Consider the following 57671-nt stretch of genomic DNA (forward strand, 5'->3'; position numbering starts at 1 on the left):
GGCTCAGCGCCTCCTCCTGGTCGTGGGTGACCATGACAGTGGTCACTCCCGCTTCCCGGTGGATGCGCGCGAGCTCCGCCTGCATGTCGCCGCGGACCTTGCGGTCGAGGGCGCTCAGGGGCTCGTCGAGGAGCAGTAGGTCGGGTTCGATGACCAGGGCACGGGCCAAGGCGACGCGCTGCTGCTGACCGCCGGAGAGTTGCGCCGGCTTCCGGTCGGCCAATTCGCCCAGTCCGACCAGGTCGAGCACCTCGGCGACCTTCCGCCTCTGATCCGCGCGGGGCACCTTCCGTGACTTGAGTCCGAAGGCGATGTTGTCGGCCACGCTCAGGTGTGGGAACAGGGCGTAGGACTGGAACACGACGCCGATGTTGCGGCGTTCCGGCGGCAGGCCTTTGAGCGACCGTCCACCGAGGTCGATGGTGCCCGTGTCGGCAGTCTCGATTCCGGCGACGATGTTGAGGATCGTCGTCTTGCCCGACCCGGATGGGCCGAGCAGAGCGCAGAACGAGCCTTCGGGGACCTCGAGGTCGATCCCCTTGAGGACCGTCTTCGAGCCGAAGGACTTGGACAGTGAGGACAGGGTGAGGCGGGACATCAGCGGGTCTCCTTCCCGGTGCCGGACGGACCTGTTCCGGACACGACTTTCGCGGCATTGCCGCTGAGGATCTGCAGCACGACGACGAGGATGATGAGGACAAGAATCGTCAGCGTCGACACCGCATTGATGTCGGGCGAGATGCCGACCCTGGTCTGGGCATAGATATTCACCGGCAGGGTCTGCACCCCGAGCGGGGCGAGGAAGAGCTGGACGGCGAAGTTGTTGAAGCAGGTGACGAAGGCCATCAGCGCCCCGGCGAGGACGGCTGAGCGGATGAGCGGCAGGGTCACCCGCAGGAACGTCTGGAACGGACCGAAGCCCAGGGACCTCGATGCATTGAGCAGCGCGGGGTCGAGCGAGGCGATCCGGGCCGAGACGACGAAGACGACATAGGGCAGGGACACCACCGTGCAGCCGAGCCACAGGGACGTCACGCTCTGCCCCAGGCCGAGGCGGTTGGCGATGCCGAGGATCGCGACCGAGAGGATGAGGATCGGAATCGTCACGGTCGCAAGCAGGCTGGAGTTGACGGCGTTGCGCAGCCACGGAGTTCCCGGCCGGGCGAGCCATAGTGAGAGCAGGGTGCCGACGACGACGCAGGTGCCCGCGACGAGGATCGAGAGCTGGATGCTCGTGTAGGTCGCCTGGATGAGCGGGTTTGTCGGCGTCAGCTCCGCATACCACTTGAGCGTGAACTCGAACGGCAGCGTTCCGAACCGGGAGTCGTTGAATGACATCACCATCATCGCCAGGATCGGCACATAGAGGACGACGATGATCACGACGGTCCAGATCGTCAGGAGTGCGGGACGTGATCTCATGTGAGCACCTCGGCGGCGGTGGGAATCGAACGTGACCGTCGCACCGACGCCGGACCCGGGCGGCCGGATCGACCCGGTTGACCGGACCGGCCCGGGCGGCCTGAGCGTGCGGAATCCGGCGCCGAGGCGGTGTCGAGGTCCGTGAGTGGACGCAGCGGACGCGAGACGCGGGTGATGAGCAGCGCGAGCACGACGACCACCGCCAACGAGGCGACGAGGAGGACGACGGCCAGCGCGGCCGTGACGCCGTCATCGCCTCCGCCGGAGATCCGATCGGCGATGATGTTGCCGAACAGCGTCCCCTCAGGACCGCCGAGGACCGCCGACTCGGCGAAGGCGCCGGCGGTGGCGACGAAGGTGATCCCGACCGCCGCGATGAGCTGGGTGGCGCTCGCGGGGACGATGACGGTGAAGAAGGTCCGCACCTGCCCCGCGCCCAGCGTCCGGGAGGCGGCGAGCAGCCGCGGATCGATCCGCTCGGCGGCGGTGTAGAGGACGATGACGATGACGGAGATCGACTCATAGACGAACATCACCAGAGTCGCCCACGGGGTGTAGAGGATCGATGCGCCCTCGGCGGCCAGTCCCAGTGACTCCAACGGCGCCATCAGCGGACCCTTCGCGCCGAGGAGGACCATCATCGCGTAGATGAGCAGCAGCTGCGAGGTGAGGAACGGGATGATGACGAGTGCGAGCAGCACCGGCCGGTTCCTCTCACCCACGTGACGGCCAATCGTCCAGGCGACCGGCCAGGAGATCGCGATGCTGACGACGGTGACGACGAATGCCATGCCCAGGGTGAAGGCGAGTCGTTCGAGGTACTGCGGGTTCTCGACGACGCGGGCGAACTGGTCGAACCCGAGTCCCGTCGGCGCGTTGACGGCGTCGACGACGAGGAGAACGAGCGGGACGATGGAGAACAGCGCCAGCAGGCCGATCCCCGGCATGGCGAGGATCAGCCTGCCGACACGTGCCAGGGGGTTCATCAGGCAGCCTTGACCCGCTCCCACAGATCGACCCATGCGTCGAGGGTCTCCTGCGGCAGAGGAGCTTGCAGCGCGAGCTTGTCGAGCACCTTCGTATCCGCCTGCACCCGATCACGGGACTCGGCGTCAAGTGCCTCGACGGCAGCCTGATTCGCCGGAGCAGGGGAACCCGCCTCGGGGTCGGCGGCCCACCGCTTCTCGAAGTCGCTGCTGGTGACGAAGTTGATCCACTCGTAGGCGAGATCCTCCTTCTGGGTGTCCGCGGCGATCGTCCACGTGTCACCCCAGCCCACGGCGCCCTCCTTCGGCAGAGTCAGCTCAACGGGGATGCCGTCGGCGGCGATCTGCGCGATGTTCGAGGAGTGGAAGATGCCGATGTCGACGGTGTCGGAGCTCAGCGCCTTGGCGACCTCCTCGGTGGCGGTGGTGATGAGCCCGGAGTTGGCCTTGAGATCGAGCAGCGCCTTCTCGACCTTCTCCAAGTCCGGGTTGTTCGGATCTTCGCCGAGGTAGAGGGCTGCGAGCAGGACGTTGAGCGTGGCATCGTCGACGAGTGCGACCTTGCCCTTGTACTTGGGATCCCAGAGGTCGGCGACAGTGCTCGGCGCCTCCTTGATCTCCTCGGTGTCGTAGAAGACGGAACTGTAGCCCCACACCCAGGGCACACCGTAGAGGTCGCCATCGCGGCGGAAGGCCTCCTCCTCGGCGAGGACCGGAACGACCTCGTCGAAGTTCTCAAGCTTCGCCTCGTCGAGGGGCTGGATCAGCTTGTCGTCCATGGCGGGGCCGATGAACTGGAAGTTCGGCAGTGCGACGTCGATGTCGCCCTTGCCGCTGCGGAGCAGCTCGAGGAGTTCGGTCTCCGAGGAGATGTAGCGGTGGACCACCTCGGCGCCGGTCTTCTCCTGGAACTCCTTGGTGGCCCAGTCGAGGTCGGAGCCGTAGCCGGACCAGTTGACGACGACGAGCGATTCGCTCGTGTCCTGGCCGGCCAGGCCGCCCGAGCACGCCGTCGTGCCGAGCAGGACCGCGGCGCTCGTGGCTGCGGTGAGAATTGCCGATCGTGTCTTCATGATGCTCCTTGGATCATCTCCCGCTGCGACTCTGCGGCGGGACGAGTGGTGGTCGGGATGGAATCTGTCGTGGGCAGGGCATTTGCGGGCACTGGATGGCCGGTGGGCACAGCGTTGTCCGCGACGACCTGGGCGTACCAGTCGAAGCTCGCCTTGGGCGTGCGGGTGAGCGTGGCGTAATCGACGTGGACGAGTCCGAATCGATGGCCGAATCCGCTGGTCCACTCGAGGTTGTCGAGCAGCGACCAGACGAAGTACCCGCGCACATCGGCACCGCCGGCGATGGCGGTGTGGATCCCCGCGAGGTGGTCCCGCAGGTAGGTGATGCGCTCGGGGTCGCGGACGGCGCCGTCGGTTCCGGCGTAGTCGGGCAGCGGCAGACCGTTCTCAGTGATGTGGATGGGGACGGGCCCGTAGTCGGCGGTGACGTCGGTGAGCATCTGGGCGATGCCCTCGGGCTCCGGGGTCCAATCGGCCATCGTCCGATGCCGGGACCGGGGGCGCACCTCGGCGGCTCCGATCTCCTTGAGGTGGGTGAGGTTGAGGAAGTCACCGGGTGGATCGGCGACGGCCACGACCTCAGGGTCGGTGACCCTGTCGGCCGCGACGACATGGCGGCGGAAGTAGTAGTTGAGCCCGATGAAGTCGACCTCGGCCCCGATCAGGTCCAAGTCGCCGTCGACGACGGTGGCCGCGAGCGCCTCGGCCCGTGCCGGGTGCTCGGCGTACTCCTGCGGGTATCGGCCCTGAAGAACCGGGCCGAGCACGACGTCGATCGAGTGGGTGTGGGCGGTGCTTGCTGCGGCGACGTCGGCCGGGTGATCGGTGGCGGGGACGACGGGGGCGTATCCGGAGACGAGCCCCACCTCGGCGGCGGGAGAGTGTTCGCGGACGGCGCTGACGCCGAGTCCGTGGGCCAGGAGCATGTGGTGGAGGGCGGCGACGGCCTTGGCGCTGTCGCGGTGCCCAGGTGGGAACGCGCCTTCGGCGTAGCCGACCCAGGATTCGTAGTAGAGCTCGTTGACGGTCATCCACATGCCCACGCGGTCTCCGAGGGTCTCGGTGAGGACCTGTGCGTAGTCGGCGAACCGCAGTGCGGTGTCGCGGTTCGACCAGCCGCCGTCGAGGTGGGCGGGCAGGTCCATGTGGTACATCGTCAGCGCGGGGGTGAGTCCGCGGTCGAGGAGTCCGTCGACGAGGCGCTCGTAGAAGTCGAGGCCCTCGCGGTTGACGGTGCGGCCGTCGGGCATCACTCGGGACCAGCTCGCGGAGAACCGGTAGGCACCGGCGCCGAGGCGGGCCGCAAGGTCGAGGTCGTGCTGCCATCGGTGGTAGTGGTCGCAGGCGACGTCGCCGGTGTCACCGTGGGTGCCGTGTTCGCGCAGATAGTCGTCCCAGATCGACGGGGAGCGCCCGTACGCGGCGGCCGCGCCTTCGATCTGATAGGCGGCCGTGGCCGTGCCCCAGAGGAAGCCGGGGGGAAAGGACAGTGTCACGTGGAGCTCCGTTCGATGAAGACCGGGGGAATGAGGTGGGTGCGCGGTGCAGCGGCAGGTGCTTTGTCGCTGTCGTCGCTGCGGATGAGGTCGATGAGGGTGGTGACGGCGCCGGCGCCGATCTCGTCGAAGCGCTGGGCCACCGTCGACAGCGGAGGATCGAGGGCGAGTGCGGCCGGATCCCCGTCGAAGCCGAGTACGGCGACGTCCTCGGGAACGGTGAGGCCGGCGCGCCGCAGCGATCGGAACACCGCGAAGGCGGCGAAGTCGACGGGGCAGAAGACCCCGTCGAATTCCCTTCCGGCCTCCAGGAGGCCGTCGATTGCGTTCGAGGTGAGGTGGGAGGCAGGGTAGGTCTCGTCGGAGTCGAGGATGAGCGGTTCGAGCCCGGCGTCCTCCATCGCTTCGGTGTAGCCGGCCAGTCGTTCGTCGAGAGCAAGACCGGTGAACGCCGAGGTGGGGGAGAGAGCGACGATGCGTTTCCTCCCTGAGGAAATGAGGCGGACGATCCCGTCCTTGGCGCTGTCGTGGTTCTCTGAGGCCCAGACATGGAAGCCCGGGTGGGGGCGGAGGTCGTCGATGATGACGACCGGAGCGCCGGTGGCCAGGGCGGTGGGTTTCCAGTCGTCGTCGGTGGGGGAGACGACGACGAAACCGTCGATGGGCTGACCGGCGGAGCGGGCGAAGAAGGACGTGAGGTCGTCGCCGAGCAGCGGGGCCTGGTCATTCATCGACTGGAGGTAGGCGTCATCGACGGGGTTGAGGGTGAGGCGGAAGCCGTTGATCGCTGCGGCGTGGCCGGCGCCTCTGAGCAGGGGTTCCCACCAGCCGATGAGGTTGAGCGGGATGACGAAGCTGATGGTGTCGTAGCGTCCGGTGCGCAGGGCGCGTCCGGCGGGGCTGATGCGGTATCCGAGACGGTCGGCGACGGCGCGGACGGTCTCCTTGGTCTTCACGCCGACATCGGGATGATCGCGCAGGGCGCGGCTGATGGTGGGCACGGACAACCCGAGCTCGTCCGCGATGTCGGCCATCGTTGCAGCGCGTGGTCGACCCGCTCGAGTCGCCATGGAAAGCCCCTTTGCAATCGATTACGTAAACGATTACGTGAATTGGATCACGAGGGGGTTCCCGGTGTCAATGGGAGCTCGGAAAGAAGGCAGCGCCCACCGGTGGGGCGGGCGCTGGGTTGCTGCCAGCAACTGCTATTAGACAGAGATCAGAAGCAACGGTCGCGCTGGACGATGTATGGTCAAACGCTGGCGCGATCGCTTTCGAAGAGCCAGATTCCGTGGTCGAAATGACTGAGTGTCTCGCCGAGGCCGGTCTGCTCGTGCGTAAGCGCGATCAGCTGACGAGCGGTCGCGCCGTCAACAGCGTCCAAACCCTGCTGCTGCAGTGCGACGTTGACGAATCGACAGATCATCGTGTCCGCCTTCACTCCGGGTTGGCCGAGAAGCATGGACAGATACTCGAACGTGATCCAGCCCAATCCCTTCACAGGAACATAGGCGTTCTTGAGTTCGCCCGAATTCTTCGCCCGGAAGTCCTCTGCGGTGCGGACCCCAATGTCGAGGAAGTTGCTTGCAGCTTCGATGACCGCCGAGGCCTTCGAACGCGAACTTGTCTTCGCATTTCCCATTACCGCTTCGATGGCGGCCTCGCCCACCTCGACGAGCAGAGTCAGATCGTCGACAGCAGACTTGTACTCACAGCGGAAAGCCTGCAGTCGATTGAAGACCCCTTTGCCTGGCGTGTCCGAACGATACTGGGCCTGAATGGAGAAAACGGCATCCACCAATGCCGTGGAGATTTCGTTCGGCCATCCACCACCGTAAACGGCGAAGTTCTCGGTGGGGACGGTGGCTGTGGCTTCGGCGACGGCGGCAACTTGCCGGCTCGTGAGATCAGACATAAAGCAACAGTAGTCCACAATTCATCGGCGAGGAGATCGGGACATAGTTCGATTTCCGCAGGTCTGATGGGTTGTCGTTTCGACGGGTGACGCATTGCCGAGGCGACAACGGCCGATCTGTCGAAGCCGACAAGTTCCCCGGTCGTAACCTGAGCTTGCGATCCCAGGCGTAATCTGAGGGCATGACTCGTCACCTACTGACCAGTACCCCTCCCTCCCCGACCACTCCCCACCAAACCCCGACCGCGGATCACAGCCAGTCCCCACGCCACGACTCCGCATCGTCTGGCTATCGCACCCGCACACCCGTCCGCGGTCGCGAAGCTCTCCTCGGCCTCTTCGCCGTCCTCCTCGTCGCCTGGGTCGCGGTCGCCGGCATCGGTGGTCCCTACTTCGGCAAGATCTCCGAGGTCTCGACGAACGACCGGTCCTCGTTCCTGCCGGAGTCCGCTGAATCCACCCGCGCTCAGGAGCTCATCGACCAGTTCAGCGATCTCGACTACGTTCCGGCGATTGTCGTATTCGAGCGCGAAGCCGGAGTCACCCCAGAGGACACGACAACGCTTGCGGATCTCAGCCAACGACTCGAAGCGGACGATCTTCTCGCCGCACCGTCGTCCCCGGTGATCCCCGCCGAAGACGGCCAAGCGCTCGAACTCATCCTCCCCGTCTCCACCGACGCCACCGCCGACGATGTCGAACAGATCCGCGCCGTCATCGACAGGGAACTAGGCACCACCAGCTCCGCCGGTGCCGATTCCGGTGCCGACGTCACCGTCCACGTCACCGGCCCAGCCGGGTTCGCCGCCGACCTCACCGAGGCTTTCGCCGGGATCGACGGAATCCTCCTGCTCGTCGCCCTCATCGCCGTCTTCGTCATCCTCATCGTGGTCTACCGCTCACCGCTGCTGCCGATCATCGTGCTGTTCACCTCGATGGCCGCGCTCTCGGCCTCGATCTTCGTCATCTGGCACCTGGCCGACGCCGGCATCCTCCTCATCAACGGCCAGGTCCAGGGCATCCTCTTCATCCTCGTCGTCGGTGCGACCACCGACTATTCGCTGCTCGTCGTCGCCCGCTTCCGCGACTCGCTCCTGACCGAACGCGACCGGGTCCGGGCCGGACTGCGCGCCGTGAAAGGCGTACTCGAGCCGATCGCGGCCTCCGGCGGCACCGTCATCGCCAGCCTCCTCGTCCTCCTGCTCACCGACCTCGCCTCGACCCGTGCGCTGGGCCCGGTGGCGGCGATCGGCATCGTCATGGCCATGCTCGCCGCGCTGACATTCCTGCCGGCGGCCCTCATGCTCATGGGCCGCGCCGTCTTCTGGCCCTTCCTCCCACGCGTGCAGACCTCCGCCACGACATCCCGAAAGAAGGGAGTCTGGACCCGGATCGCCGAGGTGATCGCCAAGCGACCGCGCACGATCTGGATCGGTCTGGTCATCGTTCTCGCCCTCCCGCTGCTCGCGTTCCCGCAGTTCAAAGCCTCGGGAGTCGCGCAGAGCGAATTCGTGCTCGGCCAATCCGAGGCTCGCGACGGGCAGGACGTCCTCGCTGAGCACTTCCCCGGAGGATCCGGATCACCTGCGCAGGTCGTAGTGACGGAACCGAAACTTGAGCAGGCCGCGCAAGAGATCGGTCGCCTCGGCGGGGTCGAGTCGATGTCGGTCGTTGCACAGAACACCCCGAGCGGCACTGCCCCGGTTGATGCGGACGGGACGGTTCAGGTACCCGAAGGCAGGGGAGAGCCGAACTCGACGCCACCTACGGTGCCGCCAATCCCCACCGAGGTGGACGGGAACGTCCTGCTCGATGTGACACTGACCGATGCCGCGGACTCCCTGGTCGCCGAGGAGACCGTGAAGATGATCCGCGACGCGGTCCATGAGGTCGATTCCGAGGCGCTCGTGGGCGGGGAGACGGCAGTGGACCTCGATACGAACACCACCGCCGAGGCGGACCGGAGTCTCGCGATCCCGCTGATCCTGCTCGTCATCACGATCATCCTCATCGTGCTCCTGCGCTCCCTCGTCGCCCCGCTGCTGCTGGTGGCGCTGACGGTGCTGTCGTTCGGCACCGCTTTGGGAGTCTCGGCGCTGGTGTTCAACCAGGTCATCGGGTTCCCGGGTGCGGATCCCTCGGTGCCGCTCTACGCGTTCGTGTTCCTGGTGGCGTTGGGGATCGACTACAATATCTTCCTCATGTCGCGGGTGCGTGAGGAGTCGCTGCGGATCGGCACGCGGCGCGGAGTCCTCGCCGGGCTCGTGGCGACGGGAGGGGTGATCACCTCGGCGGGAATCGTGCTGGCCGCGACCTTCGCAGCGCTTGCCGTCATCCCGATCATGTTCCTCGTCCAGCTCGCCTTCATCGTCACCTTCGGGGTGCTGCTGGACGCGATCCTCGTCCGTTCGCTCGTCGTGCCAGCGCTGGTCTACGACATCGGGCGACCGGTCTGGTGGCCGTGGCGGGCGCGGATTCCTGCGGATCGCTGACGGCACGGAGTGGACAAGACAATGCCGGTCAGGCGGCGATGTCCACCCTCCCGTTCGCTGAGGGGGCCTATCATTACCGGGTGCAAGCGCGAGAGCTGAATCCCGGAAGCGGAGGAGATCGGTGAAGAGGAAGACAATTCGGCGGCGTCCCCCGGGCCGTCGCGCGGCGCTCCTGGTCGTGCTGATCGTGAGCGCGGTTCTGCTCCCGGTCGTCTTCGTGATGTGGCCGGGTGCCCCGGTGAACACTCTCGGGAAGTCCGTGTCGCAGGACTATCTGCCTGCCGAGGTCACCGACGTCGCGTTCGACAACTGCGGCAACGTCAGCGACGATGTGCCGTGCGGTTCCGCCACCGGCACGCTGGCCGACGGCAAGACAGTGGACGTGATGCTCTTTCGCAACGCCTACTTCAACGACGTCTCCAACGGCGACGACGTGGTGATCAGTGAGGCGACCACGCCGGGTGCGGAACGCAGCTACACCTACTACTCGCCCCAGCGGGGCGGGACACTGGCGATCTTCGCTCTGGGGGCTCTCGGACTCGTCGCTCTCGCCGTCGGCTTCCGGGGGCTGCGGGCATTCGTATCGCTTCTCGCCTCCGCCGTCTTCATCTGGTATTTCCTGATCGGCGGAATCGCCGCAGACGGATCCCCGCTTCTCTACTCATCGGTGACCGTGGTCTTCGTGCTCACGGCAGTGCTGTTCTATACGCATGGTCTCTCGGCGATGACGATCGCCGCATGGGCGGGCACTCTGATCGGACTGTGCGTCGCGATGGCGGTCGGATCGGCATTGTCGTGGCTGCTGCGGCTGGGGCCCGCCGGAGAGAACGCCGAGATGCTCACCCTGTCGGGACTGACGGTGCCGGTCGAATCCATTGCCCTGGCCGCGTTGCTCATCGTGCTCATCGGTGTCCTCAATGACATTTCGGCTGCTCAGGCAAGCACTGTCTTCTCCCACCTCGGCGCTGCGCTCCCGGATGGCGAGGGGCGGGAAATGCCGGCACGGGCAGGTGGTGGTCGTCGGTCGTGGTGGAGGACTGTCCGTGATTCGTCGCTGAACGTCGGTCGGGATCATGCGGCCAGCGCCATCTACACGGTGAGTTTCTCAGTGGTCGGGGCCGGACTGTTCACCTTGATCCTGTCCCAGACGTTCGGCCTGCCGCTGGGTGTGGTGCTCCAGTCCGATGAGGTGGCGACGACTCTGACGCAGATGATCGCTGGCATTGTCGGCATCGTGGTCACGATGCCGGCCACGACTGTCATCGCGGTGACCTTGGCCAGATGGTTCGCCGGCTCTGCAGTGGAGCGCGTTCCGCGTCACTGAGCTGCGGGCCGCAGAACGTCTAATCCGCTCCGTCACCAGCCCCGTGAGTGTGCATCCGGACCCCGTCCTGGTTGAAGATGCTGATCACCTGCGCAGGGCGTGAGATCGCCGAGATGCTGTGCGGCATTCGGGTGTCGAATTCCGCGGCTTCACCCCGCTTGAGCACCAGCTCCTGCTCACCGAGCACGAGGCGCAGCTGCCCGCTGATCACGTAGAGCCATTCGTAGCCGTCGTGGACTCGCGGTTCCGGAGCGACTGAGCGCGGGGGGTAGGTGATCTTGTAGGTGGCGACCGGCGACCCCTCGGGCGCCAGTGGCGTGATCACCATCCCGTCGCGCCGGATGCTCGGCCGGCGCACTCGTGGGTCGGGCGCCTCGGTCGATAGGAGGTCGTCGATCCGGATCCCCAGCTCCCGGGTGAGCGGGACGAGCAGTTCCAGGCTGGCCTGCCGCTTTCCGCTCTCCAGCCGGGACAGAGTGCTCACGGACATTCCGGCTCGACCGGCGAGGTAATCCAGGGTCCAGTCCCGGGACTTCCTGGCGGCACGAAGCCGCGGACCCATTTGGTCGAGCATGTCCATGAGTGACTCCTGAGGAACGAGGTGAGACGGGCCGAGTCACCTCACCGAACCACGTTTTTGCCAATAGTGCAAGAACGATTGCAGAATCTACTGGGTGCGGCGCATGCTTGAGCCATGGAAGAGACACTTGTGAATCAGAATTGGGACGTCATCGTCGTCGGCGGCGGAGCTGCCGGACTGAGTGCGGCGCTCACGCTCGGCAGGTCCCTGCGGCGCGTCGTCGTTATCGACTCGGGCAGTCCGCGCAACCGCTTCGCCGCCCACATGCATTCCGTCCTCGGCAACGAAGGCACGGATCCGGCTGCCCTCATTGCTCAAGGGCGCGAGGAGGCGGCGAGCTATGGAGTCCAGTTCGTTGACGACACCGTCATCAGCGTCCAGGCGGGGGAGCGGACCGTGACAGTGGCGACCGCGCAGGGTGCGCTCACAGGTCGTGCCCTCATCGTCGCCACCGGGCTCACCGACGAACTCCCCGACATCCCCGGCCTCGCCGAACATTGGGGGACCAACGTGCTGCACTGTCCGTATTGTCACGGCTGGGAAGTGAAGGGGACGCGGATCGGAGTGCTGGGCGCATCCTCGATGTCGGCCCACCAGGCGCAGCTTGTGCGGCAGTGGACCGATCGCCTGACGTTCTTCACCGCCGGCAGCGGCGCGCTGGACCCTGAACTTGCCGAGCGTCTGCGTGCGCGCGACGTCGAACTCATTGACACCCCCGTCGCCGAGGTGGTCAGCGACGGACAGCGGCTCACTGGAGTTCGCCTGGAGGACGGGCAGACCATCGAGCTCGACGCGATCTTCACTGCGCCGAGACCTCGCCCCCATGATGAGTTCCTCGCCGAACTCGGACTGGACCGGGTCGAGAACCCGGTCGGCAGCTTTCTTGCCGTTGATGCGACCGGTCGAACGAGCAATCCCCGCATCTGGGCGATCGGCAACGTCGTCAATCCGGCTGCCAACGTGCCGATCTCCATCGGCGGGGGAGCGCTGACTGGTGGTGTCGTCAACATGGAGCTGGTGACTGAGGACTTCGATGCTGCTGTGGCGGAGAGTCATGCCGCCGCCAATGGCGATGCCTCAGGTCACGATCATGCTGATGAGGGATCCGGGTCCGCCGCCCAGCATTGGGAGGCACGGTACTCCGAGAGCGACCGGATCTGGTCGGGCCGAGTCAATCCTGCCGTGGCGGATGCGGTGGCGGACCTTCCTGTCGGTTCAGCGCTCGATCTCGGCTGCGGCGAAGGTGGGGACGCGGTTTGGCTCGCCGAGCAGGGGTGGACCGTCGATGCCGTCGATATCTCGCCCACCGCAGTGCGGCGCGGAGCTGCGGGTGCGGTCGAACGGGGAGTGGCGGACCAGCTCACCTGGCACGATGCGGATCTGAGCGAGTGGGAGCCGAAGGCTGGCTTCGACCTCGTCACTGCGTCCTACCTCCACTCCGACGCCGATCTGCCTCGCGTGGAGATCCTCCGGCGCGCGAGTAGCTGGGTGAAGCCGGGCGGCTGCTTGCTCATCGTCTCCCACGTCTTCGAGTCCGAGGCCGACATTCCGCCGTGGGCGCGGCATAACGAATCCGCGCACGATCACGCGCACGATTTAAGGATGACCCCCGGCGAGGAGGTCGCTCAGCTCGGTCTCGACCCGGACGAATGGACGGCTGAGGTCCAAGAGATCAGGCGACGCGAAGCTACGGGCCCCGACGGTCAGACCGGGTACGTTAAGGATGGAGTGAGTCTGCTGCGGCGGGCAAGACGCTTATGAAGATGCGGGACCCAGAATTCGGCCCAGACCCTTGGTACTGGTCTACCTTGTTCGATGTCGATGAAGCCGGAGGAAAAGGAAGGCGGTGTATTAAATGCTCACGTGAAGCTCGAGAGGAGTGTCAGAGGGTCCGGGCAGTATGTCGCCCATTGCTACCGCGAAGGCGCAGGATGAGGTTCACCGACGCTCCGGGAAACAGCACGCTCGAGTCAGAGGTGAAGGTCCCAATTCGAAGATCCTTTGGGTTTATGACGAGGAGGACTGGTCGCGTATGTACAAAACTGGATTGCCGCTGAAGAGTCACAGAACACCCTTGAACGGATGAGGTTCTGATGAGATTGGCCATCGCAGATCCGCCCTACCTCGGGCGTGCGAACCGCTGGTACGGTCAAGGCCGCGGGCATCGCGGCGGACTCGGCCGGGCAGCTGCACACGAAGCGGCTTCCGAATGGGACAACCCCGCCACTCACTAGGCCCTCGTGACCCGGCTCGAAGCCGACTACGACGGGTGGGTGATCGCGGCCGCTGCCGACAGCCTCGCCACCTACCTGCCGGTCTGCCCACCACAAGTGCGCATCCTCGTCTGGCACAAAGGCAACGCCATCCCGTCGGGGTCCCGCATCGCCAACCAGTGGGAGCCTGTGCTCGCCCGCGTCCCCGACGGACGGTCAGGCCGAACCGCCGGCGCGGCCGTCAACGATGTGCTCACCGTGGGCATCAGTTACCGCTACAGCTATGTCGGTTCGAAACCCTGCCCATGAACTCATTGGGTGCTCGACGTCTTCGGTTACCAACCCGACGTCGATCAGGTCCATGACCTCTTCACCGGTAGCGGAGCAGTCTCCATCGCAGAGTCCCTCTACAGCCCACCACCCTCTCAACGCTGCGAGGTATGTGGAGGCTCCATCAAGCAGCCGGCCACGAGGCGTCGCCGCCGCACCTGTAGCGACAGCTGCCGGCAACGTCTCGCTCGACGCAAGGCCACCGAACGGCGCCGGCGAACATTGCGACTACAGGCCAAGCGATCTGCATAAACTGGGCCCATGGCACGCAATTTCATTGAGAAGATCACTGACGACCTGGACGGCACGCAAATTCCCGAGGGTGAAGACAGTGAGGTGTCTTTCGGGCTGGACAATGTCGACTATGCGATCGATCTCAACCAGAAGAACGCAGAAGCGCTGCGCGAATCACTGGCACCTTATATCGCCGTCGCCCGGCACTCTGCCCGAGCCGGCAAGAGGCAGAAGGCGAAACGCCAGCAGAACAACAAGGTAGAATTGGACGCCATTCGCACGTGGGCACGAGAAAACGGGCACGAAGTCTCCGCCCGAGGGCCTATTCCCAAATCAGTGACTGCCGCTTACCAGGAAGCGACAGCATCCGTCTGACCGACCGTCGGTCATCCATAGTTGGGCTCACATTTCAAGCACGCATCTCTAGTCGAACCATCAACTAGTGAGCGCAGTGTGAACGTAACACTGAACTCGCCGCAAGCCTCACACTCACCATGTAGGCAGGTGCGTTCCATCTTCTTTTCAATCATGCTTCCCACGTAAACACCTAACAGCCTTCCGGTGGGGGAGATCTGTCGTGTCGCGGATACTCGCTTCTAGCCTCGATTTTTCACGGGAGGGACGTCGAGCATGAGTCCTGCCCCAGCGTCTGGTGCTGTTACTGATTCTCGCATCGAGGTATGACACGACACCGTGCCACGCCACAGTTAAAGCGGGGATTCCAGTTATGCGATCGGACCCCTCGATGTCGACATGCAACCGGGCCGAGGTGCCCCGGTAGGAACTTCTTACTCGGTGCTGTATTCGACGTACCCGGGTCCTTCATTGAATTTGTATCCAATTTTATAACTGGAATAAAGAACCTGACCGCCATACATATCGCCGACTTGCTCCATGAAGTTTGACGCTTCGCCCTCAGTCGCAAACACGCCCAGAATAGTATTATCCGGAGACTCGTCGTGTTGAACAATCCACACGGTTTCAGTACTCATGGCTCAGAATCTATCAGCAGAAAGCGCTATTACTCTGTGTAGCACCAGTGAAAGGAGATGTTGCGCCCGGCTGCACTTGTCGCTTCTGTCGCTACCGTAACACCGGCCGCCTCCTCAGCCTCAATGGGACCTTTCTGATGGGGGCGTAGCGCCAGACTTTCCGGCTTATGATCCAAGTGTCCCGGGTCCCAGCACTGGTGATCTGACGGTACGAGACCGAGAAGATTCCCGACTGTATGCTAGGACTCCTAGCGGTTAAGAGGCCATGCCTACAGTGCAAACCATAAGCCAAACCATAAGCTAAGTCACGGAGGGCATAATGAAGCCAGAATCAGATGCGATCGAATACCGACCTGAAATCGGTGACATCGTTGTTCGAGAAGGCAATCATAAATACCGCAATGGCCCAAAAGCCACCCCCGATATTATCGGCGAAGTCAGCCTCATCACCGGCGATGATGTCTTCTTGCGCCAAGACAATGGGATGCCCGCCTGTGTCCTCATGTCAACAATCAGGCCTGCGTCTGAAGAGGAACGGAAGCGCGCCGGATTTTGACGGCCCTGGTTACTGGTTGCGTCCCAGCTCGGTGTGTCCAAACGAAAGTCGTTGGCGGATCAAAAGGTTGCGGCCCGATTGAGATTGCTGAAGGCGGATTCTAGTTGTAATGTGAACAATTGAGTCAATTCATCTTGGCGCACCCCCCCATTGGGCCACATTAGACAACATCCCCAGCAACGAATTGAGACACACCATGCACTCCAGGCACAGACTGAGAGCACCGATCGCCATACTGGTGGCACTACTCGCCCTCATCGTAGGCTTGAATCTCTATCCGGCAAACAGCGCAGAAGCAACCGACTGGGCGAGTATCTCGAAAGCCGGTGCTGTCAAATGGCGAACCAAGACATCGTGGGGTACCGCGTATCTTCGGAACGGAAATTCCGACTGGGGTTACGTCCATATCAAGCGTGGAGGGACCTATCGCAAAACCAGCAATCACGAAGTGACTGCTGCGGCCGAGCGCCAGTGGGTCCGAGCACTGAATTCGAAGAATACCAGCCTGGCTTTCAACGGCCTTGAAGTGTACGCGTCGCACTACCAGGTCGGAAAGAGTAAGAAACTCGCGCGAACGATGTGCGTGATTTATGATCACCGGTCCGGTTTGATTGGGAAGAATAAATACGGGCAGTTCGGAATCGTGACGGCGTATTGGACAACCGGGACACGCAATGCCGGTAAATGCGGAAAAGACTGATTGTGAACGTTGTGACTGACCCTGTACCGTTCCGTCTTTTACCTTCGTCGTGCTTCGCGTCGAGTCGCGCACGCGCGCAGTGTCGGCCGCACTGCACTTCCTCTCATCCCGAAGGACGGACACAGCTTCGCGCTTCAGTGCGGCCGCATGGTCGAGCGCTGTCCGCACTGAACATTCCTCCTCTTCGTCCCCTTCCCGGATAGGGCGATCCTTAGCTTCACCGTCCAGGCGAACGCTGACCCGCACGTCTCCCCGGAGGGGCGTCTTGGCCCTCCATGGACCCCAGCTGAGCGTTGACTGGTGCGGTATCGATGCGCAGACGCGGGTAGGCTTCACTCTGAGAGTGCTCCTTTTTAGTGGATTGATGGTGTCATCGCAAACACCATCATCCCTGGTCAGGGGCACTTTCTTTGTGTCAGTCCGGCATCTCGCCGCACCTAATCATGAAACCGCGAGGCTAGACTTCCGTAGAAACGATCGGTTAGAGGTCGGCGGCAATGGCCCGTACCAGGACGTCCTGCCCCGCCGGAACATCGATCACGATGGTGCCATCAGGGCGTACGCTGATGTGCACATTCTGCGGAATACTCGCCGCCTGCTCCTCGATCCATTGCTGACGGAGATGCGCCGTCAGCGGCCCCTGCGCAGAAACGGACCCACTCAGCAGGTCCTGAGCCACACCGAGCACGTACCGCTTCCAGGTCGGCACGTCGTACATGACGGTGGAAGCCAGCGACTCCGGTGTATCTACGCGGCGAGTGCCACGCGCCTCGCCCCGCTTCCAAGGCCCGAGAGGCTGCGGCTGGCCGATCAGCGGAACGAGTTCCGGTGCCGGCTCGACGGCAAAGCGGAGCTTGTTTCCGTCGACCCTCTCGTGTCCGATGATGCGATAGGTCACTGTGACAAGGCCCTCGCAGGTGCCCAGCAGGTAGTCGCCGGCCTCCTCGAGCAGTCTGTCGCTCAGGCTAGGCCAGTCTCCACGGGTGATGTCGGCGAGCAGCATCAAGGCGTTCTCGTCAGCCGTGACTGGCTTCGATTGCCCGGGCTGGGGAGTGACGATTTGGCGGGCGACGGGCGGATACGTCTGGGCGGTGTTCACGATAATCATAGTCCCCATCATACGCATCATGGCTATGTTGGCAATGATGCCGGGAGGAGTGACAGTAAGCGGTGATGATTGGCGGTTCGCCCGCCGAGGGTGTCGGCGCGAAAACGATCGTTTTCGCGCACGCTGGCAGCATGAATGTTCAACGAAGTGGCCATCGGGTTTTCGGTGTAGCAAAACTCAAGTGCAGAACCGTCTGGTCGCAGAACGTCGTCTGAAGGGGTTTTGCTCTCGGTCTACAAGGGTCTGTACTGGATGTCACCGTCATCGTTCCACTAAGGTGGGGGCTGTATCCGTAATCTTGCCGAGGTAAGTGCCATCATTGCTGACCATTTGCCCGAACAAGCGCGTTTGCGCCTTCGGGTCGAGTGGTCGTGATTGTGATGAAATCAGAGTCTTGATGTCAGGAGCGTCTTTGATGTCGAACACCTCGTTGAGTCCGAAGAGGTCTTCGTCGACTCCTGCCAGTGTTCGTTCTGTTTGGCGTGTGCGGTGCATGAACCTCCCCGTTATGGGGTCCAGCCGTGTTCGAGAGGGCCCCGGCGATCGAGTCGGCCGTACTAGCGTCAGAATTTCGTCGATCTTGTCTTCGATTGTTCTGGCGGGCACACGTTCCTGTTGGTGTGGCCGAGTGGCCTCCTCCAGCTGAGCTTTCAGCTTCGGCCACTTCAGCTCGAACTCTTCACGCAGCTGGTCCTCGGGGAGCTTGAGCTTGCGTTCATGGATCTCCGCGTTCGTGTCATTGATCGTCTTCAGGAGCCCGAAGAGATCCTCGTCGTCATCAAGCGCGGTGAGCTGATAGTTCTTCATTGACCCGTTGTAATCCGCTTTGCTCAAGTCGACTAGTACTGGACACAGCCGACTACCGACCCCTGTCATCATCGCGCCAGCTTCGAAGTTCAGCCACTGCGAGTCGGTGTTCTCGGCGGTGATGAACACCAGCGCGAGGTCTGCGTTCGTCGCCGCCTGCGTGATGCTGGAAAACCATGGGTCCCCCTTGTCTAGCGCAGAGGAGAGGAAAATGTCGCGGCAGTCCTGGATGACTGTGGGAAGCCACTCTCTGAAAGTGCGAGCGACATCGTGACTATGAGTGCCTGACCAGCTGAAAAAGATCTCCATATGCGAATAGTAGTCGCGCGTAAACCGGCTCGTTTGTCGCTAAAATGTCGCCGGCAGTTTTGCTGCTTCGCGATAGAATAGAAGCAGCAGATTCCAGCGAAGGAGACGGGCATGGCTGAGACGATGTATGAAATCACCCCAGAGCTCGTCGATGTTGCGCGTCGACATCTGAACCACATTCGGTGGCGTCGAGAGATCGATCGCGCCCATCGTGAGGGAGAGGCTGTCGATGTGACCGCCGATCGACTGGGAACGACGGTCGGCACGATCGCCTCTGAGATCCGCAAGCTCGAACGCCGACCCAACGCGCTCATGCGCACACCCATGGAGTTCGTCTACGAATACGCAGTGGGGGAGCGGACCCGTGATGACCTCATTTCCACACTGAGTTCCTGGCCTTACACGTATGGGCGTCTTGGAATCACACCCGGTGCCGAGCCCCAGTCATCTGCCGCTTGGGATCGTGGCACGTGGGACGACGTCAAATCCGCCCGGGCTAGTCACATCATCGACGATGACGCTTTCGCTCAGATCGCCCGCGCGGCCGATCTTCCCGCAGCAGTTTTTCCCCAATGGGTTCACGGCCCCACCCGGAAAGATCCCGCAGCTTGAAAGCGGCCGTCGCGTCCTAACTCGACCAACTGCAAGCTGAACTCCGATCACGCGCCCCCGACATCACACAGGTACTCCGCCCGTTCGAAGTCGAAATCAACGCCCAATACGACCGTCTCCGCCCCGAGGGCCGGCAGACCGGACAAGCCGTCGTGGTCCTCACCGCCGGTGTCCCCGGTGCAGGCAAATCCACCCTCGTCAACGCACTCGACGACCGTGACGCCTACAGGGAGATCGACCCCGATATCTTCAAACAGATCTGCCTCACCATCGCCGAGCGCGAAGGCATTCTCGACGACTGGCTCGGACACACCCTCGCCGACGGCCGCCCACTCTGTCGAGGTGAACTCTCATCCCTCGTCCACACCTACTCCACCGATCTCGCCGATGAGCTTGAGGACAGGTGCTACCTCAAGTCGGAAAGCTTCATCCGCCAAGGCACCTTCTCGTGGCCACAGCTGCACTCGCAGTACCTCAATAGACTCGAAGACCTCGGCGGCTATGAGGGATACCAGGTCGTGGCCGTCGAGATCGGGCGCACACAGGCGCTAGCTCAAGCCGACTCACGCTGGTGGGATGCCCTGCACCAACGGTTCCCCGGACGCCCGCTACCTCCCGCCAGCCGCGATCAACGATCTCTACACCTCGCCCGATGCCACGTACTCGAGATTCCTGACCAACGCCGTGGACCTTATCAACCGGCCCGAGTCCGGCGACTTCACCCTCGCGAAGCTCACCGTCCTCGACCGCATCGACCCCGAGCAGCCTGTCACGAAGACCTACAACCACACCCCCGACAAGACCCTCACCGTCGACGCCATCAAGCGCGACCTAGACACTGAACGAGACCCGATGACCAGGCTGCGAAACGTCATGCGCGAGATCCGCAGCGGGGACGAAGGAATCCAGCGAGAGGCCCCGACATCCTCCATCGAGCACGACGAACACAAAAAGCGCTCGGTCGACCCGCCCGACAATCAGATCACCCCCTAACCCAGGAGACAGCGACGATGGATAACCCCTCGAAGCCCTCACCCTCAATGGCAGAGATCACGATGGCCTCCTACCTCCTTGACATGCATGACGAACTCGCCCAAGCCGCGGCTGACGGACTCGTCGAGATCACGCCCAATTCCGATCCCCACTGACCCCATTCTGATCCATGACAGTTGAGACCAACCCCCACTGGACCGGCTACGCCCGAGTGAGCACCCGCGATCAGAACCCCGACTCCCAGGACGCAGCCCTGAGAGCCGCCGGCTGCGAACGGATCTTCATCGATCACGGCGAGTCAGCCGGATCTCCGACCGCCCCCAGTGGGCCGCCGGCCTCGCGCAGCTCCGCCGCGGCGATACCCTCGTCATCGTCGCCCTTGACCGAATCGCCGGCTCCGAACTCATGGGCATCGAAATCATCCGCGACCTCGGCAACCGCGGCGTCCGGCTCAAGTCTCTGACCGAACCATTCCTCGACGTCGACACCTCGACCCCGATGGGAGAGGCCATCGTCGGGATCATGGCCGTCCTCGCGCAGCTGCGCGTGTCAACGATCCGCGCGAACACCATGCGCGGCCTCTCCCACGCCCGCACTCAAGGACGAATAGGGGGACTCCCCCGAGCACTGACCCGCAACCAGGTCAAGACTGTACTCGAATGGCGAGAGCTCAACGCCGACGGCCACCCGTACAAGACTTATCAGGAGATCGCCGATCTCTTCGGCGTCTCCCGGCACACCGTCATGCGCGCTGTCCGCACTGAGGAGGACAAACGCAATAGATAACCCCTTCGCCGGCATCCGACTGCTACGGCCACCATTCGAGTGGTTCGACGCCCTCTACGACGCGATGCTGCCCATCGGGCTCGGCCTGCTCCTGCTGACGATCGGCAGAAAGTGCGTCTGGGTGCGGCCACTTTCCCGTCAAAGGGGCCAATGGTGCCGGTGGAGCCGGACCTGAACAGCGCTTCCTTCAGGCTGAACTTGTCAAGCTATGTAATCGACTAGGTTATACAGCTATCCCGGAAAGCGAATACGCAGATGTCAAGGTCGAGGCTGTCCCCGCCTGGGCACTCGAAGTGCAGAGATGGACCTCAAAGATCGATGAACGAACCTGGTCTAGGCGAGAAAACGGGATGAACACAATTTGGTTCTTCACCGAGAAGGCGAAAGGTAAAGCGCTCGATCGCGCTCTGTTTAGCAATCCATGTGTACGAATTCGATGCTTGGACTCTACGGGGACTCAGCATATAGAACCTTGGACCCTGCCAGGAAGTTGCAATTTTATCCTGAAGGCTGGAGCGACAGTAATGGAACCTGCGCCAAATGGGCCAGGCGAACTGCGATCCGCTGGAAACTACCCCCTCGAAGCGTTCCTAAGCGAAGTTTTTAGTGGTCGACGTCGATGGAGGTCCGCGTGGGAGCTGCACGGTAGTCGGGCCCGCGAGTGGGGGAAGTACGCGGGATGGGTGTTGGAGGACGATTTCGAGAGGGTACTTCGCGAGCGGACTCGGTCGCGAACGGCAATGCGACGTCGTGTTCCAGAACCGCAAGGAACGCTATCCACAGGAGAGACGTGTCCGGAGCTCTCCCGCGAATTGCAGGTGGCCGACGAACTGAAAACCCATGGGACAGCTGAGCGTACTCGATGCGATTCACCTCTGGTGTCGGTAGTTGAGGTCCGCGACTCGCGGGACGACTTCAGTGCAGGCAACTCCACGATTGATAACGAGCTGCAGGTGGAAGGTTGGAGCAAGCTTGGACCAACCCATAGGACAGATTTCGAATCCAGACCGAATGCTCCTGAAGAATGTGACACCGCCAAACCTAAAGGCTTCTCAATCCGGCGCTGGTGGTCGGCTCTGTGGCGGCGTCAGTTCTGACCCAGCAAGCTGAACACGGTCACGAGGCGGTGGCAAGTTTTACGCTGTCGCGAGTCGTTCGCACGCCATAACGGACCTCCATTCAACACCGCCAAAATCTACCCTGTTCGACCACATCTCCGAGGCGCGCGTGACTGAACTGCATCGCATTGTTTCGAAGTTCGCGAGCTTCCGGATCATCGCGGTGAGCCACTTTCAGTCCCGTACAAGTGCTCGGGACGACCGGTGCTCCCGTATTGCAGGGTGACCGTGACTGCGCGTGACTCTGCCAACTTGGCGAGGTGACGCTGCGCTGTCGCCCGGGACGTGCCGACCGCCTCGGCGACTTCCAGCGCCGTCATCGGACCCGACGCGGACTCCAGTGCGCTGAGGATGCGACTCGTTGTCGACGATCCCGGCCCGCTGGCCGATCCAGTTCCCGTGGATGAGACATCGTGGAGACTGCGCAGGAGGCGTTCGAGGCTCGACTGCTCCACCTTCTCCCGTTCCCAGTAGCGGCGGTAGCGGGAATAGCGGCGAAGGAATCCCTGCAGAACGTCGGCTTCGAAAGGTTTGACGATGTACGTCAATGCACCAGCGCGCAAGGCTGAGCGCACGATTTGGGGATCGGCCACCGCTGACAGAACAGCCGCATCGATCTCTGTCTCGCGGATGAGTTCGACGCCGTTGCCGTCTGGCAGGACGTAATCGGCGAGGATCAGTTCCACGTTTTCCTCCGCCAACACTGCGCGAGCCGAATGAAGATCCCGGACTGGTTCCAAGGCTCGAAAGCCCGGCACTTCGTTGACATAGCGGCAGTGCAGCTGACCGACGTAGAAGTCGTCGTCAAGCACCAGAACGGTCGTCATCGTCTCTCCTCATTGTCAGTCTCGGTGGTGCTGAGCGCGCCGGGGAGTCGCACCCCGAAGCTCGCCCCGCCCAGGGTTGCGTCGTGGTCATCGACCAGCCACACCCGGCCACCGTGCCGACGGGCGACGCGGCGGCACAGGGCCAGCCCGATGCCCAATCCATGGACTTCGTCGGCGCTGCTTTCGCTCGCAGATCGTTCGGATCCAACCGCCGACTTCTGAAGCGAGCCGCTGACTCCTTCTTCGAAGATCCGTTCGGCGTCCTCAGGAGCAACGCCCTCACCGGTGTCGGTGACGATCGCATGCAGTTCGTCTCCGGAGCTGAGGAGCTGGACCTCGACAGCGGAGGTCCGGTCATCGCCAGAGGAACTGTGAGGATCCTGCACGGACGCCTGCACCACGGCTCGCACGGCATTGTCGATGAGGTTGCCGAGGATCAGCGTGACGTCCTCGGGCTCGGTGACTCGGCCGAGCACCAGGGAGTCCGGGGTGACGGCGAGGCTCACCCCCGCCTCGGCGGCAGTGGTTCCTTTGGCCTCGAGCAGGGCGCTGAGGTACGGGTCAGTGATCAGCTCAATACCTTCGACCGGGGTTGCGATCGGTCCGGTCCGCAGGATTGTTGCGAGGTAGCTGCGCGCCTCATCGGTCGCACCGGTATCGACTAGACCGAGAGCTGTGTGCAGGCGGTTGGCGAACTCGTGCCGTTGCGCGCGCAGCGCCTGGGCCATCGTCGTCACCGACTCCAACTGCTGGGCCATCGTGAGCATCTGGGTCTCGTCGCGCAGGGTCACGACGCCGCCGACGGAGACTTCGCCGCGCTTGACGCGGACGGCAGTGACCAAGAGGATGCGGTCACCGACGGTCAAGCGTCGGCGCAGTGCCCCGTGCTCGGGCGCCTCGGTCATCAGCTGGCGGATCGACTCCGGCACCTCGGGCAGGCCCGCCGAGGACTCGTCGGCATCGCCCCGAGAATCCGAACCAGAAGCCGCGCCAGAAACGGCCTCCGTACCAGAACCCGACTCCTCACTGAGCAGCCGGTTCGCCACGGAATTGCTCAGCGTCACCTCGCCGGCCAGATCGAAGCCGAGAACCCCGTCGTCGAGGCCGTGGAGGACCGCACCCTGGTCGCGGGCCATCTCCGCGAGCTCCTCAGGACCGACGCCCAGGGTCTCGCGGCGCAGCCGGCGCCCCAGGGCCAGGGATGCGAGCACTCCGAGGGCGAGGGCGACGAGTGCGACCGACCCGAGCACGAGGAACTCGCGGCGCAGATCCGCATCGAGCACCGAGGAGCGGATGCCGACCGACACCTCGCCGACGACGGTTCCATCGTCGGTGCTCGAGTAGATGGGGACCTTCGCCCGAACCGTTTCTCCGAGAGTGCCCTTGTCATGGGTCACCGACTCCCGGCCGGCGAGGGCCTCCTCAGGGGAGGTGGACACGCGTTTGCCGATCGCGTCGGGACGAGGATGGGTCAGGCGGATGCCGCGGTCGTCGGTGATGACGGCGAACAGGATGTCGTTGCGCGCCCGCAGCTCATTGGTGATCTCTTGGAGCGGTTCGGTGATCTCGGGCGCAGGATGCGGCGCGTGCTCCTCCGAGGCGCGAGTCGCACCTGCCCTCACCTCGGCGGTGGTGGCCAAGGTGCGGGCGATCGCGAGCGCTTCGGTCTCGCTGACCTCGGTCACGTTCTCGCGGCTCATCCAGGCGAAGACGCCCGTGACCAGGACCAGCATGACGACGACCACCGCGAGCTGGCTGAGCAGCACCCGGCGAGAGAACGATCCGGCGGAACGGGACACACTGCCACTGTAAGACCGATGAGCAGAATGCACAAAAGGCACAGAACGGGCAGAACGCGTTCAGTGCACACAAGCGCGCGCCGCGACGGGCATCACACTAGCGTGATCCGGTAATCACCTACGCCTTCGAAGGAGAAGTTCGTGCTCGTTATCCTCGGCTTCGCCATGATCATCGTCTTCATGACGCTCATCATGACCAAGCGGCTCTCGCCGATTCTGGCGCTGATCATCGTTCCGACCATCTTCGGTCTCTTCGCAGGCGCCGGCCTGGGCATCGGTGAGATGGTCATGGACGCCATCGCTGAAATGTCCTCAACGGCAGCGCTGCTGCTCTTCGCGATCATCTACTTCGGCATCATGATCGACGTCGGACTCTTCGACAAGCTCGTCGAGTTCATCCTCAGGATCGCCGGGAATGACCCGGTCAAGGTCGTCATGGGAACCGCGCTGCTCACCGGCGCCGTGTCCCTCGACGGCGACGGCTCCACCACGTTCATCGTGGTGACCGCGGCAATGCTGCCTATCTACCAGCGCCTCGAGATGTCCCCGGTCGTCCTCACCTGCGTGGCGGGCCTGATCAACGGCACGCTCAACATCGTGCCCTGGGGCGGACCGACGGCACGTGCCTCATCGGCGCTGCAGATCGACGCCAACGAGATCTTCGCCCCGATGGTTCCCGCCCTCGTCGCGGGTCTGCTCGTCTGCTTCGTCTTCGCCTACTTCCTCGGCATCTCCGAGCGCCGCCGTCTGACAAAGAACGGCGTCGCCTGGGCCGCCGATCCCTCTTCCGGCGCGGAGCGCCGCGAACTCGTCGGCGCCGTCGCACGCCAATCCGCTGGCGCTGCCTCCGGTTCCGCTTCGGGCACCGGCGAACATGGCTCCTACTCCGGAACTCCCGGAGGCTCCTCCACCGGCACCGGCTTCGGACCGGACGACGATCCAACGAACGCCTCCACCACCTCGGCGGCAGCATCCGACACGGGCCACGGCGCCTCCCTCATCGGGACCGCACTCGACCCGAACCGGGCGACCCTGCGCCCGAAGCTGTTCTGGTTCAACCTCAGCCTCACCGTCGCCGTCATGGTCCTGCTGGTCCTCGACCTGCTGCCGCTGCCGTACCTGTTCATGATCGCGATGGTCATCGCCCTGCTCGTCAACTTCCCGAACCTCAAGGAGCAGCAGGAAGAACTGGCCTCCCACGCCTCGGCGATCATCGCCGTCGTCGCGATGGTCATGGCCGCCGGCGTGCTCACCGGGATCATGAGCGGAACCGGAATGGTCGACGCGATGGCCGCCTGGCTCGTCGACGTCATCCCCGCCTCGATGGGGCCGTACATGGCCGTGATCACCGGTCTGCTCTCCATCCCGATGACGTTCTTCATGAGCAACGACGCGTTCTACTTCGGCATCCTGCCCGTGCTCGCCGAGACCGCCGCCCACTACGGGATCCCGGCCGCCGATATGGCCCGGGCATCGATCACCGGGCAGCCGGTGCACATGCAGTCGCCACTGGTGCCTGCGATCCTCCTCCTCGTGTCACTGGCCGGGGTCGACCTGGGCGATCACCACAAGAAGGTGCTGTGGCGGGCGCTGCTCGTGTCCCTGGTCATGCTCGTCGTGGGCGTCCTCGTCGGCGTCATCGCCATCGGATAGGAACCCGCCATGACTGATCTCTACTCGGCGTCGCAGCCGAAGTTCCCGACCCCGTCCCTGCGCGTCGCCTCCTCGGAGCGCATCGACGAGGCCGAGCGGACCATTGTCCTCGCCTACCGCACCGATTCCCCGCCCTCGGTCCTCGAGCCGACGATCAAGATCGCCCGGCAGGAGGACGCCGCGGTGCGGGCGGTGCTCTTCGACACCGACGGCATGGCCCTCCCTTCGGTCATCGACCGCAGTGAGACCAAGGACCTGGTGGACAAGCTCGCCGAGGCGGGTCTGGAGTTCGACGTCCACCGCGCGGACTCGGACGTCGCCTCCCAGGTCCTCGACCTGGCCGAGGAGTTCCGTGCCGAGCTCATCGTCATGTCGATGCGCCGTCGCTCCCCGATGCTCAAGCTGCTGCTGGGCTCCAGTGCGCAGCGGGTGATCCTCGAGGCCGAGTGCCCGGTGCTCGTGGTGAAGTAGGAGTCGTGCCCCTGGCCGGGTGGACGACCTCGCCGAGGTTGTCCTCAGTTGTGCCCCACCGCGAAGGTTCGCGGTGGGGCACAGTTCTCTGACCCGGCATTCGTGATGTGAGATGTCGTCTCAGCAGGCGGCGTTGTCGTCCATGCTGGGGGATGAACGATAGTGGCCTTGTCGCCATGCGTTCCCAGACCTCTTCGACTTGAAAGCCATGGTGACCCCTATGTCCTCCCAGCCTGCTCCGCAGCTGCACAGCCCTGACCTGCCGAAAGGCGGATCAGGGCAGTCTGCGCCGCGCTCCTTTGGTGGCCGGTTGCGACTGATCGGGCCGGGGATCGTCCTCGCGCTTGCCAGCGTGGGTGCGTCCGACATGATCACCACAATGAACTCGGGTGCCGAGTTCGGACTCGCGCTGATCTGGATCTTCACCGTCGGCATCCTGCTCAAGTTCGTCCTCTCCGAGGCAGTGGCCCGGCTGCAGATGAGCGGTGACAAATCGCTGCAGTCGCACCTGACTGGCTTCGGCGGCCGGCTGTTCCCGGCCTTGTTCCTCGTCGCCGAACTCTCCGTGGGTCTGTTCTTCGGCGCCGGAGTGATCGCGGTGACGACGAACATCCTCCAGGCGATCTTCCCGGTCCTGCCGTTCTGGCCCACGGCAGTCGTGGTCCTGCTCTCCGCCGTGATCCTCGTCGGAGTCGGGCGCTACGGCCTGCTCGAGAAGGCGATGATGGGGTTCGGGATCCTCATGTTCTTCGGCATCATCGCCTTGGCGATCTCGATGTTGCTGGAACCGGGCGCTCAGGCCACGGCAGCAGAGACCATCGCGCCGACGTTCCCTCATGGATCCATCGTCACGGTGCTGTCCCTGATCGGCGGCGTCGGCGGTGCCACAGGAATCCTCGCCTACTCCTACTGGATTCGGGAGAAGTCATGGCGTGACGCCGAATGGAAGCCGGTCGTCCGCCTCGACCTGTGGATCAGCTACGGACTCGTCTTCGTGTTCGCGGTCGCCATGACCGCCGTCGGTGGGTTCATGCTCTATGGTCAGGGCTTCACGATCGCCGACAACGACTCACTCTTCACCATCGCGAATGCTCTCGTCGACAGGATCGGGGATGTCGGACGGGTCCTCTTCCTGCTCAGCTTCCTCGCCGTTGTCTACACGAGCGTCCTCGGCGGGTTCTCCGGGATCGCCTACGTCACTGGTGACTGCATTCGGGTGCTGCGTCGCTACCCGCACCAGGACGAGCCGGCGTACGAGATGTCGGCGAAGTCGGTCCAATTCCGGGGAGTCCTGATCTACCTGAGCATTGCGACTCTCGCGATCATGGGGCTGGGCAAACCCGTGACTCTGGTGCTCATCTACGCGGCGATCAGCGCGTTCATCCTGCCGGTCCTCGCTCTCGCGCTGCTCGTGATTCTCAATCGGTCATCGGTGCATGCGTCCCTGCGGAACAAGTGGCTGTCGAACGTCTTCCTGGTCGTGTGCCTGGTCCTGTTCGGATTCCTGGCCGCCCTGCAGGTGCAGGAGACGGTGGTCGGGCTGCTCGGCTGACAGTTGCCGAAGCAGAAAGCGACCGCCGAAACGGGAAATGCGCAGACTCGAATCCTCAGTGAAGGAGTTATCGGGCTTCCGCAGTCGGCACACTCGGCTTGGTGCGAACCCGAGTCCGATTGAGCGATGCTAACAGGGTCGAGTCACCACCGAGATGTTCTCTGAGCGCCTTCAGAGACTTCGATTCGATCTGTCTCACCCGCTCGCGCGTCACTCCGAAGATCCGACCGATCTGATCGAGCGTCTGGGCTTCGCCGCCAACCCATCCACACCGCCGTCTGATCACTTCAGCCGCGCGCTCAGGGAGGAGGTCGATGAGAGCTTGGATGTCGTCGACCTCTTCTCTACAGATCATGATGGTCAGCGGATCCGCGGCAATTCGATCGGGATCGTCAACGCGGTCGTCGAATGGGCGATTGGATTCGCGGAACAAGCTGGGGGAATCCAATTCCAGGTACTGGTCGAGGGACTGCGGCTGGATCCACAGCGCCCGGCGTTCGGCCGAATGATCGTGGCTGCATTGAGCGCGTGCTTCATCATCTTTTTCGCAGGGGCCCATGGCGAGGATCTGTTCCCACAGATGAACGGGAATCCGGATCGTCGATGACTGATCGGCCGAAGCGCGGTTGATCGCCTGACGGATCCACCAGGTGGCATAGGTCGAGAACTTGGTTCCCTGTGTGAAGTCGAACTTCTGCACCGCACGGATCAGCCCGAGATTGCCCTCCTGGATGAGATCGAGGAACGACAACTTGCGACCCGTGTACCGTTTGGCAATCGAGACGACCAGGCGAAGATTCGAATCCGTCATCCTCTCGAATGCGGCCGATCCCTCATCGCGGATTTCTTCGAGATCATGGCGCTGCCTGCGAGTCGAATAGCGCCCCTGACTCAAGAGGTGCTCGGCGAAGAGTCCCGCTTCAATCTGCTGAGCGAGTTCGACCTCCTCGGCGGCATTGAGCAATGGGTACCGCTCGATCGACCTGAGATAGACGCCGACCAGATCGTCGACATTCGGAACGCGTCGCAGTCGCTCTGAAGGTTCGTCGCCCTCGGTGTCTTTGAGCAGTACCAGCGGTTCTGACGTCGAAGGAATGTCGCAGTCAGTCGAAGGATCACCTCTCTCATCCGCTGGCCGCCGACTGTCGGGCTCGCCACTGTCCGACCTGAAGTCGCCGAGCGTCTCTCCGTCTGACGAGCTCACTTTCGGGCGAGGCGTGAGATCGGGTATCGGTGCTCGAAGGAACTTCCGCAGGGGCCGCGCCTGAGTCTCATCGAACTCACCGATCCGCCGCGCGTACGGCTCCACCGCACCGAACTGCTGTTCTCGGTGGGCTTCTTCAATGGTGCCGGTGGCGTAGAGGACGACGAACCGCCCGTGGCGACCATCTGACTTTCGTCGGATGATTCGACCCAACCGTTGGATCATCTGTCGCGGTGTGCTGCTGCCTGACAGCACGATCGCCAGATCTGCATCAGGTACGTCGATCCCCTCGTCGAGGATTCGAGGCGCGCACAGCACTTTTGCATGGCCGGACCCGAACTGCTGAAGGGCGCCTCGGCGTTCGTGCGGTTTGGACTCCGACGATATCGAAAGCGTCTCAACACCTGCTCGCTTCAATTGAGCGGCGGCTTTCGTCGTCGAATCCACCGTCTGCGAGAAGACGAGCGTTCCCCGAGATTCCGCTATGACCGGGGCAATCTCGTCGAGGATGGCGAGCTTGTTCTTCGCATTGGTGAGCAGGGCCTGACGCCTGCTGACCGCTTCGAGATACTTTCTCGCCATGAAAGCATCAGGGGATTGGTCATCTTTCCGCGAGGCCAGAGTCTGCACTGACCGCATGAACCGTTCGAATGGAGCCTCAGTCAGTTTCAACCGCACCTTGAGAGACATGCCCAGACGGCTGATCGTTGAACTTGTTGACTGGTATTCCGCCCTCTCCGTATCCGTGAGAGAAACTCCCACGTGGGCGATGTCGAATGAGGAGATCACTCCGTCGCCGAGAGCACGGTCGTACCACAGCCGGTGGACGACGCCGCCGAAATAAGGATCGAGGACGCGGGTCTCCCGACGATCTGGTCGGCGATAGGTGGCGGTGAGTCCGAGTCGATACCGAAACCCGGAGTCCAAAGCTGTGGCGAAGGTTCGGGCGGCATACCGGTGGCACTCATCCGCGATGATGAGGCCAATCGAATGCTGTTGGAGCACTGCCCTGCGAGTCGCGGAGTTGATGATCGCGACGAGAATGTCGCAGTTCTGAAGCGAATCGGAACGTCCGTTGCCGAGCGTCCCCACGTCTGCCTGTGGGATGGTCTCGAGGAGCCGGCGCTGCCACTGGGCCTGCAGCTCTGCTGTCGGGACGAGCACCATCACTTTGACGCCGAGGCGGAATGCTTCGAAGGCCGCGGTGATGCCGATGACGGTCTTTCCTGCACCCGTGACTGCCTCAATGATTCCGCAGCAGCGCGCGGCGTGCCAGGCGTCGAGCGCCTCAGCCTGCCAGGTCCACAGACCGGGGTTCACCTCTGCCGCAGTGCGCGAGGAGACACTCTCAACGAAGTGGTCCCTCGCCGAGGTGGATGCGGAGGAATCACTGCTCACCCGCCCACCCCGAAGGCTCGACGTCTCGAGCAATTTACGGAGGGAAGCCGGTGTGGCAGTTGTGGCATTCACAGTGATCACTCCTTTGCGATGACGTTGAAACCACACTAGAAGTCGGTACGGACATGAAATTTGAGCCTGGGCGTGATCGCCTCGTCTTCTTGGGTTGTAGCCTGAACCTATCGGCCGTGGCCGAGCGAATTCGCCCAGGTACAGGGAAGGGCAGCAGTTGCCGTGAGCAATGTCGAAACCAATCCGGATCAGGTGCTCTGCCGCGCCGAAGGACTGCACGAGGAGCAATGCCGTCAGGGCGATCGCGCTCCGGTGGAGATCCTCACTGCCAGAGACGTTCCCCTGGGCGGGCCGCGGGCAATGACAGTGCGGCGGACCCTGCCGCAGCGACAGCGCTCACTCATCGGATCGTGGTGCTTCGTCGACCACTACGGACCCGACGACGTATCAAAGACAGGCGGCATGGACGTCGCCCCTCATCCGCACACTGGATTGCAGACGGTCAGCTGGCTCTTCGAGGGCGCCATCCAGCACATCGATTCCGGGGACAATGCCGGCCTGGTCCTTCCCGCTGAGGTCAACCTGATGACGGCGGGACGGGGCATCTGCCACTCCGAAGTGTCCACCGCTGACACTGAGGTCCTCCACGGCGTTCAACTATGGCTGGCACTGCCTGACGCCGTGCGTCACGAGGAAGGGCGGAAGTTCGAACACTATGCTCCCAAACCCGTCGAGTTCGATGGGGGAGAGCTTATCGTCTTCCTCGGTGAGCTCGCGGGCTCGCAGTCGCCGGTGAGCACGTATTCGCCGCTCGTCGGCGCCGAGATCCGGTTGGGCCCTGGAGCCACGGTGAATCTGCCCGTCGATGACCGGTTCGAGCATGGAGTCCTCGTGGATTCGGGAGACGTGACCGTGGAGGACGTGGCACTGCCGGTGAATGCCCTCGGCTACATCGGGGTCGGCCTCAACGAGATCCGGATCAGCAACCGCGCCGAGGTGGATGCTCGGATCGTGCTCCTAGGTGGCACGCCCTTCGAGGAGGAGATCGTCATGTGGTGGAATTTCGTCGGCCGCAGCCATGACGAAATCAGCCTGTTCCGCCAGGAATGGCAGGACGAGAGTCCTCGTTTTGGCGAGGTCATCGGCTACGTCGGCAGCGGTGGTCCTGGAAGGAACTCAGCCGGAATGAGCCGGCTGCCGGCGCCCGAACTTCCGGAGGTCCGAATCCGAGCCCGAAGGAACCCGCCACCACACGCCCAAGCACACCACGACAAGGAGAACGACCGATGACCGAAGCACTCAAGGACTCCACCGGCGCCGAGGTGACCGTTGAGCTCGATGAGGCGGGTAAGTCCTACGCGATCACGCTCGAGTCAGGGGAAGTGGCAGGACGTGCTCATTTCGTTGCGAGTCCCGACTCGGCGACCGAGCGGATCTTCTATCACACCGAAGTCAATAAGCAGTTCGGTGGACGAGGGCTGTCAAAGGTGCTCGTGGCGCAGGCGATGGAGGATTCGCGTGAGCAGGGGTTCATTGTCGTGCCGGTTTGCCCACTATTCAGCAGGTGGGTCCAGGAGCATGGGGATGACTACCTCGCTGAGGGTGGGAAGTTCCGCAATGCGACTGGGGCGGACTTCGCGGTGGTGGAGAAGCTGACTTAGGCCGCCGAAACAAATCAGTCAAGCTGTTTGTCAAGTCGTTGCTTCTTTTTGTATCCGTGACGTATTTAGCCAGATACGATCCACGCTGTCGTCATACAGTACAACGTGTATGCGTTCGTTAATTTTGGCAGGTAGTTTCTGAACTTCCGCCTGCGCTACATTAAGAAATTTCGTCCTAATGTGTTCTTCTGTGATCTGTGCTCCAACTCCGCCGCACCACCAGTAGATGATCATTTCACTTTCGTTATTGTTCGATATAGACTTTAAGATACTGCGCCACCACCAACCGTCTGTTTCGCCCAACGAGCAACCGAATAAAATGAAGAGATCTGTATCGTCAATAAGATGAGAAAATCGGGTGTCGCTTTGCGCCCAAAAAGGCTTCTGGAGCTTTTTCTTGGGATCGGCTCCACTCTTATTTCTTCCCTCTGCATCGATTCCGAAGAGCAGTGACCTTGGGATTCCCTGATATCCGTGCGGATGAACAATGTCTGTAAGTACATAGCTCGACCATTTTGTTTCAGAATTTCCCCTGCCGCATTCTTTGTTGGCCGGATTCGGGTAAAAACTGAAATTCCTGTCGGCGTATTTGAACGGGTGGGGATCAAATTGCTCCTGATCCAAATAGACGTATCCATCCAGGAGGGGCGTGTAATTGAAATTTACGAACAAAAAGTTATATAAATCATAATGGTCCGTCTTTAATGGAAATCGAAAGGAGGATCGCGGTAAATGCCGGTCGACGTCTTCGACGAACCCGGAGAGTGAATTTACGCTCCAGTTGAACTCCATGGCGTCGTTGCCGAGCTGGTCAAGCAGGGTGCTGGAAGCAACCTGATTGAGAAAGCTCGAGAACTCTCGCTGCACATGTCTCAGGGAAGAATACACGTCGTCTGGGCGTAAGGAGCCTCTCTCGAGAAGTTTTCCAATCGCAGCCTCTAGGTCGCTCCAGTTATCCTTACCTTGACTCCGAAGTTCCTCCATCTCCGCAAGGAGGTGATTTCCGGCGTCAAATTGACGGAACTTCAAATAGTGGTAGAAAGTCTCATATCGAGTATCCCATGGCTGCTGATACTCTCGCATAACTTGTATGTCGAATCCGTTGCCCACCAGCGCCATTATATTGTGTTGCTTGCGAAGTTTCGTGAACTCCGACTTAGTGTAATCTCGGTATCCCAAAGTGCCCCTCCATGCGAGTGGAAATCCAAACGATTGCAGAAACTTTGAAAGGGTGGTATATAAGCTACTTCTCTGTGCTGCGACACGTGATGTCGTCTACCGATGCTGTCTTGAAGTGTACGTATTTCTCCTCTAGAAGATCTCCTCGTGGTCGTTCTCGCTTATTCGTTGGCAGTGTCATCAGTTGTCTGCCATGTAGCTCCTGGAGTCCGTGTCTTAACATTGGACCGTCAATCTCTTCGAGAAGATCGTGCCGGATCTCTACGACGTGATCTGGTCGAATTCCAAGAAAATAGGTATCAAATGCGGCATGATGGATCTTGCACATAGACAGGCCGTTCACGACTGAGGCAATGCCATTCGTCTCTCTGTCAGCGACGATGTGCGCCGCGTCCAGTAGCTGTGGATGCGCAAGGTTGCACACAGCACAGCGATTTTTGTAAGCCATCAGGACTGTCGAACGAAATACGGGTTGGTGCACCCGTGTCTTGGCAAGTCTGTAGATGTACTTGCGGGCGGCGATTTCCAAGGTCGAGTACTCCCTGAGGTCCGGTACGTCCTCTTGGTCCACTGTCGCTAGCACGAACTGATTGAGTGCGGGTTCTTCCCCGACTATGTATACCGGTGCAATGATCTGAAATCGCGCAGGTGCCATCGCGACGCCCCAGAACCATACGAGCGGCAGTCGACGTCTCATTGCCTCTCGTAGTCCTCGGTTCTCTGGAAGGTCGGGATCGGTTCCTCTCCACTTGTATCGGAAGAGGCCGTCGGCTCCGACCTCGTCTTCGTAGGGGCGTTCTTGCCCTGGTGAACGGAACACTGTCTGAATTGAGAGCGCCGCATCGAACCCGCTAGGCTTGCGGATTCCCTGCTGCGTCGGTTGCAGCTTGAACTGTTCGCCATTAAACTGGAAATCCTTGATGTCTTCCCTGGTTAAGGGTTCTCGCCCATCTTCGGTTCTCATCTTCAGCCAGTTGATTGCGGCTTCGCGTAAGCCGTCGGGCTCGCCATAAATCATTCGTGCACGCTCCCGGCTTTTGTGTCAGTCGTCGCCGAAGTTTGTAGAGCATTGACAGTGGGGAGGTCGGCGACTGCCCAGTCGAGGTCCGACAGCTCGTATATCGAACACCACCGTAGTTCGTCGTGATCAGTGCTGACTACCGGGAATTCGCTGGCCTGTGCCCAATAGCAAGCGAGGTCAATCGATTGTCCATTGGAATTCGACACCTCACGTGTCAAGAGATCACCAACTGAAACGCTCACGAGGCCAAGTTCTTCCTCGAGCTCACGTCGCAGCGCGGATTTGGGGCTCTCACCTGGCTCGATCTTGCCTCCGGGGAACTCCCACTTGCCACCCTCTGCCTTGTGCGGGCTACGTCGGCATGCAAGGACCTGTCCGTCGCGATGAAGAACTGCGCCGACAACCTGGAGGGCTTCACTCATGATTACAGATTAATCCACAATTGCAGTGGTTAGCTGAGGAGGCCGATATTTGGCGCGAAATTACGACGTAGCGACCCGGAAGGCAGAAGGACATTCCATGATCGCGACCGCTCAGCGCTCCCGACGGGTCATGGACGAAGACGAATTCGAGGGCGAAAGCAGCAGCTTCACCTCGTCCTCGGCTGAGAATCAGTACATCGTAGGGGACGCGTCGGCCAGTAAGTTGACTGCAAGCTTGGGTACTAAGATTCCGCTGGGTTCGGGCAGCGCATTGGCGCCTACTCATCCATGGTTATGCCGACTCGCGCGAACGGCCCCACCGATGAAAGGTGAGGCCGTTTGCGACGGTGGGTTTCAGTCAGAGCGGACAGCACCCACTTCGAGCTCACCCTCAGGCGCCTTCCGCCGAGCACGTACCAACACCAAATACACAACCGCCGTGACCACGAACCCGACGAGCCAGGCGATGTCGATGAACTGCAGCGGTTCGGCCATCGGTCCGGTGAAGAGCGGGGTGATCATGAACGGCACTTGAGCCAGGAGCCCGATTCCGTAGCTGGACAGACCGACGACGTTCCACTTCCCGTACCGCCCGCCATCGGGAGCGAAGAGGTCGTCGAGGTCGTAATGGCCCTTCTGCACGATGAAGTAGTCAGCCAGGTTGATCGCCGACCACGGGATGAGGACGTAGAGCAGCAGGGTGAGGAAGCTTTCGAACATCGTCATGAAGTCACCCTGCCCGAGCACCGCGATCAGCGTGGCCACGGCACCGCTGATGATGGTGGTCCACACACGCTTGGCCGGCGTGATCGTCGACCTGAAGTTCGACTGCATCACCGTCAGTGCGTTCATCACCGCCGAGTAGAGTTCGACGCCGTTGATGAGTGCCGAGCTGACGGCGAAGACGATGAGCACGATCATGCCGATGGGTCCGAGGTACTCTCCCAGCGCTGCCAGAGGATTGTCGGGGTTGGCAGCACCGAGCAGCACGCCGAGGCTCATGACGAACACAGAGCTGAGGACGAGACCGAGGTATGTGCTCCAAAATGCCGTCTTCGGGCCGGTGGACTTGGGCAGGTAGCGTGAGTAGTCCGAGACGTACGGGGCATAGGCGAGCTGCCAGACGATACCGATCGCCAGCATGGCGAAGAAACCCTCGAACGTGAATGCGGCTTCGGACCTCTGGCTGGTCACCTCAGGTTCGAGTGCGAACAGGACCATGGACACGGTCACGGCGAGGGCGATGAAGATCGAGAGCCACGTCATCGTCTTCTGCAGCAGGTCGTATCCGAAGACGCACAGGCCGATCCCGATCACCGCGAACAGAACGATGGCGATGGTGCCGTTGAAGTCAGGGACGACTGCGAGCAGGGAGTCCTTGGCGACGATGAGGATGCTCGAGAAGAATCCCATGAACATGATGAAGGCGATGATCGCGAACAGACTGGCGCCCAGGTAGCCGAACTGCGCCCTCGCCTGAAGCATCTGAGGCACGCCGAGGTGGGGCCCCTGAGACGCATGAAGTGCCGAGCCGAACGCTCCGATGACGTTGCCGGCGAGGATCGCGACGATGCTCCAGAAGATCGGCAGGCCGTAGGCGCCGCTGGCTACCGCTCCGGTGATGACGGTCAACGGCATCATGTTGAGGCTGACCCAGATGGCGAACAGCGACCAGTTGGTCCCAGTGCGTTCAGTTTCAGGGATCGGCAGCACGTGCTGCTGTTCGAAGCGCACGAACGTCTTCGAGTTGGTGGATGAAATGTCTGACATGAGTTCTCTCCTTTGAGCGGCTCTGGCCCGGGGAGTCGCTTCTGCGACTCCCCGGGGTCGTCGTTGTCAGATCCCGGCGCGCTCGATGGCGAGGGTGAACGCCTGGTCGAGCAGCCCGGTGAGCTCGTCGATGTCCTCGCGACCCATGACCAGCGGCGGCGAGACTTGGACGAGGGGATTGCCCTCCGCATCGATGGCGACTCGGCAGATGAGGCCAACCTCGGCGAGGGCCGGGTTGAGGTAGGAGCCGACGAACTCGGCGGCGCTGACGTTTTCATGCGTCCACGACTTCGCCTCCTTGTCGGTGACGAGCTCGAACGTGCGGTGGAAACCGTCACCACGCAGGTCACCAACGATCACCGAGTGCTTCTGTGCCAGACCGTCAAGCTTCTCGCCGAGGTAGGGGCTGAGTTCGGCGACGTTCTCGACGACGCCCTCGCGCTCCATGATCTCGAGGTTCTTCAGCGCCGCGGCACAGGCGACGGGGTGGCCGCCGTAGGTCAGGGCGTGGTTGAACATCCCGACCGGTCCGTCGAGAACGGTTTCGATGATCTGGTCGCTGGCGATGACTCCGCCTAGAGGCATGTACGCTGAGGCGATTCCCTTGGCGAAGGTGATCATGTCCGGCTGGAAGCCGTAGTGGTCGGAGCCGAACCAGGAGCCCAGGCGCCCGTAGCCGGTGATGACCTCATCGGCGATCATGAGGATGCCGTACTTGTCGCACAACTCCCGCACGCCCTGGAAGTAGCCCGCCGGTGGGGTGAGGCTGCCGCCGGCGTTCTGCAGCGGCTCCATGATGATCGCCGCGATCGTGTCGGCGCCCTCTTGAATGATGAGGGACTCGAGCTCGCCGAGGAGGAACTGGGTGAACTCCTTCTCCGTCTCGGCCTCGGGGCGGCGGTAGCGCTTCGTGTTGTGGGTGTGGCGCACGCCGTTCATCAGCGGTTCGAACATCTTGCGCACATCGGTCATGCCATTGAGCGACATCGCCCCGAAGCTGGTGCCGTGATAGGCGACCCGGCGGGCGAGGAACTTGTAGCGGGAGTGCTCGCCACGGGTGATGTGGTACTGGCGGGCCAGCTTGATCGCGGCCTCGTTCGACTCTCCGCCGCCGGAGGCGAAGAAGACTCGATTGAGGTCGCCGGGGGCGAGCTCGGCGATCTTCTGAGCGAGCTTCGCGGCCGGGGGATGGGCGACGGACCACGTGGTCTGGTAGGGGAGCGCGGCCATCTGCTCACGCACGGCATTGCCCACCTCGGCGCCGTAGGTGTAGCCGAGCTGGACGCAGAAGAGACCGGCGAGACCGTCGAAGAAGCGGGTGCCGTTCTCGTCGAAGACCGAGCAGTGCTCGCCGCGGACGAAGATCGGCAGGTCGGCGTCACGGTACTTCGCGGCCGAGGTGAAGTTCATGACGAGATGCCGCTTGGCGATCTCGGAGAGGTTCTCGGTGGGGACGGCGGGGGTCGCGGTCGTGGTGGTCGCCTCGGCGGTACTGTCGAGTGTCATTGTCTGTCCTTTCGAGGGGCGGGGCCTCAGCCCCACTGCATCCAGGTGGTCTTGAAATCGGTGTAGTTCTCGAGGGCGTGGACGGAGAGGTCGCGGCCGAACCCGGACTGCTTGAATCCGCCGAACGGGGTCGTGAACCCGAGGGCGTCAACGGTGTTCACCGACACGGTTCCGGCGACGAGCCGGGAGGACACGCGGTGGGCGCGGGCGAGGCTGCCCGTCCACAGCGAGGCGGCCAGGCCGTACGGGGTCTCATTCGCCTTCGCGATCGCCTCGTCCTCGGTGTCGAAGGGGGTGACGAGGGCGACGGGTCCGAAGATCTCGTGCTCGTGGAGGCGGTGGTCGGCCGGCAGGTCGGTGACGATCGTCGGGTCGATGAATGCTCGCGAGCCGTTGATGTCGGGTCGGTTGCCGCCTGTGACGATCGTGCCGTCGGCCCGGGCCTCCTCGATGCACTCCCACACCTGGTCGGCGTGCTTCTCAGAGACGAGGGAGCCGATGGCGCTCGCCGGGTCGAGCGGGTCCCCGGGCTGGAAGCTCTCGGCCGCCTGCTGCAGGAGGCCGAGGAACTCCTCGTAGACGGAGCGTTCGACGAAGATCCGGGAATTCGCCGAGCACACCTCACCCTGGTTGTAGAAGGCGCCGAAGGCGGCCTTGCCGGCTGCCGCGGCCAGGTCCTCGCAGTCGGCGAAGACGAGGTTCGAGCTCTTCCCGCCGGCCTCGAGGGCAAGACGCTTCATGTTCGACTGGCCCGCGTACTGCTGGAGCTGCTTGGCCACCTCGGTGGAGCCGGTGAAGGCGAGCATGTCGACGTCCATGTGCAGCGCCAGGGCCTTCCCGGCCATGGATCCGCGGCCGGGGACGACGTTGAGGATGCCCGCCGGGATGCCGGCTTCGACGGCGAGCTCAGCCAGCAGGAGCGTCGAGTGCGAGGCCTCGACGGGAGGTTTGACGACGACGGCGTTGCCCGCGGCCAGCGCCGGGGCGATCTTCCACGTCGCGATCTCGAGCGGGTAGTTCCAGGCGACGATGACTCCGACGACTCCGAGGGGCTCACGGGTGACCAGCGCGGTCGAGCCCGCCGGTGTCACAGGGATCTCGTCGCTGCGCTTCTCGATCGCCTCGCCGTAGAAGCGGTAGAGCGCGGCCGAACCCGGCGCGTCGATCGTCGACGATTCGCTGATCGGCTTGCCCATGTCGAGGGTGTCGAGGAGCGCGAACTCGTCGGAACGGGCCTCGATGAACTCGGCGAGCCGCAGCAGTGCCACTCGCCGTTCGGCGGCGGAGATCCTCGACCAGTTGCCTGCCTCGTAGGCTTCGCGCGCACTGGCGACCGCGGCGTCGATGTCGGCCTCCTCGCCGTGGTGGAGCTCGGAGAGGATCTCACCGGTGGCGGGGTTCGTCTTCGCATGGGTGTTCCCGGAGAGCGCGTCGACTCGCCGCCCATCGATGACGGGGCGACCGTCGATGGTCAGGGCCGCGGCCTTCGCCTTCCAGTCCTCGAAGGTCGGGGCCGGTGTGGTCAGATCGTGCATGGGTGATGCTCCTTCGCAGCAGGTGGTCGAGTCGGTGAGGCGGTCGGCTGCCTGGGGTTGGTCAGCTCCCCATCGAGGCGGCTCATTCAGTGCTCAGCCCGCCGAGGCGGTCGGGCGTCCCTCCCGGTCCTCGTCCTTGAGCAGGTCGATGCCCTTGGTCTCGGGGATCGACACGACGGTGACGATGCCGATGATGCCGACGACCGTGAGGAAGAATCCGGGGCTGAGGATGTTGCCCGTCGTATCGATCAGCCAGGTCAGCGCATACGGTGAGGTGCCCGCGAAGAGCGCTGCGGTCACCGCATAGGCGATCGACAGGCCAGTCTGCCGAGTCCGGGTGGGGAACAGTTCGACCACGGTTGCGGCGTGTGTGCCGAGGATGATCGCGAGGATGAAGGCCAGTCCGAAGGTGGAGACGAACGATGCCCAGGGGGTGTCGACGTTCATGAGCATGAACAGAGGCACGGAGAGTACGGTCTGCGCGATCGCGGCGGTCATGAGCACCGGCTTCCGGCCGAAGCGATCGGAGGCGATGCCGGCCAACGGCACGATGATGAGGCCCAGCGCCGAGGCGAGCGTCGAGAGCAGTGCGGCGCGCCCGGGGTCGATGCCCAGGCTCGTCTCCTGGTAGGTGAGGAGGTAGACGAGCACGACATAGAAGGTGACGTTCATGAAGATCTCCATGCCGCACGTCTGGATGAATTCCTTGGGGTTGCGCTTGAAGACCTCACGCACCGGCGACGGGGAGATGGTGTCCATCTTTTGCAGGGCTTCGAACTCGGGAGTGTCCTCGATCTTGCGGCGGATGTAGAGGCCGATGAGGCCCAGCGGCACAGTGATGAGGAACGGAATTCGCCAGCCGCCGTCGAGGACCTGTTCGGGAGTCATCGCCTGGTTGAGCAGGTAGACGACGAAGGAGGCGAGGAGGAACCCGAGCAGGGATCCGAACTCGAGCCAGCTGCACCCGAACCCGCGGCGCTTCGGCGGAGAGAACTCGCCGAGGAACGCGGCCGCACTGCCGAACTCGCCGCCGGCGGCCAGGCCCTGGACGATGCGGGTGGCGATGAGGAGGATGGGAGCGAGCACACCGATCGTGGCGTACGTCGGCAGGATGCCGAGGATCAAGGTCGCAATCGCCATCGCGAGGATGACGATCGAGAGCGTGTGCTTGCGGCCGATCCGGTCGCCGAGGCGGCCGAAGATGATCGCGCCGATGGGACGGACGAGGAAGGAGACCGCGAACACCGCGAAGGTGGCGAGGAGTCCGGCTGTGGCGTCGGATTCGGGGAAGAACACCGCCGCGATCGTGGTGGCCATGTAGGCGTAGACGGCCCAGTCGAACCAGTGCACGAGCACACCGATCGATCCGGCCACCACGCTCTTCTGCAGACCCTTCTTGTAGGTCCGGTCATTCATATCGGGATGTACACCAGTCATGTCGCGAGTTCCTCCTTTGGAATCGTGGTGCTGGTCGGCCGGAATTCCGGCTCAGCCCGCCGAGGCGGAGTTCAGTTTCGTTGGCGGCAGACGTCCGCGGCAGTCCAGGCCAGCGCGGTGGCGCCGTCGTGGAGAGTTCTCTCGGCTTCGGAGCCCACGCAGGATTCGGCGAAGGCGGCCTGGTGGTTGCTCGCCTCCCCGCCCACCCCGATGTAGGGGTGGATGGCGTCGACGATCTGGGACACGTTGCCCATGTCGGTCGAGGCCCGGTTCATCGTCGCGGCCACGGGGTCGACGTCGAAGTTCCGGCCGAGTGCCAGAGCGTTGGCGCGGTAGAGGTCGAGGGCCTCTTCGTTGGTGCGCATCTCCGCGTACCGTTTGCTCTCCGGAGTGATCGACAGTTCTGCTCCGGTTGCCAGCGCTCCGGCTTCGAAGCAGTTGATGACGCGCTTCTCGAGCTCGATGAGCTGCTCGGTGGTCTCGGCGCGCACGTACCAGCGGCCCTCGGTCTTCTCCGGAATCGCGTTGGGGGCTTCGCCGCCGTTGGTCATCACACCGTGGACGCGAACGGTTGTCGGCAGCTGCTGGCGCAGGAGGCCAAGAGCGACCTGGGCGACGAGGAAGGCGTCGTTGGCGTTGACGCCGCGCTCCGGGTAGGCCGCGGCATGGGCTGCTCGGCCGGTGTATTCGACGTGCCAGTGAGTGACGGCGAAGGGCTGTGCCTCGGCGACGTCGACCGGGGCCGGGTGGGCCATGAGCGCGAAGTCGAGTTCCGTGAACGCGCCGCGTTCGAGGAGTTCGATCTTCCCACCACCGCCCTCTTCGGCTGGGGTGCCGATGACCTCGACCGTGAGGCCGAGTTCGTCGGCGACCGCGGCGAGGCCGATCGCCCCGCCGACGCTCATCGCGGAGATGAGGTTGTGGCCGCAGGCGTGCCCGAGGCCCGGCAGAGCATCGTATTCGGCAAGAAACCCGATGGTGAAGTCGCCGCTGCCGGAGGTTGCGCGGAAGGCGGTCTCGAGTCCGAGATAGGGCCGTTCGACCGTGAAGCCGTGCTCGGACAGCACTCCTGCCACCGCCGCAGACGAACGGTGCTCCTGCCACCCGAGCTCGGGGTCGTCGTGGAGCGCGTTCGACAGGTCCACGAGTGCGGGACCCACCTCGGCGATCCTGGCGGAGATGCGGTCCTTGACGGCGTCGGTCATCGGTCGTCCCCGGGGACTCCGTAGGACGGGGACGCGGCCGGGTTGAGGCCGCGGGTGACGTAGTCGTCGCGCTGGGGCATCCAGACGTCGAGGAGGCGGCCGAGCTCACCGATCGGGTCCTCGTCGGCCCAGTCGACGCGCAGGTCGGTGACCCGCCAGCCGGCGTCGCTGACGACGGCCAGCCCGGCCGAATGGACGGGACCGGCCTCACCGCCGGCGGCCATCGCGGCGGTGAAGCCCGCGTAGAGGCGCTCCTCGATCCGCCCGGCCGCGCTCAGTGCGGACTCGAGGAAGGCGTCGAGGACCTCGATGGAGGCGAGCATATTGCCTCCCGCGACCGCGTTCCTCTCACAGCGGGCACCGAAGATGCCCAGCGCCTCGGCGCCGGAGTGGGCGGCGGTGTCACCCTTGCTGTCGATGACGAGCAGCTGCCGGTAGGCGATCGCGGTCGGATCGGCTGCGGCGACGACGGCGTCGAGGGCGGACTGCGCACCCATGCCGGCCGCCATCTCGGACAGGATCTGCGCGCCGAGGCGGGGGTCGGTGACGTTCTGGGAATTCGCTCCGCCGACGCCATCGGCGAGGTTGAGGCAGCGGGCGGAGACGGCGGGCGAGGACGAGGAGATCGCGGCCCCGAACTCACCGGTGTCGGGATCGTGGAGGAGGAGGGAGAAGGTCATCGGTTCACCTCGTCGGTCGACTTGTCGCTGATCACGGCAGTGGCGTCGATCTCGACGAGCCATTCGGGACGGGCGAGGGCATGGACCACGATGCCGGTGGACACGGGGTAGACGCCTTTGAGCCATTTGCCCATCGTCCGGTACACGTCCTCGCGATAGCGGGGGTCGATGATGTAGACGGTGACCTTGACGATGTCGGCGAGGCTGCTGCCGGCCTCCTCGAGGAGCATCTTGATGTTGGCCATGGCCTTCTCGGTCTGAGCGGTGACGTCGCCGATGCCCACGGACTCGCGGGTGTCGAGGTCCTGACCGATCTGTCCGCGCAGGTAGACGACCCCACCCGCGACGACGGCCTGGCACAGGTCATTGTCGAGATTCTGCTCGGGGTAAGTCTCCTTGGTGTTGAACATTCTCAGTCGTGTGTGCGTCGGCTCAGCCACGTGCATCTCCTCTTCGAGTGATCTGGGACTCGTTCCATCCCTCGCCTCCATTCTGGGAACCTTTGGTTCATCTGGGAAATAGTTATAAGTTAGGCAGATCATCTAAGAATCAGATTCCAGTGCGGTTCGTCCGCAGCCCGAGCGCGGTCGATCCGCTGCCCGGGTGCGGTTTCGTCCGGCACTGCGGACGGACCGTCGAGGCAAAGGGGCCGGTATGGTGCATCGATTCCCGATCACGCTCACGCAGCTGTCGTACTTCGTCGAGTGCGCGAAGACGCTGAACATGACAGCGGCGAGCCACGAGCTGCACATCGCGCAGTCGGCGGTGTCGACAGCGATCAACCAGTTGGAGAAGTCTCTGGGTGCGCCGCTGTTCGTCCGCCAGCACTCCAAAGGGCTCGTCCTCACGCCGGCCGGCGAGGAGCTGCTCCAGGAGACCCATCAGATCTTCGGCCTCATCACCGATACCGTCGAGTCGATCCAGGCTGGGCAGAAGGAGGTGCGGGGAACGATCGTCCTCGCCTGCTTCAAAACGCTCGCACCGTTCCTCCTGCCACCGCTGATCGGGCGGCTCCAGGAGAAGTACCCGGAACTCACGGTCGATGTCATCGAAGGCGACCACGAGGAGGCGATGGGCGCTCTGCGCAGCGGCCGGGCGGAGATCGCTCTCAACTACGACCTCACGGATGTCGAGGGCATCCACAGCGAAGTGGTCGGCGAGGTGCGCCCCCACATCATCGTCAACACGGGCCACCGCCTGGCGCGGAGGAAGAAAGTCGCCTTGGCCGAGCTCGCCGACCACCCGTTCGTCCTGCTCGACCTGCCGGACAGTCGCGAGTACTTCCTCACCATCCTCCGGCAGGCCGGAATCACCCCGCGGGTCAAATACCGCAGCGCCAGCTACGAGACCGTGCGGTCGATGGTCGCCACCGGGCTCGGGTTCTCGATCCTCAATCAGAGACCGCGGATCAGTCAGACCTACACGGGGGCGCGGACCGCGATCCTCGAGATCTCCGACCCCGCCCCGAGCCTCCACGTCGCGGTGTCCGCGCTGACTCGCAGTGCCCAGACCGGGAAGGCGCGGGCAGTGACAGAGGCGATGCGGGAGATCCTCGCCGAGGCGGCAGCGCGGCCGGGTGCGCACTCCTAGATGCCTGGAACCGATTGACCTGAAGCAGTTGCATCTACTCAGGTGATGCACTTGACCGCCAACAACTATTGGCCAGGCCACTCTTCTCTGCGGTTTGCTTGAAAAAGAGCGGGAACGGACCCGCCCCACAGGCAATGAAGCAAGTGCCGCGCTCGCGGTCGGAGGAAGGGTGTCCATGTCGAAGAAGGATGCAGAAGTCGCCGAAGTCGTCATCATCGGTGGTGGCCAAGCCGGAATCGCCATGAGCGAGCACCTGCAGGACCGAGGGGTCCTGCACATCGTCCTCGAGAGGGATCGGGTCGCGGAGGCGTGGCGGACCAAGCGCTGGGACTCTCTCGTCGCGAACGGGCCCGCCTGGCACGACAAGTTCCCCACGCAGGACTTCGAGCACACTCATCCCGACGGCTTCGCCACGAAGGACGAAGTGGCCGAGTACTTCCAGACCCTCGTCGAGCGCAAGGGACTGCCCGTGCGCACCGGAGTCACTGTGGAGACGGTGACCGAGCGCGAAGGCGCGCCCGGTTTCCTCGTCGAAACCGATGCTGGTGACATCGCTGCGCGGTTCGTCGTCGCGGCCACCGGACCGTTCCAGAAGCCGAACGTCCCCGACGTCATTCCCGCCTCGGCAGGACTGACCCAGATGCATTCGAGCTCCTACAGGAATCCGGGCCAGCTCGACGAGGGCGCTGTGCTCGTCGTCGGCGCCGGATCCTCGGGAGTCCAGATCGCGGCCGAGATTCAGAAGTCGGGCAGGAAGGTCTACCTCGCCGTCGGTCCCCACGACCGTCCGCCCCGCGCCTATCGCAATCGTGATTTCTGCTGGTGGCTGGGTGTGCTCGGCAAATGGGACCTCGCCGCGCCGCCCGTCGGTGCCGACCATGTGACCATCGCCGTCAGCGGCGCCGAAGGCGGACACACCGTCGACTTCCGGGATCTGGCGGCGTCTGGAATGACTCTGCTCGGTCGGGCCGAATCGTTTGCGGACGGGAAGCTGCAGGTCCGCGATGACCTGGCGACGAACATCGCACGAGGCGACGAGAACTACCTCTCGTTGCTGCGGGAGGCCGACGAGTACGTCGAGCGCAACGGTCTCGACCTGCCCGAAGAGCCGGAAGCGCACGTGCTCGGGCCGGAGCCGGAGTGCGTGAGCAATCCGGTGCGCGAACTCGATCTCGCCGAGGCCGGCGTGACCACCGTGATCTGGGCGACCGGCTACGGCGTCGACTACTCCTGGCTTCAGGTCGACGGCGTCCTCAATGAGCGCGGATGGCCGGTGCAGCAGCGGGGCGTGACCCCGGTGCCAGGCCTGTACTACCTCGGGCTGCCCTGGCTGTCGCGCCGCGGCTCGAGCTTCATCTGGGGAGTCTGGCACGACGCGAAGTACCTGGCCGACCAGATCGAGATCCAGCGGATGTACCGGGATTATGCGCCGAGCACGGATGACGTGCGCACCGAGAATCCGCTGAGCGTCCTGGGCGTCTGACCGACCTCATGGCCACTCGGGTCGATCGGGCTGCGAACCGAGCACTTCACTCCGCCATCCCGACCCCCGCAAGCCGGGTGTAGTCCTCCTTGATGACATCGAAGTGGGTCCAGGTCTCCATGGCTGCGACCTGCTCGAGTTCGCGCAGCTGTTCGATGATGTCGAGGACCTCAATCGACGACGCTCCGACCACGGTCGCGACGAAGTCATGGGCGCCGTGGGAGCGGGCGGCGAACTCGACGGCGGGACTGTCGAGGATGAACCGGCGGACCGGCTGCGGGTCCCCGGAGACGATGACGCCGATGCCCGTCGCAAAGCGACTGGGGGAGAGAACCCCGGATTTGATCGCCGCGATCCGCATGACGCCCGCGTCGATGAGTCGGCGCACGCGTGATCGCACTGCGGACGGGGACCGGTGGACCACCTCGGCGAGGGCGCGGTAGCTGATCCGGCCATCAGTCTGGAGGATCGCGATGAGCTCGCGGTCGAGGTCGTCGAGGACGATGTCCTCCCGCCGGGAAGCGACGAAGTAGCCGCGGAACACCTCGGCGTAGGTCGTCACCCGGATCCCGCGCACCCCGCGAATCGCGCGCACCGCGTCGAGGGTCGCGTGGAGCTCGGCGACCGTGGCATGCCGGGACTCGATGACCAGGGGCCTGATACCGCTGGTCAGCGAGACGAACACGGCGTCGGTGAGCCGGGCCACCGCCTCGGCGACGGGACGGACGGGACCGTCGACGCTGACCATGGAATGGGTGAGCACATGGTGGCCGGCGAATCCGGGATCAAGCGCCGCGACCACGCGCAGACCGTCGCGCTCGGTGAGTACCTGCAGCCTCTCGGCGATGACGTGCCGGGAGACGCCTTGAGCGCGGGCGAGGTCGAGGACGCTCACGCGTCCATCGCGCTGCAGTGCCCGGATGAGCTCCGCATCGAGTCGCGATTGCTCCGTCTGCCTCATCTGGTCTCCAATCGTGCGGCAGATTGGATCCTTCTGCTTCCATTCGTGAGCATACGGCAGAAAAAGACGACAGACGTGCGGAATTCGTCCTGAGAATGCCGACACTCTGCCAGTGACAACGGTCCTGGGCGGGCCTATCATCACAGCAGCGCCACGCAGACCAGTGGTCGCCCGAGCAAAGGAGCTCCCGATGACGTCCTCCGCACCCGCCGCCCCCGAACGCTCCCACCGCCGCGCGGTCAAGGCCGGTTTCGCCGCCTCGGTCGGCACGACGATCGAATGGTACGACTTCTACGTCTACGCCACCGCCGCGGCGATCGTCTTCCCCCGGGTCTTCTTCCCCGACGCGGAGCCGACCCTGGCCACTCTCGCCTCATTCGGCACCTATGCGGTCGCGTTCTTCGTCCGGCCCCTGGGCGGGATCATCTTCGGCCACGTCGGCGACCGCCTCGGCCGCAAACCGGCGCTGACGATCACCCTGCTGCTCATGGGCGTGGCCACCGTCCTCGTCGGCTGCCTGCCCGGCTATGCGACCATCGGCGCCGCCGCGCCGATCCTGCTCATCGTCCTTCGCATCGCCCAGGGCCTGGCCGTCGGCGGCGAGTGGGGCGGAGCGAGCCTCATGGCAGTCGAATCCGCACCCGAGAACTACAAGACCTTCTACGGCGGCTTCACCCAGCTCGGGAATCCGCTCGGCGCACTCCTGTCCTCGGGCGCCTTCTGGATCCTGTCCCTCATGGGCGACGACGTGCTCTTCAGCTGGGGCTGGAGGGTGCCGTTCCTCGCGAGCATCATCCTCATCGGCGTCGGCATCTGGGTACGGCTGCGCATCGAGGAGACCCCGGTATTCGAGCACCTCGGCGAGTCCGCCACCACGCCGATCCTCCACGCTCTGCGCTTCAACTGGTACCCGATCCTCCTCGGCTTCGGGATGGTCGCCATCGCCTCGGGCGGATACTACCTCGCCACCGCGTACGTCCAGTCCTATGCGACGAGCGAGGAAATCGGTCTGGCCGCTTCGGTGATCCTGGGCGCGATGACCATCGCCTCCTTCCTCGAAGCTCTTGTCACCCTGCCACTGGCGTGGCTCGGCGACAGATGGGGCGGGAAGATGATGATGTACCTCGGCGTCGGCCTGTCGTTCCTCTGCTCGATCCCGCTCGTCCTCTCGATCGAGGCCCACAGCGTCGCCCTCATCTACATCCTCGTCTGCGCGATCCGGGTGACGATGAGCGCCACCTGGGCGCCCCTGTCGGCCCTGATGTCGCAGATGTACCGACCCCAGGCCCGCTACACCTCCATGTCCCTGGCCTACGGAGTCGGCGCTGCGGTTTGGGGCGGACTGTCCCCGATCGCCGCGACCAGCCTCCAGGCGGGCACCGGCACGGTGTGGTCGGTCATCGGGCTCTTCGCCTTCCTGTCCGTCGTCGCCTGGGTCTCCACGGCACTCGCCCCGCAGCACAGGGACGACGACATCCGCTGAACCCCACACGTCAACCCTCACACCCCGACCCAGGAGAACATCGCATGAGAGCACTCGCGACCTTCGACGACCGCGATTCCACCCCCACGATCGTCACCGCCGCGACGATTCGCACCGTCGACCCCGACACCCCCACCGCCGAGGCGATGCTCATCGCCGGAGGTCGGATCTTGACCGTGGGATCCCTGACCGCCGCCGAGGCGACCGCCTCCGAGCACGGGCTCGCCCCCATCCGCGCCGACTTCCCGGAGGCGACGATCGTGCCGGGATTCGTCGACCCCCACGCCCACCCGCTCATGTACGGTCAGCTGCTCACCTGGATCGACGTCGGCCCCGACAAGGCGGCATCGATCCCGGAGATCGTCGACCTGCTCAGGGCGGGAGCGGCGAAGCTCCCCGCCGGCGTGCCGATCCGCGGCTACGGCTACGAGCAGCGCAACCTCATCGAGCGCCGCCACCCGACGAGGCACGAGCTCGACGGGGTCGCGTCCGACCGCGAGGTCTACATCATGAACGCCTCTGGGCACGGCGGCGTGGTCAACAGTTTCACACTCAAGAAGTATGGGATCACCCGCGATACCCCGAATCCCGATGGCGGCGAGTTCTTCCGGGACGCGGATGGAGAACTGACGGGGGAGCTCTCCGACGCCGCGTGCAATGCGCTGACCGGGCTCCACGGGGTGAAGATCGGTCATCACGGACCGAACTTCCACCTCGGCGACGAACCCGCCGAACACCAGCGTCAGCTCGACCTCGTCCAACGCGAGTTCCTCTCCGGGGGTGTCACGGCTCTCGGCGACGCCCAGGTCTCGAAGCGGGAATTCGCCGCCTACCTCGAACTTGTCGACCGCGGGCAGCTGAATCTGCGGGTGTCGATGTACTTCCTCTCCCACCTCCTCGACTCGGTGCTCGAACTCGGTCTCACCGGACCCTTCGGCAACGCCTTCCTGTCTGCGGCGGGGATCAAGCTCTACGCCGACGGCACCCTGGGTGGGTGGACCGCCTACTTCCCGGAAGGGTACGTCGGCGACCCCTGCCGCACGGGCCAGCTCTACCATTCGCCCGAGGAGTACGCAGGTCTCGTCCACCGGGCCCATGCGGTGGGGCTGCAGACGGCGACCCACGCTCAGTCGCCGACCGCGATCCGGATGGTCGTCGACGCGATCGAGGCGGCGCTCGCCGATCGCCCCGATCCCGACGCCCGCCACCGCATCGAGCACTGCGGTCTGCCGGATCCGGCAGATATCGAGCGGATGGCGCGGTTGGGGATCCGGCCCGTCAACCAGACCCAGCACTACTACAACTGGGGCGAAGGGGTCGAGCAGGCCATCGGCACCCCCGGCGAACGGTTCAATCCGCTCGGCGAGTTCTTGGCAGCCGGGGTGCCGGCGACTCTGTCGTCGGACGCGCCGGTGGCGGAGCCGCGACCGCTCGAGGCGATCCAGACCGCGGTCACGCGAGTGACGAGACGCGGCCATCAGCTCGGACCCGACTCGCTGCGGATCTCCGCCGAGGCGGCCCTGCGCGCACACACCCTCGAAGGAGCGATCACCCTGGGGCGGGAGCGGGAGTTCGGGTCGCTGACCGTGGGCAAACGCGCCGACTTCGCCGTCCTCGGGGCCGACCCGCTGGTGACGCCCGGGCCGGAGATCGCGGCGATCCCCGTGCTCGAGACCTGGGTCGACGGGTCGCGCCGGTTCGGCGGGTCATCGGAGTCGCAGGCGGAGAAGTGAGCGGGGGCGAGAAGGGCACAGCCGCCTCGGCGAAGGAGACCGCCCGGGAGTGGATCGAGGCCCACCTCGGCGAACTCCTCGACTGGCACACTCACATCTGGGAACTCGCGGAACCCGCGTGGCGGGAGTACGACTCCCAGGCCTGGTACGTCCGACGCCTGCGAGCCGAGGGCTTCGAGGTCGAGGACGGCTCGGCCGGGATGCCCACAGCGTTCAGCGCCCGGTGGACGAACGGTGAGGGCCCGACCCTGCTCACCTACGCCGAATACGACGCCGTGCCCGGCAACAGCCAAGCTGCGAGGACGCATGAGGAACCACGGGAAGGACTGTCGCGGTTCGCACCCGGGCACACCGACCCGCATTCGGCGCTGGGGATCTCGACCCTGGCGGGACTGCTCGCGACCAAGCACGCGATGGAGGCGCACGGAATCACCGGCACACTGCTCTACACGGGAGAGCCGGCGGAGAAGATGCACGGCTCGAAGGTCGTCCACGGTCTGCGCGGCTACTACGACGACGCCGATGCGATCGTGTCCTTCCACCCCTTCTACATGCTGCCGCTGTGCAACACCGCGCGCTGGGACACCCAGTGCGGGGCCTATTACAGCAAGGTCTACTCCTTCATCTGTGATGCCCCGGAGACCTGGCAGCACTCGACCGCGGACCCGCATTCGCCCATCCCCGCCTCCCACTCGGCGGCTCGGGCGCCGGGAGCGAATCTGGCGCTGACGCAGATGTACACCTCGTCGCGGGCGATGCTCGACTCGATGCTGCCGGCCAGCGGCGGCTGGAGCTTCTCCGACGCGATCCTCGCCGACGGTCAGGCGACGGCGGACAACCTGCCCCAACGGGTCGCGCGAATCCAGTTCTCCTGGCGCACCCCGGACATCGAGATGGCCGAGCACATCCTCGCCGTCCTTGACCGCAACGCCGAAGCCGCCGCGATGATGGGCCATTGCACCGTCGAGGAGCGGTGGATCGCCCGCAGCCGCCCGGGACGGACGAATCATGCGCTTGCTTCGGTGCTCTTCGACAACCTCGCCGAGGTGGGGCCGCCTCACTACGATGCTGAGGCGGTGGCGCGTGCCCAGGAGATCCAACTTTCGCTGGGGCTTGAGGCCGGCGATCATCCATTCCTCCCCGAGACCGAGCAGCTCATCACCCCGCAGGAGGCCGAGCGACTGCTGCGTGATCAGATGCCGGCATGGCAGCGGAACTGGACGAGCGACGACTACGTCGAGATGAGCCACTATGCGCCACTCGTCCGGTTCTATGTCGCTCGCCCGGCACTGAGCTCAATACCCGGGGCCGGCCCGTATCCGGCGTGGGTGATGAACGCCCTGGGCGGGATGCCGGAGACAATCGCTCCGACGATCGTCACCGCCGGAAAGACGGTGGCCGGAACCTTTCTCGACCTGCTCACACGGCCCGACGTCCTCGCCGAGGCGAAGGAGGAGTTCGAGACCCGGGTCGCCGCCGAACCGATGCCGGCCTTGTTGCCGCCGGACTTCGAACCGCCCATCGACCTGCCCTGGCCGGACTACCGGGTGGAGCGGGGGAGCGGAGTGCGGCGATGGTGACGCGCCGCCGTCTGCGTCAAGCTCCGCGTCAGCGCCTCACTCGCCTCGTGGAGCAGCGGTACCAGATCTCGGAGAGGTTCCGCGGCCTCGGCTGACGCATTCTCGATCAGGCACAGGGAGGCGACGGGCCGTCGGCCGACGTAGACCGGCACCGCCAGCGCCCTCGTCTGCAGGTCGAACTCACCTTCGGAGATCGCATAGCCGACTTCAGCTGCGCTGCGGAACTGTGCCTCGAGCTCATCGCGGTCAACGGTTGTCGCCTCGGAGAACCGGCCGAACGGTCGGTCGGAGAGAAGTGCCTTCCGCTCGGTCGGGTCGAGGAAGGCGAAATAGCCGCGAGCCGCGGCCCCGGCGTGCGCCGGATACAGCTCGTTCTTCACGGAGTGCTGCCAGAGTGGACCGTTGTCGCCATCGACGATCGCAACCACGCGGATATGGGTTCCGTCGGGGATGGCGAACAGCGCCGTTCGGGTGCTGCGGGAGCTCAGGTCCTTGAGCGTCGGATCTGCCAACGCGGCCAGCCCGCCCGTGCGCTCCCACAGCGCGGACATCCTCCACAGCGTGGGACCCAAACGGTAACGCCGGCTGTAGGGCATGACCCGAAGGAACCCTCTGTCGGCCAGGGCCGCGAGGAGGCGCTGTGCGGTCGATTGGCTCAGCCCGAACTCCTCGGCGAGTTCGGAGACACCCCATTCCTCCCGCTCCTCGTTGAAGGACAGCAGAATCTCCAGGGCGCGATCGACCGTCTGCAGAGTGGGTCGTGGCTGCCGGTTCGACACGGTGCTCATGCGGTCAGTCTACGAAGTCGCAGACTCAATGAGCGGGCCGAACGCTCTGGAACCCAAATACAGGGTTTTTCTTTCACTCTGTGGGAACACATGGGAATAATCGAGAGCGCGGTGATGACGGTCACGAACCGGCCGGATTCTCGCACTCATGATTGTTTCCGCCGAGCCCACGCTGACGCAGCAGGTTCGGCCACGACCAGGTGGTGCAGCCAATGACGAACAGCCCCACAGACCCACAGCTCTCCCACAAACCAGCCTCTCCCAACCATCCGCGGACATTCGAACCGCTGACCCTCATTCTTCTCATCGTCCTCTGCGTCGGCGGTTCTCTCATCGGCCTGCGGCTGATCACGACGCTCGGGATCTCCGCCAACACCTCGGTGATTGGTGCCCTGGTCGCCATGGTGATCGGACGACTGTCGATCCTCGGGTTCCAGAAGATGCGCAACGTCCATCGGCAGAACCTCGCCCAGAGCGCGATCTCGGCCTCGACCTTCGCGGCGTCGAACGCCCTCATCGCCCCGATTGCCATTCCCTTCGTGATGGGCCGTGGCGATCTCGTCTGGCCGATGTTCATCGGAGCGTCGTTCGCGCTGGTCGTTGACGGCTTCGTGCTCTATCGGGCGTTCGGCTCCGAATTCCTCCCCGCCACCTCGGCGTGGCCTCCCGGGGTCGCCGCCGCTGAGACGATCAAGGCAGGAGACGAAGGCGGGAAGCGTGCCTGGATCCTCGCCGGAGGCGGAGTCGTCGGGTTCATCGGATCCTTCTTCGGCCTGCCGATGTCGGCGATGGGCGTCGCGTTCCTCGGAAATCTCTGGGCACTGTCGATGTTCGGACTCGGGCTGCTCATCAATCAGTACGTCCCGCAGCTGTGGAACATCGATCTGGCGAGCATGTACATTCCGCACGGAGTCATGATCGGGGCCGGGCTGGTGGCGCTGGGACAGGCCGTCAGAATCCTGCTCCGCAAGAAGCCCAAGGTCGACGTCGCGTCGCTGGACGAGGGCCAGGAGCCGGACCCGGCCGAGCTGCCGACAGTCACTCCGAAGCGGCTGCGTGGCGCACTCGCCAACGGCTTCGTCCTCTACGTCGCGGGAGCGATCATCCTCGCCGTCGCCGGTGGCCTGTGGGAGGAGATGAGCGTCTGGGCTCTCATCGGCTGGGTCCTGTTCGCCGCGGTCGCGGCGATCATCCACGAGATCATCGTCGGTCTCGCGGCCATGCACTCCGGCTGGTTCCCCGCATTCGCCGTGACGCTGATCTTCCTCATCATCGGTATGCTCATCGGCATTCCCCTGATCCCGCTCGCGCTGCTGGTCGGATACTGCTCCGCCACCGGCCCTGCCTTCGCGGACATGGGGTACGACCTCAAGGCCGGATGGATCCTGCGCAAAGGCGAACGACCCTACACCGAGTACGAACTCGCGGGACGCAAGCAGCAGTTCCTCGCCTCACTCGTCGGATTCTTCGTCGCCATCGCCATGGTGGCCCTGCTCTGGGACTCGTTCCTGTCGAGCGGCCAGATTCCGCCGGTGTCGCAGGTGTTCGCGGACACGATCTCCGCCGGGCTCAGCGACACCTCGATTTGGACGAGCCTGCTTCTCTGGGCAGTCCCCGGAGCCCTGATCCAACTCGTCGGAGGAGCGAAACGTCAAATGGGCGTGCTCCTGGCCACCGGTCTGCTCATCACCACGCCATGGGCCGGGTGGCTGGTCATGATCGCAATCGTCGCCCGTCTCGTCTGGACCAAGCTGCGCGGAGAGAAGGGCGAGAACGAGATCGTCCTCTTCGGAGCCGGCATCATCGCCGGAGATGCCGTTTGGGGAACTGCTCAGGTCTTCAAGTAGATCCCCAAGCACCGTCCCGCCGATCACCCACCGACCACCTGACTCACCGAACCATCGACCCAATCCCCGGAGCCGATTCCCGGCACCGCCACTGAAGGAGAAACACATGGAAGTTGTCAGCCGCATCGAAAGCCACGCGAGCTACCTCGACTACGAGGCGACCCTGGGAGCGCGCAAACTGATCGAAGAGATCATGCTTGTGAAGAAGGGCGAGAACCTCGTCATCACGGCCGACACCGCCACGGATATGCGCGTCGTCGACGTGACTGCCGCAGCCGCCTACGCGGTGGGCGCCCAGCCGACGGTGATCCGCTACCCGACCAGTTCGACCAGCGCTGTCGAACCGCCGGCGCCGATCGCAGCCGCCATCGCCGAAGCGGACGTCTGGATCGAATTCCAACTCGGCTACATCATGCACTCCGAAGCCTTCCGGGTCGCCCTGGGCAACGGCTGCCGGTACATCAACCTCACTGGAATGGATGTGCAGATGCTCGTCGACACGGTCGGTCGCGTCGACTATCAGGAGGTCACCGACCTGGGCTGGGCACTCGTCCGTCTCCTCGAGCAGGCCGAGAAGATCAGGATCACCAGCCCGGCCGGCACCGACATCTCGGCGACGATCGGTGACCGTCCGATCAACCTCCGTGGCCTTCCCGCCACCGAACCCGGTCAGTCGGTCATGCTCTCGGGGCAGATCTCGTTCAACCCCTACGAGGACACTCAGAACGGGGTCGTCGTCTTCGACGGCGGGGCCTGGCCGCCGAATGAGCTCGGTCTGCTCAATTCTGAGATCCGCTGCGAAGTGAAGAACGGCGCCATCACGGACATCACCGGTCCCGGCACCGACGCGGCGACCTACGCGAACTGGATGGCCTCCTTCGACGATCCCAACATGTACCGCCTGGCCCACTGGAGCCTCGGCTTCAACCCGGGAGTGCCGGCGCTGACCGGACGGATCGTCGAGGACGAGCGCGTGTTCGGCACGGTCGAATTCGGGATGGGCACCAAGGGCAGCTGGATCGGCGGCGACTACTGGTCCGCCGCGGCACACACCGATGCCAGCATGAATCTGCCGTCGATCTTCCTCGACGGAACTCCCATCGAAGTGGACGGCAAGTACATGCACCCCGAGATCGTCGAGATCTGCCGGCGCATGGGCATCGAGGGATACTGATGGCGACCCGTCAGCGATCGAACGCTCCTCGTCGAATCGACGGGCTCGAGTTCACCGAGCACTTCATCGAGGTTCCCCTCGACCATGCTCACCCGCAGGAGACCATCACCGTGTTCGCCCGTGAAGTCGCAGCGGTCGACAAGTTGGACAGGCAGCTTCCTCACCTGCTGTGGTTCCAGGGCGGTCCGGGCAACAAAGCGGACCGTCCGGCCGGAGCGAACGGATGGCTGAAGCGAGCGCTCGAGGACTTCCGTGTGATCCTGCTCGACCAGCGAGGAACGGGATTGTCCACGCCCCTGAGCAGGGAGTCGATCCCTGACGGCCTCGACGCCCGAGGCCTCGCCGAGTATGCCGCACACTTCCGTGCCGATGCGATCATCGCCGACGCCGAGGCGGTGCGGCGGTACTTGGGCATCGAGAAGTGGTCCGTGCTGGGGCAGAGCTACGGTGGTTTCCTCGCAGTGTCCTATCTGTCGAAATGCCCGGAGTCCCTGCGCGAGGTGATGATCACTGCCGGTCTGCCCACCTTGAGTGGGAACGCGGATGAAGTGTATCGGCACACTCTGGCGGCGACCGCGCGGCGCAGTGACGAGTTCTTTGCGACTTTCCCTGCCGCGGAGGACAGGATCTGGGACATCGTCGACCACCTCGATCGTGTCGACGAGCACCTTCCCAGCGGAGAGAGGCTGAGCGTCGAACGGCTGCAGACGCTCGGCATCCAGCTGGGATCCGATGCGGGGTTCCGCGCACTCAGCTATCAGCTGGAGACGGCGTTCATCGAGACGCCTGGAGGCCCGCGTCTCAGCGACGTCTTCCTCCGCGACGTCGAGGACGTGGTCTCCTTCGCCCGGCGCCCGCTGTATGCGCTGCTGCACGAGTCCATCTACTCCCGCGGCGCGCCCACGGCGTGGGCGGCTCACCGGGTGCGGGAGGAACTCGAGGAATTCTCACCGAAGCGCCGCCGAGGTGACGGCCAGTTTCGGTTCACCGGTGAGATGGTCTTCCCCTGGCAGTTCGAGCAGGACCCGGCGCTCGTGCCCTTCGCCGCCGCCGCCGAGGCGCTGGCGTCGGCCGAAGGCCTCTCCGACCCTTTCGATGACGAGGCGCTCGCCGCCAACACGGTGCCGGTGGCGGCGGCCGTGTACGTCGATGACATGTTCGTCCCCTACGAGCTCTCCGTGGAAACCGCGGAGCGCATCGGCGGGGTCGATCTCCACATCACCAACGAGTACCAGCACGACGGCATTCGGCAGGACGGCTACGCGCTCGTGTCCAAGCTGCTCGACTCGGTGCGGAAGAGGTGAGGGACATGCTGTCTCATGTGCTCTCCGTCCTCGATCTGCTCGACTCCCCGCAGGCGTCTGCCGCCGGCGTCATCGAGGCGTTGGAAGCTTCGGCCCCCGACTTCGTCGAGTTCGAGTCCGAAGTCGTGACAGGGGAGAAGGGCTCCACAGACTTCATCAGGATCATCATTCCCGGAACCGAGGGAAAGCGATTCGGCGGTCGTGCCCGGACGCTGGGAATCCTCGGTCGCCTCGGCGGTCTGGGTGCCCGTCCCGAACTCATCGGCTTCGTCTCCGATGGGGACGGGGCCGCTGCGGCGCTGTCGGCGGCGGCCAAGCTGTGCGCCATGGCCGCGCAGGGTGACAGGTTG

At 63.9% G+C, this 57671-nt stretch carries 50 protein-coding genes and 3 pseudogenes (2 of these 53 cut by a window edge); 26 read left to right on the plus strand and 27 right to left on the minus strand.

Annotated elements, in window-relative coordinates; genetic code table 11:
- The 7 genes from RIT73_RS06370 to RIT73_RS06400 form a co-directional block, all read right to left on the minus strand.
- Positions 1-598, minus strand: the 5' end (the start) of a protein-coding gene (locus RIT73_RS06370) for an ABC transporter ATP-binding protein (RefSeq protein WP_309131225.1). It extends 656 nt beyond the left edge of the window; the window shows 598 of its 1254 coding nt (coding positions 1-598); it begins with the start codon at positions 596-598; the stop codon falls past the left edge of the window.
- Entirely contained in the window at positions 598-1422 is an 825-nt protein-coding gene (locus tag RIT73_RS06375) for an ABC transporter permease (protein WP_309131226.1), read from the minus strand. The genes RIT73_RS06370 and RIT73_RS06375 overlap by 1 nt, the downstream gene beginning before the upstream one ends.
- A complete protein-coding gene (locus tag RIT73_RS06380; RefSeq protein ID WP_309131227.1) occupies positions 1419-2408 on the minus strand; it encodes an ABC transporter permease in 990 nt (329 codons plus the stop codon). The genes RIT73_RS06375 and RIT73_RS06380 overlap by 4 nt, the downstream gene beginning before the upstream one ends.
- The gene (locus RIT73_RS06385; RefSeq protein ID WP_309131228.1) at positions 2408-3481 is read right to left on the minus strand and encodes an extracellular solute-binding protein; all 1074 of its coding nucleotides are present in this window, start codon (positions 3479-3481) and stop codon (positions 2408-2410) included. The genes RIT73_RS06380 and RIT73_RS06385 overlap by 1 nt, the downstream gene beginning before the upstream one ends.
- On the minus strand, positions 3478-4977 hold the full coding sequence (locus tag RIT73_RS06390) for a family 1 glycosylhydrolase (RefSeq protein ID WP_309131229.1): 1500 nt from the start codon (positions 4975-4977) through the stop codon (positions 3478-3480). The genes RIT73_RS06385 and RIT73_RS06390 overlap by 4 nt, the downstream gene beginning before the upstream one ends.
- Positions 4974-6047 carry a LacI family DNA-binding transcriptional regulator gene (locus RIT73_RS06395; protein ID WP_309131230.1) on the minus strand — a complete coding sequence of 358 codons (1074 nt, stop codon included), beginning with the start codon at positions 6045-6047 and terminating at the stop codon, positions 4974-4976. Before RIT73_RS06395 ends, RIT73_RS06390 begins: the two co-directional genes overlap by 4 nt.
- 182 nt (positions 6048-6229) lie before the next feature.
- Complete coding sequence (locus tag RIT73_RS06400; protein WP_309131231.1) at positions 6230-6910, minus strand: hypothetical protein; 681 nt, start codon at positions 6908-6910, stop codon at positions 6230-6232.
- A gap of 164 nt (positions 6911-7074) precedes the next feature.
- Here RIT73_RS06400 and RIT73_RS06405 point away from each other — a divergent pair, with 164 nt between their 5' ends.
- Positions 7075-9384, plus strand: coding sequence for an MMPL family transporter (locus RIT73_RS06405; protein WP_309131232.1), 2310 nt, complete (start codon positions 7075-7077; stop codon positions 9382-9384).
- Positions 9385-9505: 121 nt separating this feature from the next.
- Positions 9506-10708 (plus strand): YibE/F family protein, encoded by a 1203-nt coding sequence (locus RIT73_RS06410; RefSeq protein ID WP_309131233.1) that lies wholly within the window; start codon positions 9506-9508, stop codon positions 10706-10708.
- 19 nt (positions 10709-10727) lie between these two features.
- Here the strand turns inward: RIT73_RS06410 and RIT73_RS06415 are convergent, their stop codons facing one another.
- Positions 10728-11288 carry an XRE family transcriptional regulator gene (locus RIT73_RS06415; protein WP_309131234.1) on the minus strand — a complete coding sequence of 187 codons (561 nt, stop codon included), beginning with the start codon at positions 11286-11288 and terminating at the stop codon, positions 10728-10730.
- A 114-nt stretch (positions 11289-11402) separates the two neighbouring features.
- Here RIT73_RS06415 and RIT73_RS06420 point away from each other — a divergent pair, with 114 nt between their 5' ends.
- The 3 genes from RIT73_RS06420 to RIT73_RS06430 all read left to right on the plus strand — a co-directional run bounded on the left by RIT73_RS06420 (position 11403) and on the right by RIT73_RS06430 (position 14440).
- Positions 11403-13049, plus strand: a complete 1647-nt coding sequence (locus RIT73_RS06420; RefSeq protein ID WP_309131235.1) for a bifunctional NAD(P)/FAD-dependent oxidoreductase/class I SAM-dependent methyltransferase — start codon at positions 11403-11405, stop codon at positions 13047-13049.
- Positions 13050-13528: 479 nt separating this feature from the next.
- On the plus strand, positions 13529-13810 hold the full coding sequence (locus RIT73_RS06425; protein WP_309131236.1) for a hypothetical protein: 282 nt from the start codon (positions 13529-13531) through the stop codon (positions 13808-13810).
- Between the two features lie 282 nt (positions 13811-14092).
- On the plus strand, positions 14093-14440 hold the full coding sequence (locus RIT73_RS06430; protein WP_309131237.1) for an Lsr2 family protein: 348 nt from the start codon (positions 14093-14095) through the stop codon (positions 14438-14440).
- A gap of 413 nt (positions 14441-14853) precedes the next feature.
- On the opposite strand, the gene RIT73_RS06435 is transcribed toward RIT73_RS06430, so the two are convergent.
- A complete protein-coding gene (locus RIT73_RS06435; RefSeq protein WP_309131238.1) occupies positions 14854-15057 on the minus strand; it encodes a hypothetical protein in 204 nt (67 codons plus the stop codon).
- Positions 15058-15376: 319 nt separating this feature from the next.
- Here RIT73_RS06435 and RIT73_RS06440 point away from each other — a divergent pair, with 319 nt between their 5' ends.
- Together RIT73_RS06440 and RIT73_RS06445 are read left to right on the plus strand one after the other, a co-directional pair.
- Entirely contained in the window at positions 15377-15613 is a 237-nt protein-coding gene (locus RIT73_RS06440) for a hypothetical protein (RefSeq protein ID WP_309131239.1), read from the plus strand.
- Between the two features lie 265 nt (positions 15614-15878).
- Positions 15879-16313 carry a hypothetical protein gene (locus RIT73_RS06445; RefSeq protein ID WP_309131240.1) on the plus strand — a complete coding sequence of 145 codons (435 nt, stop codon included), beginning with the start codon at positions 15879-15881 and terminating at the stop codon, positions 16311-16313.
- 481 nt (positions 16314-16794) lie between these two features.
- Here the strand turns inward: RIT73_RS06445 and RIT73_RS06450 are convergent, their stop codons facing one another.
- Both RIT73_RS06450 and RIT73_RS06455 read right to left on the minus strand, forming a co-directional pair.
- Positions 16795-17421 (minus strand): hypothetical protein, encoded by a 627-nt coding sequence (locus RIT73_RS06450; RefSeq protein WP_309131241.1) that lies wholly within the window; start codon positions 17419-17421, stop codon positions 16795-16797.
- 261 nt (positions 17422-17682) lie between these two features.
- Entirely contained in the window at positions 17683-18537 is an 855-nt protein-coding gene (locus RIT73_RS06455; protein ID WP_309131242.1) for a TIR domain-containing protein, read from the minus strand.
- Positions 18538-18648: 111 nt separating this feature from the next.
- Here RIT73_RS06455 and RIT73_RS06460 point away from each other — a divergent pair, with 111 nt between their 5' ends.
- The 5 genes and pseudogenes from RIT73_RS06460 (at position 18649) to RIT73_RS06480 (ending at position 20928) form a co-directional block, all read left to right on the plus strand.
- A complete protein-coding gene (locus RIT73_RS06460) occupies positions 18649-19149 on the plus strand; it encodes a hypothetical protein (protein ID WP_309131243.1) in 501 nt (166 codons plus the stop codon).
- Between the two features lie 152 nt (positions 19150-19301).
- On the plus strand, positions 19302-19991 hold the full coding sequence (locus RIT73_RS17205) for a zeta toxin family protein (protein WP_375294979.1): 690 nt from the start codon (positions 19302-19304) through the stop codon (positions 19989-19991).
- Between the two features lie 10 nt (positions 19992-20001).
- Entirely contained in the window at positions 20002-20142 is a 141-nt protein-coding gene (locus RIT73_RS17210) for a hypothetical protein (RefSeq protein ID WP_375294980.1), read from the plus strand.
- 17 nt (positions 20143-20159) lie between these two features.
- The gene (locus tag RIT73_RS06475) at positions 20160-20297 is read left to right on the plus strand and encodes a hypothetical protein (RefSeq protein ID WP_309131246.1); all 138 of its coding nucleotides are present in this window, start codon (positions 20160-20162) and stop codon (positions 20295-20297) included.
- A 14-nt stretch (positions 20298-20311) separates the two neighbouring features.
- Positions 20312-20928: pseudogene (locus tag RIT73_RS06480) on the plus strand (recombinase family protein).
- Between the two features lie 1273 nt (positions 20929-22201).
- Here RIT73_RS06480 and RIT73_RS06485 read toward each other — a convergent pair.
- A complete protein-coding gene (locus RIT73_RS06485) occupies positions 22202-22873 on the minus strand; it encodes a response regulator (protein WP_309131247.1) in 672 nt (223 codons plus the stop codon).
- Positions 22870-24672: a sensor histidine kinase gene (locus RIT73_RS06490; RefSeq protein WP_309131248.1), complete on the minus strand. Its 1803-nt coding sequence runs from the start codon at positions 24670-24672 to the stop codon at positions 22870-22872. Before RIT73_RS06490 ends, RIT73_RS06485 begins: the two co-directional genes overlap by 4 nt.
- A gap of 141 nt (positions 24673-24813) precedes the next feature.
- Here RIT73_RS06490 and RIT73_RS06495 point away from each other — a divergent pair, with 141 nt between their 5' ends.
- The 3 genes from RIT73_RS06495 (at position 24814) to RIT73_RS06505 (ending at position 28348) form a co-directional block, all read left to right on the plus strand.
- Entirely contained in the window at positions 24814-26325 is a 1512-nt protein-coding gene (locus RIT73_RS06495) for an SLC13 family permease (RefSeq protein WP_309131249.1), read from the plus strand.
- A gap of 9 nt (positions 26326-26334) precedes the next feature.
- The gene (locus RIT73_RS06500) at positions 26335-26796 is read left to right on the plus strand and encodes a universal stress protein (RefSeq protein WP_309131250.1); all 462 of its coding nucleotides are present in this window, start codon (positions 26335-26337) and stop codon (positions 26794-26796) included.
- Between the two features lie 220 nt (positions 26797-27016).
- On the plus strand, positions 27017-28348 hold the full coding sequence (locus RIT73_RS06505; protein WP_309131251.1) for an Nramp family divalent metal transporter: 1332 nt from the start codon (positions 27017-27019) through the stop codon (positions 28346-28348).
- Positions 28349-28415: 67 nt separating this feature from the next.
- Here RIT73_RS06505 and RIT73_RS17215 read toward each other — a convergent pair.
- Together RIT73_RS17215 and RIT73_RS17220 are read right to left on the minus strand one after the other, a co-directional pair.
- A pseudogene (locus RIT73_RS17215) lies at positions 28416-29150 on the minus strand (sigma-70 family RNA polymerase sigma factor); the annotation flags it as partial.
- A gap of 150 nt (positions 29151-29300) precedes the next feature.
- A pseudogene (locus RIT73_RS17220) lies at positions 29301-31241 on the minus strand (DEAD/DEAH box helicase); the annotation flags it as partial.
- On the opposite strand from RIT73_RS17220, the gene RIT73_RS06515 reads away from it, so the two are divergent.
- Both RIT73_RS06515 and RIT73_RS06520 read left to right on the plus strand, forming a co-directional pair.
- Entirely contained in the window at positions 31185-32252 is a 1068-nt protein-coding gene (locus tag RIT73_RS06515; protein ID WP_309131253.1) for a pirin family protein, read from the plus strand. The pseudogene RIT73_RS17220 and the gene RIT73_RS06515 overlap by 57 nt on opposite strands.
- Positions 32249-32623 (plus strand): GNAT family N-acetyltransferase, encoded by a 375-nt coding sequence (locus RIT73_RS06520; RefSeq protein ID WP_309131254.1) that lies wholly within the window; start codon positions 32249-32251, stop codon positions 32621-32623. The genes RIT73_RS06515 and RIT73_RS06520 overlap by 4 nt, the downstream gene beginning before the upstream one ends.
- 30 nt (positions 32624-32653) lie before the next feature.
- On the opposite strand, the gene RIT73_RS06525 is transcribed toward RIT73_RS06520, so the two are convergent.
- From RIT73_RS06525 to RIT73_RS06570, 10 genes are all read right to left on the minus strand, one after another.
- Positions 32654-33733 carry an AbiH family protein gene (locus RIT73_RS06525; protein WP_309131255.1) on the minus strand — a complete coding sequence of 360 codons (1080 nt, stop codon included), beginning with the start codon at positions 33731-33733 and terminating at the stop codon, positions 32654-32656.
- A 133-nt stretch (positions 33734-33866) separates the two neighbouring features.
- Positions 33867-34820: an HNH endonuclease gene (locus RIT73_RS06530; RefSeq protein WP_309131256.1), complete on the minus strand. Its 954-nt coding sequence runs from the start codon at positions 34818-34820 to the stop codon at positions 33867-33869.
- Positions 34817-35245: a (deoxy)nucleoside triphosphate pyrophosphohydrolase gene (locus tag RIT73_RS06535; protein WP_309131257.1), complete on the minus strand. Its 429-nt coding sequence runs from the start codon at positions 35243-35245 to the stop codon at positions 34817-34819. The genes RIT73_RS06530 and RIT73_RS06535 overlap by 4 nt, the downstream gene beginning before the upstream one ends.
- Before the next feature lie 354 nt (positions 35246-35599).
- Positions 35600-37015, minus strand: a complete 1416-nt coding sequence (locus RIT73_RS06540; RefSeq protein ID WP_309131258.1) for a cytosine permease — start codon at positions 37013-37015, stop codon at positions 35600-35602.
- Positions 37016-37081: 66 nt separating this feature from the next.
- On the minus strand, positions 37082-38521 hold the full coding sequence (locus tag RIT73_RS06545; RefSeq protein WP_309131259.1) for an aspartate aminotransferase family protein: 1440 nt from the start codon (positions 38519-38521) through the stop codon (positions 37082-37084).
- A gap of 26 nt (positions 38522-38547) precedes the next feature.
- Positions 38548-40056 carry an aldehyde dehydrogenase family protein gene (locus RIT73_RS06550; RefSeq protein WP_309131260.1) on the minus strand — a complete coding sequence of 503 codons (1509 nt, stop codon included), beginning with the start codon at positions 40054-40056 and terminating at the stop codon, positions 38548-38550.
- Positions 40057-40149: 93 nt separating this feature from the next.
- Positions 40150-41493 carry an MFS transporter gene (locus RIT73_RS06555; protein WP_309131261.1) on the minus strand — a complete coding sequence of 448 codons (1344 nt, stop codon included), beginning with the start codon at positions 41491-41493 and terminating at the stop codon, positions 40150-40152.
- A gap of 71 nt (positions 41494-41564) precedes the next feature.
- Positions 41565-42698, minus strand: coding sequence for a M20 family metallopeptidase (locus tag RIT73_RS06560; RefSeq protein WP_309131262.1), 1134 nt, complete (start codon positions 42696-42698; stop codon positions 41565-41567).
- Positions 42695-43378 carry a DUF1028 domain-containing protein gene (locus RIT73_RS06565; protein ID WP_309131263.1) on the minus strand — a complete coding sequence of 228 codons (684 nt, stop codon included), beginning with the start codon at positions 43376-43378 and terminating at the stop codon, positions 42695-42697. The genes RIT73_RS06560 and RIT73_RS06565 overlap by 4 nt, the downstream gene beginning before the upstream one ends.
- Positions 43375-43818 carry a RidA family protein gene (locus RIT73_RS06570; protein WP_309131264.1) on the minus strand — a complete coding sequence of 148 codons (444 nt, stop codon included), beginning with the start codon at positions 43816-43818 and terminating at the stop codon, positions 43375-43377. Before RIT73_RS06570 ends, RIT73_RS06565 begins: the two co-directional genes overlap by 4 nt.
- A gap of 214 nt (positions 43819-44032) precedes the next feature.
- Between RIT73_RS06570 and RIT73_RS06575 the strand changes: the two genes are divergently transcribed.
- Entirely contained in the window at positions 44033-44968 is a 936-nt protein-coding gene (locus RIT73_RS06575) for a LysR family transcriptional regulator (protein ID WP_309131265.1), read from the plus strand.
- Between the two features lie 175 nt (positions 44969-45143).
- A complete protein-coding gene (locus tag RIT73_RS06580; RefSeq protein ID WP_309131266.1) occupies positions 45144-46451 on the plus strand; it encodes an NAD(P)/FAD-dependent oxidoreductase in 1308 nt (435 codons plus the stop codon).
- A gap of 46 nt (positions 46452-46497) precedes the next feature.
- Here RIT73_RS06580 and RIT73_RS06585 read toward each other — a convergent pair whose 3' ends face one another.
- The gene (locus tag RIT73_RS06585) at positions 46498-47412 is read right to left on the minus strand and encodes an Lrp/AsnC family transcriptional regulator (protein ID WP_309131267.1); all 915 of its coding nucleotides are present in this window, start codon (positions 47410-47412) and stop codon (positions 46498-46500) included.
- 190 nt (positions 47413-47602) lie between these two features.
- On the opposite strand from RIT73_RS06585, the gene RIT73_RS06590 reads away from it, so the two are divergent.
- Genes RIT73_RS06590 through RIT73_RS06600 form a run of 3 tightly spaced genes read left to right on the plus strand, consistent with a single transcriptional unit; the run spans position 47603 to position 52208 of the window.
- Positions 47603-48895 (plus strand): MFS transporter, encoded by a 1293-nt coding sequence (locus RIT73_RS06590; RefSeq protein ID WP_309131268.1) that lies wholly within the window; start codon positions 47603-47605, stop codon positions 48893-48895.
- A gap of 44 nt (positions 48896-48939) precedes the next feature.
- Entirely contained in the window at positions 48940-50628 is a 1689-nt protein-coding gene (locus RIT73_RS06595; RefSeq protein ID WP_309131269.1) for an amidohydrolase, read from the plus strand.
- Positions 50625-52208, plus strand: a complete 1584-nt coding sequence (locus RIT73_RS06600; RefSeq protein WP_309131270.1) for an amidohydrolase — start codon at positions 50625-50627, stop codon at positions 52206-52208. The genes RIT73_RS06595 and RIT73_RS06600 overlap by 4 nt, the downstream gene beginning before the upstream one ends.
- On the opposite strand, the gene RIT73_RS06605 is transcribed toward RIT73_RS06600, so the two are convergent.
- On the minus strand, positions 52169-52996 hold the full coding sequence (locus RIT73_RS06605) for an IclR family transcriptional regulator (protein ID WP_309131271.1): 828 nt from the start codon (positions 52994-52996) through the stop codon (positions 52169-52171). The genes RIT73_RS06600 and RIT73_RS06605 overlap by 40 nt on opposite strands.
- Positions 52997-53208: 212 nt before the next feature.
- On the opposite strand from RIT73_RS06605, the gene RIT73_RS06610 reads away from it, so the two are divergent.
- The 4 genes from RIT73_RS06610 to RIT73_RS06625 form a co-directional block, all read left to right on the plus strand.
- Positions 53209-54843, plus strand: coding sequence for a hypothetical protein (locus RIT73_RS06610; RefSeq protein ID WP_309131272.1), 1635 nt, complete (start codon positions 53209-53211; stop codon positions 54841-54843).
- Positions 54844-54949: 106 nt separating this feature from the next.
- The gene (locus tag RIT73_RS06615; protein ID WP_309131273.1) at positions 54950-56017 is read left to right on the plus strand and encodes a hypothetical protein; all 1068 of its coding nucleotides are present in this window, start codon (positions 54950-54952) and stop codon (positions 56015-56017) included.
- Positions 56017-57321 carry an alpha/beta fold hydrolase gene (locus RIT73_RS06620; protein WP_309131274.1) on the plus strand — a complete coding sequence of 435 codons (1305 nt, stop codon included), beginning with the start codon at positions 56017-56019 and terminating at the stop codon, positions 57319-57321. Before RIT73_RS06615 ends, RIT73_RS06620 begins: the two co-directional genes overlap by 1 nt.
- A 5-nt stretch (positions 57322-57326) precedes the next feature.
- Positions 57327-57671, plus strand: the 5' end (the start) of a protein-coding gene (locus tag RIT73_RS06625) for a DUF1177 domain-containing protein (RefSeq protein ID WP_309131275.1). Its footprint extends 651 nt past the window's final position; 345 of the gene's 996 nt are visible here — the first part of the coding sequence; the start codon lies at positions 57327-57329; the stop codon falls past the right edge of the window.

The organism is Brevibacterium sp. (genome assembly GCF_031179145.1).
GTDB lineage: Bacteria > Actinomycetota > Actinomycetes > Actinomycetales > Brevibacteriaceae > Brevibacterium.

Coding starts and splice junctions, on each gene's coding strand:
- RIT73_RS06375 (WP_309131226.1), bottom strand. CDS start 1,422: ATGAGATCACGTCCCGCACTCCTGACGATCTGGACCGTCGTGATCATC.
- RIT73_RS06380 (WP_309131227.1), bottom strand. CDS start 2,408: ATGAACCCCCTGGCACGTGTCGGCAGGCTGATCCTCGCCATGCCGGGG.
- RIT73_RS06385 (WP_309131228.1), bottom strand. CDS start 3,481: ATGAAGACACGATCGGCAATTCTCACCGCAGCCACGAGCGCCGCGGTC.
- RIT73_RS06395 (WP_309131230.1), bottom strand. CDS start 6,047: ATGGCGACTCGAGCGGGTCGACCACGCGCTGCAACGATGGCCGACATC.
- RIT73_RS06405 (WP_309131232.1), top strand. CDS start 7,075: ATGACTCGTCACCTACTGACCAGTACCCCTCCCTCCCCGACCACTCCC.
- RIT73_RS06415 (WP_309131234.1), bottom strand. CDS start 11,288: ATGGACATGCTCGACCAAATGGGTCCGCGGCTTCGTGCCGCCAGGAAG.
- RIT73_RS06420 (WP_309131235.1), top strand. CDS start 11,403: ATGGAAGAGACACTTGTGAATCAGAATTGGGACGTCATCGTCGTCGGC.
- RIT73_RS06430 (WP_309131237.1), top strand. CDS start 14,093: ATGGCACGCAATTTCATTGAGAAGATCACTGACGACCTGGACGGCACG.
- RIT73_RS06435 (WP_309131238.1), bottom strand. CDS start 15,057: ATGAGTACTGAAACCGTGTGGATTGTTCAACACGACGAGTCTCCGGAT.
- RIT73_RS06440 (WP_309131239.1), top strand. CDS start 15,377: ATGAAGCCAGAATCAGATGCGATCGAATACCGACCTGAAATCGGTGAC.
- RIT73_RS06450 (WP_309131241.1), bottom strand. CDS start 17,421: ATGATTATCGTGAACACCGCCCAGACGTATCCGCCCGTCGCCCGCCAA.
- RIT73_RS06455 (WP_309131242.1), bottom strand. CDS start 18,537: ATGGAGATCTTTTTCAGCTGGTCAGGCACTCATAGTCACGATGTCGCT.
- RIT73_RS06460 (WP_309131243.1), top strand. CDS start 18,649: ATGGCTGAGACGATGTATGAAATCACCCCAGAGCTCGTCGATGTTGCG.
- RIT73_RS17210 (WP_375294980.1), top strand. CDS start 20,002: ATGACCAGGCTGCGAAACGTCATGCGCGAGATCCGCAGCGGGGACGAA.
- RIT73_RS06475 (WP_309131246.1), top strand. CDS start 20,160: ATGGATAACCCCTCGAAGCCCTCACCCTCAATGGCAGAGATCACGATG.
- RIT73_RS06485 (WP_309131247.1), bottom strand. CDS start 22,873: ATGACGACCGTTCTGGTGCTTGACGACGACTTCTACGTCGGTCAGCTG.
- RIT73_RS06500 (WP_309131250.1), top strand. CDS start 26,335: ATGACTGATCTCTACTCGGCGTCGCAGCCGAAGTTCCCGACCCCGTCC.
- RIT73_RS06505 (WP_309131251.1), top strand. CDS start 27,017: ATGTCCTCCCAGCCTGCTCCGCAGCTGCACAGCCCTGACCTGCCGAAA.
- RIT73_RS06520 (WP_309131254.1), top strand. CDS start 32,249: ATGACCGAAGCACTCAAGGACTCCACCGGCGCCGAGGTGACCGTTGAG.
- RIT73_RS06530 (WP_309131256.1), bottom strand. CDS start 34,820: ATGATTTATGGCGAGCCCGACGGCTTACGCGAAGCCGCAATCAACTGG.
- RIT73_RS06535 (WP_309131257.1), bottom strand. CDS start 35,245: ATGAGTGAAGCCCTCCAGGTTGTCGGCGCAGTTCTTCATCGCGACGGA.
- RIT73_RS06540 (WP_309131258.1), bottom strand. CDS start 37,015: ATGTCAGACATTTCATCCACCAACTCGAAGACGTTCGTGCGCTTCGAA.
- RIT73_RS06545 (WP_309131259.1), bottom strand. CDS start 38,521: ATGACACTCGACAGTACCGCCGAGGCGACCACCACGACCGCGACCCCC.
- RIT73_RS06550 (WP_309131260.1), bottom strand. CDS start 40,056: ATGCACGATCTGACCACACCGGCCCCGACCTTCGAGGACTGGAAGGCG.
- RIT73_RS06555 (WP_309131261.1), bottom strand. CDS start 41,493: ATGACTGGTGTACATCCCGATATGAATGACCGGACCTACAAGAAGGGT.
- RIT73_RS06560 (WP_309131262.1), bottom strand. CDS start 42,698: ATGACCGACGCCGTCAAGGACCGCATCTCCGCCAGGATCGCCGAGGTG.
- RIT73_RS06565 (WP_309131263.1), bottom strand. CDS start 43,378: ATGACCTTCTCCCTCCTCCTCCACGATCCCGACACCGGTGAGTTCGGG.
- RIT73_RS06575 (WP_309131265.1), top strand. CDS start 44,033: ATGGTGCATCGATTCCCGATCACGCTCACGCAGCTGTCGTACTTCGTC.
- RIT73_RS06580 (WP_309131266.1), top strand. CDS start 45,144: ATGTCGAAGAAGGATGCAGAAGTCGCCGAAGTCGTCATCATCGGTGGT.
- RIT73_RS06585 (WP_309131267.1), bottom strand. CDS start 47,412: ATGAGGCAGACGGAGCAATCGCGACTCGATGCGGAGCTCATCCGGGCA.
- RIT73_RS06590 (WP_309131268.1), top strand. CDS start 47,603: ATGACGTCCTCCGCACCCGCCGCCCCCGAACGCTCCCACCGCCGCGCG.
- RIT73_RS06595 (WP_309131269.1), top strand. CDS start 48,940: ATGAGAGCACTCGCGACCTTCGACGACCGCGATTCCACCCCCACGATC.
- RIT73_RS06605 (WP_309131271.1), bottom strand. CDS start 52,996: ATGAGCACCGTGTCGAACCGGCAGCCACGACCCACTCTGCAGACGGTC.
- RIT73_RS06610 (WP_309131272.1), top strand. CDS start 53,209: ATGACGAACAGCCCCACAGACCCACAGCTCTCCCACAAACCAGCCTCT.
- RIT73_RS06615 (WP_309131273.1), top strand. CDS start 54,950: ATGGAAGTTGTCAGCCGCATCGAAAGCCACGCGAGCTACCTCGACTAC.
- RIT73_RS06620 (WP_309131274.1), top strand. CDS start 56,017: ATGGCGACCCGTCAGCGATCGAACGCTCCTCGTCGAATCGACGGGCTC.